Here is a 56122-nt window from a genome sequence, read left to right as displayed (position 1 = left end):
CGTACCCCAGGGGGTCTGAATGATCCTTACCCGCAACCCGGCGACCGGTGCCGAACTGGCCCGCTATCGCGCCCACGACGACGCCGCGATCGAGGATGCGCTGGCCGCGACGGCCGCCGCCGCCCGCGACTGGGCCACCGTCGCCCTCGACGACCGGCTGACCCTGCTGCTCGCCGTGGGAAAACTGCTCACCGAGCGCCGTGACACGTACGCCGCCCTGATCACCGCCGAGATGGGCAAACCTCTCGCCGAATCGCTCGCCGAGATCGACAAGTGCGCCTGGAACTGCCGGGTCGTCGCCGACCTTGCACCCGGCTGGCTCGCCGACCACCCCATCGACTCCGCCGCGACCCGCTCGTGGATCTCCTACGAACCGCTCGGCGTGATCTTCGCGGTGATGCCGTGGAACTTCCCGTTCTGGCAGGTCCTGCGCTTCGCATGCGCCGCCCTGGCCGCCGGCAACGCCGCCCTGCTCAAACACAGCCCCGACGTCACCGGCTGCGCCCTGGCCATCGAGGCGCTGTTCACCGACGCCGGCGCCCCGCCCGGACTGTTCCGGTCCCTGATCGTCGAGGCCCAGCGGGTCCCGTCGGTGTCGGCCCGGATCGTCGCCGACGCGCGGATCGCCGCCGTCACCCTCACCGGTAGCGAACGAGCCGGAGCGGCGATCGCCCGGGCCGCCGGGGCCGCGCTGAAGAAGACCGTGCTGGAACTCGGCGGCTCCGACCCGTTCGTCGTCCTCGCCGACGCGGACGTGCCCCGCGCCGCCGAGGCGGCCGCCCGCTCGCGATTCGGCAACGCCGGGCAGAGCTGCGTGTCGGCCAAACGGTTCATCGTCGTCGACGCGATCGCCGACGAGTTCGTCGCCGCCCTGCTCACCGAGATCCCGCAGATCGGCCCGCTGGCCCGCGCCGACCTGCGCGACACCATCGTCCGGCAGATCGAGCAGAGCGTCGCCGCCGGCGCCACACTGCTCACCGGCGGCACCCCCGTCGACGGCCCCGGCTACCACCTGGAACCGGCCGTCCTCGACCACGTCACCCCCGGCATGCCGGTCTTCACCGAGGAGACCTTCGGACCGGCCGCAGCCGTGATCCGCGCCCGCGACGACGACCACGCCATCGAGCTGGCCAACGACACCGACTTCGGGCTCGGCTGCTCGGTCTGGGGCGAACCGGAGCACGCCCTCGCCGTCGGCCGCCGCATCCGCTCCGGCGCGCTGTTCGTCAACGCGCCCGTCGCCTCCGACCCACGGCTGCCGTTCGGCGGTGTCGGCCGCTCCGGCTACGGCCGCGAACTGTCCGCCGAAGGCGTCCGCGAATTCACCAACGTCCGCACGGTCGCGGTCGCCTGAGCGCCGTACCGGTGAAAGGAACCCCCCAGTGAGCCACCTCAACGCATTCGGCATCACCCACCTGCGGCACGTCGACCTGGCCGTGCCCGACTACGCCACCCAGCGCACCTTCTACCGCGACACCTGGGGCCTGTCCGAGGTCGGCACCGACGGCGACCTGTCCTACCTCGCCGCCGAAGGATCACCCGAGCAGTACGTCATCCGCCTGCGCAAAGCCGACGAGAAGCGCCTCGACCTGATCTCCTTCGGCGCCACCGACGAGGCCGCCGTCGACGCGCTCGCCGCCAAGCTCGGCACCCAGGGCGTCCAGCTGGTCAGCCAGCCCGGCAAACTCCAGACCGCCGGCGGCGGCTACGGCTTCCGGTTCTTCGACGGCGACGGCCGTACCATCGAGATCTCCTCCGACGTCGCCTCCCGCCGGCACCGGGCCATCGAGGAGGGCGAGGCCATCCCGGTCCGCATCTCGCACGCGGTGATGAACTCCAACGACCCCACCGCCACCAAGGACTGGTACGAGACGTACCTCGGCTTCAAGCTGTCCGACACGCTGTGGAGCCAGCACATGGGCGAGATGATGCACTTCATGCGGTGCAACGACTGGCACCACAGCCTCGCCATCGCCCGCGGCCCGCACACCTCCGTGCACCACGTGTCGTTCGAGATGCGCGGCCTCGACGAATACATGCGCGGCACCGGCCGGGTCATGCGCGCCGGCATCAAGAAGATCTGGGGACCCGGCCGCCACCTGGCCGGCAACAACACCTTCACCTACTTCCTCGACCCCAGCGGCAACACCATGGAATACACCACCGAGTTGGAACGCCTCGAAACCGACCAGTGGCACCCCACGCTCTACGACATCGCCGACCCGCAGACCCAGGACCAGTGGGGGACCGCGGACCCGATGAGCGAGATCATCGCCAAGGACAGCTTCAACGCCCCCGACCACGGCGTCTTCGTCGCCCCGCCCGTCTGAGGACCACCATGTTCGAATACTTCCCGGGCAACTACATCTGGAGCTTCGGCGTCACCGCGGCGCTCAACTCCGGCGGTGCGATCGACGAGGTGGACCGGGCCTGCCGGCCGATCCGCGACCTCGCCCAGCAGGGTTCCGACGTCGGGACCGAGCAGTTCATGGCGTCCTGGCGCAAGGTCGCCGACCAGGTCGAGCAACAAGCCTCAGAAGCAGAGAAATCCGGGCATCCGCGTACGGCCGGACAGAAATACCTGCGTGCCGGCGGCTACCTGTGCCAGGCCGAACGGATGCTGTCCAACTCCTCGCCACTGCGCATCCCCACCTACCGGCACCTGCTGGAGGTCATGGCGAAGGCGTTCGAGCTGATCGACCCGGCGACCACCCGGGTGCAGGTGCCGTTCGAGGGGACGACCCTGCCGGCGTACTTCACCAACGCCTCCACCGACGGCTCACCCGCCCCGACCGTGATCATGTGGAACGGCCTGGACTCGACCAAGGAACACATGTACACCTCGGGCTGGCCCGCCGAGATGGCCGCCCGTGGCATCTCGGTGCTCCAGGTCGACTGCCCCGGCTCCGGCGAGGCGCTGCGGCTGCAGGGCCTGACCGCCCGGGTCGAGACCGAGGACTGGGCGGCCGCGTGCGTCGACTACCTCCTCAGCCGCGAGGATGTCCGGCACGACCGGATCGGCCTGGCCGGCTGGTCGCTCGGCGGCTACTACGTCCCCCGGGCCGCCGCCTTCGAGAAACGCCTCGCCTTCGCCGTCGCCTGGGGCGCCAACCACAACTGGGGCGAGGTCCAGAAGAAGCGCCTGGAACGCGAGGGCGAGAACCCGGTCCCGCACTACTGGGAGCACGTCCTCTGGGTCTGGGGCGAGACCGACCTCGCCACCTTCATCACCAACGCCGAGCGGATCAACCTCAACGGCGTCGTCGACAAGATCACCTGCCCGTTCCTGATCACCCACGGGACCAACGACCGGCAGATCAACGTCAAATACGCCCACCAGTCGTACGACCAAGCCGTCAACGCCCCGAAGAGGGACCTGCGGCTGTTCACCCCCGAGGAGGGCGGCACCGAGCACATCGGCCTCGACCACCTCCCGCACGTCGGCGCCTACACCGCCGACTGGATCGAGGACACCCTGAAGGAGCTGGACGCATGACCTTCCTGTGGGGAGTCTCCGGCTCCGGCCACCAGACCGAGGGCGACAACACCGGCAGCGACACCTGGTACCTCGAACACGTCGACCCGACCGTCTTCGCCGAACCGTCCGGCAAAGCCTGCGACAGCTGGAACCGGTGGCGTGACGATGTGGCCCTGGCCGCCGGCATGGGCCTCAACGCCTACCGCTTCTCCGTCGAGTGGGCCCGCGTCGAACCCGAACCCGGCGCCTTCGACGAGACCGCTCTGGATCACTACGAGGCGATCGTCGACCACTGCCTCGAACGCGGCCTGGCACCGGTCGTCACCTTCAACCACTTCACCTCACCGCACTGGTTCGCCGAGCGGGGCGGCTGGCTCGACCCGGACGCCCCGGAGGTGTTCGCCCGCTACTGCGACCGGGTGGCCGCCCGGTTCGCCGACCGGATCGCGGTCGCCGTCACCCTCAACGAACCCAACCTGGCCCGCCTGCTCACCTGGCTCGACCTGCCACCGCACATCCGCGACCGGGAACGGGCCACCCTCGAAGCCGCCGGCCGCGCCGCCGGAGTGCCCCGCTACCGGGTCGGCAACGTGATGCTGCCCGAGGAGATGGACGCCATCGCCGACGGCATGACCGCCGGTCACCGCGCCGCCCGCGCCGCGATCAAAACCCACCGGCCCGACCTGCCGGTCGGCTTCTCCCTGGCCATCGTGGACGACCTGGTCGCCGGCGACGACGCGACACTGCGAGACCGCAAAAGATCAGAGGTGTACGCCCGGTGGCTCGACCTGGCCCGCGAGGACGACTTCGTCGGCGTGCAGAACTACGAACGGCTCACCTACGACGCCCTCGGCGCCGTGCCACCACCGGCCGGCGCGCCGCGTAACCAGATGGGCAGCGCGATCGAACCCGGGTCACTGGCCGGGGCGGTCCGTTACGCGTACCAGAGCACCGGCCGTCCGATCCTGGTCACCGAACACGGCATGGCCACCCCCGACGACACGCTGCGGGCCGCCTTCCTCGAACCGGCCCTCGACGCACTGCACCGGGCGATGGCCGACGGCGTGCCGGTGCTGGGCTACCTGCACTGGACGCTGCTGGACAACTTCGAATGGATCTTCGGGTACGCGTTCCAGTACGGCCTGCACGAGGTCGACCGGACCACCTTCGAACGCACCCCGAAACCCAGCGCGAAGGCGTACGCCGACCTGGTCGCCGCCTACCTGGCGCCGTCCCGCACCGGGTAGCGGCCGCCCACCCCGTGTCCCGCGGGGGACCCGGCCGGTGTCACCACGGCCGGGTCGGCGGTGTACCGAGACGTACTGCTCTGCCGCGGCGCCATCCTCGCCGATCGGACATGGCACCATGATCTCGGTAGCCGAGCGCTGGAGGACGTGTGCCATATTCGCCTGATCTCACCGCGATCCTGCGTGCGGGGGCACGGTTCGAGGCCGACGGTATCGCCTACGTCATCGAGCGGCTGCCGGTCGGCACCGTCGTCGCTCCGACCGGCGAGATCACCGCGTGCGACCCGCTCACCGGTGCGCGTGGGGCCGAGGCGTTCACCGTGACGATCGAGGCGGGGGCCTATCCGCTCACCGCGTGGGTGGCGGTGGTCAGCCGGGAGGAACGGGAGCCTCAGCACCGTACCGCCGCATTGGAATTGACCGTCAGTGATCAGCCTGCGGTGCGCTGGGAGATGGCCCTCAACGAGGGCCAGGACGTCGGCGTCCTCGACGAGGCCGACGGCTACTTCGGCTACCCGGTCGACGCCGGCGTCGGCACGCTGGCCGACCTGTCGGCGGTGACCGCGCTCGCCGAGTGGGACTACGACCAGCTGGAAGAGGTCTACATCCCGGCACAGATCCCGCCGGGCCCGGCCCCGATCGACGGCCTCATCGACGAGACCACCGGCGCCAACGTCATCACCGTCTCCACCGGCTGGGGCGACGGCGTCTACCCGACCTTCGTCGGCTACGCCGCCGACGGCACGATCAGCGCTTTCGTCACCGACTTCCTGGTGATCCCCGATTAGCGGGGACCACGCCGTCTCCGGCTGGCGATCCGACTTCAAACCGGCGCAGGCGCAGCTCCACGACCAGAGATCCGCCCTGAACGCGCTCGTCGGCCGGCACCTGGAGACCGGCTGGACCGGCTGGGACCCGGCCAGAGACGTGTGGCAGCCGGCCCTTCCGGTGGTGCTGGTGTTCGACGGCGGCACCCAGCTGGAGGTCGGCTGGCAGGGTGGCACGAGCGATCTGTCGATCACGTGGAACACGATCGACCTGACCACCTCGCCCACCCTCGTCGGAAGTCCGTACGAGTGGCGCTCGTCGAGGCCCGATCCGCTCGCCGAGGTCACCGGCCGCGTCCTGACCGGATGGACGGTGACCGAGAGCCCGTACTTCCCCGGCACCGCCGACCTGACCGGCGACCTGCCGATGGACCAGGTGCGAGGCTGGTCCACACATGGTCTCTGGCTCTCGTTCGCCGGCATCGACCTGCACATCTACAGCGGTGCCGACATCACCCTCATCTCCAAGGGACTCGGGTGGTCCGGCGAGCAGGGCCACATCCGGGTGGTGTGATGCACCCGGCACTTTCCGTGACGGACAGCAAACCCACATATCGGCCTCTACCGTGCCGGGGCGATCACGTGGACGCGTGATCGATACCTGACAGCGGAAGGCGTCGGATGCGTCGACGGAAATGGCTTGCCGTGGGGGTGACCGCGATTGTCGCGGTCGGATCCGCGCAGGCGCTGGCCTCAGCGGAAGAGGAACCGGTCACCGGGCCACCGGCTACCGGGAAGGTCATCGCGGCACAGCCCGTGGCCGCGGTCTCGAGCACGGTCACCCTGATCACCGGCGACCGGGTGAGCCTCCGGGGCGACACCATGTCGGTGAAGGCCGGGCCGGGGCGGAACCGGATCCAGTTCATCAGCGAATCCGACGGGGAGCACCGGTATGTGATCCCGTCGGACGCGGTCGGGCTGCTGCGGGCCGAACGGCTCGACAAACGGCTGTTCGACATCGACGCCCTCGCCGATCAGAGCGGGAACGGGCTGCGGGTGCTCGTCTCGTACGGCAAGAACAAGACGGCAACCGCGCGCCGGGCGATCACCGCGGGCGACGCCGAGGTCGTCCGGGACATCCCGCAGCTCGGCATCATGGCCGCCGAGACCGAAGGCGACTCGCTGTGGTCGACGCTGACCAGCGGCACTGACGAGAAGCGCGCCCTCACCGCGGGTCTCCAACGTGTGTCGCTGGACGCCGAGTACCACCTCGACCTCGACGAGAGCGTCGCCAAGGTCGGTGCGCCGGCCGCGTGGAAGGCCGGCTACGACGGCACCGGAGTGACGGTGGCCGTACTCGACTCGGGCATCGACGAAACCCACCCGGACCTGGCCGGCCAGATCACCGAGACGGCCAACTTCACCACGGCCGCCTCCATCGACGACATCAGCGGCCACGGTACGCACGTGGCGTCGACGATCGCCGGCACCGGTGCCGCCTCCGGAGGCCGCTACAAAGGCGTCGCGCCCGGCGCGAAACTCGCGATCGGCAAAGTGTGCGAGGACCGGACGTGCAGCCTGTCGGCGATGCTGGCCGGCATGGCATGGGCCGCCGAGCGCGTGCCGGTGGTCAACATGAGCCTCGGCAGCTGGGACTGGACCGGGCTGGACGACGGTGAGCGGGCCGTCAACGACCTGACCGCACGGTACGGCACGCTGTTCGTGGTCGCGGCCGGCAACGACGGCTACCCGGGAACCGTCAACTCGCCGTCCACCGCGGACTCCGCACTGTCGGTCGGCGCCGTCGACCGCAACGACCGGCTCGCCTACTTCTCCAGCCGCGGCCCACGGATCGGTGACGGCGGACTGAAGCCGGACATGACCGCGCCCGGCGTCGACATCGTCGCCGCCAAGGCCACGAACGGCCACATCGGCACCCCGGCCGCCGACGGCTACGTGGCGCTCAGCGGCACCTCGATGGCCACCCCGCACGTGGCGGGCGCCGCCGCCCTGCTCGTCCAGCAGCACCCGGACTGGTCGCCGAAACAGCGCAAGAACACCCTGATGGCCGCGGCGAACCCGACCGCCGGCCTCAACGCCTACGACCAGGGTGCCGGCCGCCTCGACGTGGCCCGGGCGATCACCCAGACGGTCACCGTGGACCAGGGCAGTGTCAGCTTCGGTGTGCAGGACTGGCCACATGACGACGACCAGCCGGTGACGAAGACGGTCACCTACCGCAACACCGGCACGGCCGCGGCCGACCTCGACCTGGCCGTCACCGGCGCCGCCTTCACGGTGGCCGACGACCGGCTGACCGTCCCCGCCGGTGGTACCGCGAGCACCACCGTCACGGCCGACACCAGGACGGTGGTCCCGGGTGATCTCGGCGGGCACCTCACCGCCACCGCCACCGCCGGCGACCAGCGGGTCAGCACCGCCCTCGGCGTGGTCAGCCAGACCAAGAGCGTCGACGTCACGGTCAACATCGTCGATCTCGACGGTACGCCGGCCACCCGCTCGTTCACCGACCTGTTCAACCTGGACACCGGCGATAGGGTGTCCGTCAACCCGGTGGAGGGCAAGGCGACGGTCTCGCTGGTCTCGGGCCGGTACGGCGCCTACAGCCAGATCGTCGACGCCGACTCCAGCCGCACCGCCCTGCTCACCATCAGTGAACTGGTCGTCGACCGGGACATGACGATCACCTTCGACGCCCGTACGGCCAAGCCCCTGGACGTGGCCGCGCCGCAGGACGGTGCCAGAAGCGCCATGGCGCGGGTGGACGCCGAATGGGTGGTCGGCGAGCACGTGTTCTCGACCGGCATCTCCGGGACTTCGTTCAGTGAGCTGCTGGTGGCACCGGTGCTGGTGGCACCGGCGTCCCCGGTCGGCAGGGACTTCTTCCAGGCCGGGATGGCGGGGACCTTCGGCGACCCGGGCCCGGACGGCACGTTCCACGACAGCCCCTGGACCGCCGACCTGGCGTACGTGCAGCGCGGTGCGATGTTCGACGGACTGACCTACCGGCCCGAACTGAAGGACCTCGCCGTGGTCGAGGCCGACTACGCGGTCGAGGCCACCGGGGCCGAAGGCGTGCAGGGCCACGCCGCCCTGTACAGCGCCGAAGGCTACGGCAACTCGGTGGACCTGACGTTCGACCTGCCCGCGCACCGCACCGAATACCACAGCCCGGGGATCGCCTGGAGGTCCATCTTCCTGCAACAGCTGCCCGGCGAATACCCCGAGCCGATCAGCGGCCAGCTGAACGCGTCGGCGTCGTACCAGGCCGGCGAACGCATTCGGGAGCAGTGGAACTCCGGGGTGTTCGCGCCGACCGTCACCCAGCCGGAACGCCCCAGGGAATGGATCGTCCGCGAGGGCGACGAACTGAACCTGATGCTCCTTCTGTACGGCGACGGCGCCGGCCATCCCGGCAGCGGGTTCACCGAGAACCCGACGATCACCCTCCACCAGGGGGACACGAAGGTGGGGGAGGGGACCAGTTTCCGGCTGCCGGCCGAGGAGGCCACCTACCGGCTGGAGGCGTCGGACACCCGCGGTGCGCCGTTCCGCACCTCCACCAGGGTCGCCGTGGCCTGGACGTTCCGGTCCGGGCACGTCGACGAGCCGCAGCGGCTGCCGCTGTCGACGGTCCGGTTCAGGCCTCCGCTGGACGACCACAACACGGCTCCGGGCGGGACGACGTTCACGATCCCGCTGACCGTCGACCACCAGCCGGGTTCCACGGCCGGCACCGCCACCGACGTGGGGGCCGAGGTGTCCTACGACGACGGCGCGACCTGGCAGCGGGCCGACGTGAGCGGCACCGGTGACCAGCGGACCGTCACGGTCACCCATCCGGCGGGGCCGGGCTTCGTGTCACTGCGCGCCAGCGCCGCCGACGACGCCGGCAACACGGTGACCCAGGAGACGATCCGCGCGTACATCCTCCGCTGACCGAAGGCCGGGTCCCGATCCACGATCGGGACCCGGCCCGGACCTCAGGACGTGGTGGCGCAGCGGTTCAGCGCGTCGGTCCACATGCGGGCGATCATGCCGGCCATCGGGCGGCGTTGCAGCAGGTAGAGCAGCGGGCGCTGCAACGGGCGGGCGTCGGTGTAGGTCCACGCGGCCTGGACGTGACTGCCTCCGCCCGGGGCCGGGCTGATGCGCACCTCGCCGTCACCGCCGCCGCCGTAACTGCTCTCCTCGACCGTCCAGCGGATGACGGACGGGGTGGACCAGTCGTAGCGGACCACCACCCAGAACGGCGAACCCGGGGTGCTCTCACGAGCCACCGCCCAGGCGTCGCCCTGAGCGCGCACCTCGTACCTCCTGGGGTCCAGGGTGCGGCTCCAGATCCTCAGCCGCCGGTCGCTGAAGTCGGTGAATGCCGACCACACCTGCTCCGGTGTGGCTGTCGTGTCGACGTCGAATCGCACCGTCTCATCGGAGCACGGGCGCTGCCGGAGGTCCAGGAGCGACACCGAACGGGTTGTCGATCACGTAGCGCCACGTGCCGTCGGGGCCGCGGCGGGCCACGTCGGTCGCTGTGCCCTCGATGTGGATGCCGGTGCCGTCCGGGCCCGTACCCTCGATCGCCCAGTCGACGATCAGCAACGCGATGTCGCCGGCCGTGTAGACGTGCCTCGGGCGCACCCGGATCGGCAGGCCCAGAGCCTGGAACCGTTCGTTCGCCGCCGACCGTTCCATGCCGGTCACCGGGCTTCCCGGCTGCGGCCCCTGCTCATCGAGCTCTACCGGACCGGGCAACGCCTACAGCAGGCCCGCCGGGTCTGAGCCGAAAAAGCCTCGAAGACGTTCGGCGTACGGCCGGCGCTCCTCGGCGGTCACGAACTCGGGATACGCGCTCGACATGTACAGCTCGTCGCCGGGGTAACGAGGGAACACGTGCACGTGATAGTGCCACACGTCCTGGTAGCCGGCAGGCTCGTTGTGCTGGCGCACCGACGTGCCGTCACAGCCGTACGTGGTGCGGATCCCGATCGCGACCTCACGGACCAGATCGTGGACCGCGTGGCCGTACTCCGGAGGAAGGTCGTAGATGTTCTCGTGATGGGCGTTGGGGATCACCAGCACGTGACCGTGATTGTTCGGCCACCAGCGCGGTGCGACGAACGCGGTGGCCAGGTCGGTGCGGTGCACGATGTCCTGCGGGTCGCCGATGCCGCGCAGGTCGGGCAGACCGGCGACGCGACGGCAGAACGGGCACACGTAGTCGTCAGGCGCATGGTTGAACACGACGACCGAACCTACCGGCACTGTGCAAGACTGTCGTCGATGTCCGAGTTCGACCAGCTCACCGCGGCCCGGCGACGTTTTCCCGTCGGTGACCGGGTGCGTGGCCGTGTCAGTGCGCTGCCGTTCGGGGCCGGCCGGACGGGCCTCTTCGTGGATCTCGGCGCCGAGCCGGGCGGGTTCGTCGACGTGATCCACCTGCCCGACAATCCCGGCGCGTGGCCGGAGGTCGGGCGGGAGGCACTGTTCGAGGTGCTGATCCACCGGCCTGGCCAGGTGCGGCTGTATCCGCTGGACGCCGGGATGCGCTCCCGGTTCTACCGGCTGTCGCCGATGTCGGGCGAGGAGTGGGCGGCCCTGACCCGCCGCCACCCACCCGGCTCGACAGCGATCGGCACGGTCTCCGACGTCACCCCGGGGGACCGGACCTACGGTGTGCGGTTCGACGACTTCCACTCGTTCGTCGAGTACGACGGTCCGCCGCCCGAAAGCGGACGGACCGGTACCTACACCATCGTCAGGCAGCTGGAGTGGACCCGGCGGATCCTGGTCGCACCCGTCCCCTGACCGGGGTCACGCCACCGCGGTCGCCTCCAGTTCGATCATCTGGCCGGGGATCGCCAGCCGGGTCACGCCGAGCATCGTGGTGGCCGGGGCCACCCCGGCCGCGCCGAGCCGGCCCGCCAGCACCCCGTAGTGCGGGAACAGCAGGTCGACGTCGGTGGTGTAGACGTTCAGCCGGACCACGTCCGCCAGCGACATGCCGGCCCCGGCCAGCACGGCCTCCAGGTTGTCTAGGCTCAACGCCAGCTGGCCGGCCATGTCCCCGTCGTGCTGGGGTTTGCCGTCGGCGTCCATCGCGGTCTGGCCGGAGCAGTACAGGGTCCGGGTGTGGCCGGAGACGACCTCACCCTGGTTGAACCCGAGTTCCACCGACCACGGCCACGGGTTGACCGCCACGCGTTGCACTGACACTTCGGGCTCCGATCGAAGGTCGAATGTTGATGTCCAGGTCAGCCTGGCCGTGAATCACGACATCCTCTGTCGTGTATTCCGATAGTGTTCGCGGATGCGCGCCGACCGGCTGGTGTCCCTGGTGCTCCTGCTGCGCCAGCGCGGCCGGCTGACCGCGGATGTGCTGGCCCGCGAGCTGGAGGTGTCGACGCGGACCGTCCTGCGGGACATCGAGGCGTTGTCCGCGGCCGGGGTCCCGGTCTACGCCGAGCGGGGCCGGCACGGCGGGTTCGCGCTGCTGCCCGGGTTCCGGACCGAGCTGACCGGCCTCAACCACGACGAGGCCCTGGCCCTGCTGACCGCCGGGTCGGGGCGCGGCGAGCAGGCGTTCGGTCTCGGAGCGGCCCTCACCTCGGCCATGCGCAAAGTCGTCGACGCCCTGCCGGAAGGCCACCGGGCCACCGCGAGCGACGCCGTCCAGCGGCTTCTCGTCGAACCGGAGACCGACCTGCTGTCGCGTCGCCCGGCCGTCGAGGAGGTGCCCGGCGCGACGATGGCCGAGGTCCGGCGGGCGGTCCTGGGCGGGCGGCGGCTGCGGATCCACTACGCGGCCACCGGCGAACCGGCCCGGTGGCGCACCGTCGACCCGATCGGGCTGGTCACCGTCCGCGACCGGGTCTACCTGCTGGCGACCCGGGCGGGCCAGGACCGCACGTACCGGCTGTCGCGGGTGCTGGCCGCCGAGGAGCTTCCCGAGCCCGCGCAGCGCCCGAACCTCGTGGACCTCGACCGGGCCTGGCGTGAACGCTGCGCCCGGTTCCTGTCCGACGACCACATCGCGGTACGGGTCCGCGTCGACCCGGCACGCCGCGAGGAACTGCTGGCCAGCGCCGTGGCCGTCCGCGCCGAGGAACCCTCCGCCGGCGGCCGCCTGCACCTGGAGGTGACGTTCCAGGACCTGCGGCACGCCGTGTGGGCGATGTGGCAGCTCGGCACGGCCGCCGAGGCGCTGAGCCCACCGGCCTTGCGCGCCGCCCTGCACCGGCGGGCCGCCGAACTCGCCGCCCGCTACACCGAGATGCGTTGACCCGGACCTCCCATGGACCTTGCCGTATTCGCCGACTCCGCATCACGGTCCTCGGCCCGACACCACCGGGAACGCCTCCGCCTCCTGCGTGAGTCCCGCAGTGGTGGGCAGCACGGCGATCGCCGCCGGTAGGCAGGCGGTCAGCGCGGCCAGCACCAGGAATCCGGCCGGCCAGCCGTGATGCTGCACCACGAAGCCGACGACCGGCGCCGACGTCGCGATGCCGAGCGCGCTCGCCGAGTTGATCCAGGTCATCGCCTGGGTGTAGACCTCCGCCACGGTCGCCTGCTGCAACAGGATCGAACCGGGGATCAGCACCAGCGCCACACAGCCACCGACCACCGCGTACCCGGCGAACATCAGCGGCACCGACGGTGTCAGCGCCAGGACCGCGCACCCGGCGGTGAGCACGACACCGGCGACGAGCATCACCGGCGCGGGCCGGCCCGGGGCCACGGCGCCGTAGGCCAGGCCCGCGAACAGACTGACGACCCCGGCGGCCGCGGTGATCAGGCCCGACAGCGCGCCCGCCTGATGAGCGAACGCGAACGCCGTGATCGCCACCCCGATGCCGCCGAAGAAGAAGCCCAGCGCCAGGTTCGCCGCGAACAGGCCCGCGAAACGCCGGTTCAGCAGCCGCCGGTCCATCAGCGCCCCCGGTGACGACCCGGCCGGCGGTGGCTCCGAAGCCCGGTCCGACAACAGCACGGCCATGCCCGCGACCAGCAGCGACACGGCGAGGACCAGGCCCGCCCACGGTGCCAGGACGGTACCCAGAGTGGTCACCAGGACCGGCCCGGCCAGGAACACCACGTCGTTGACCGCGCCCTCCATCGACAGCGCCCGGGCCAGGACGCCGTCCGCGTCTCCCGGGGCGACCTTGCGCCAGCGAGCCGCGGACAGGGCTCCGGCCGGCGGTACGGTCGCGCCGACGACCGCGGACAGCACGACCGCCGACATCCCCGGCCATGCGAAGGAGCAGGCCACGATCAGCAGCAGACCGGCGGCGGCGAACAGCGCGGTCACCGCGGGCATCACCCGGCGCTGGCCGTGGCGGTCGACCAGACGTGCGACCTGCGGCCCGGCCAGCGCGTCCGCGACAGCGAAGGCACCGGTCGCGACCCCGGCCGTCCCGAACGACCCGGATGATCCCTGCACGGCCCAGAACACGGCCAGCCCGGACGTCGCCACCCCGAGACGGGCGACGGCGGCGGCGAAGAAGAAACGGCGCCCGAGAGAAAGGGCATGACGAAAAGAAGAACGACCTGTACGCAAGATGAGCTCCAGCGGCGAACCGCCAGACAGGTCGGACTGGGACGTCGGCTCGCACCGAGACCATAACCCACGGCCGTGCCGCCCCCGCAACCCTGCCGGCCGTAGCTGGGACACCTCAACGACCACCGTTGAGGCGTCGGGTCCGGCATCGTGGGAGGGTGCGCTTTCTCCAGTGCCAGCTCGGACATTGGGACGGGCTCCATTCCTAGACGGTCACCGTCGCCGTCGAGGCCCTGCTCACCCCGCCACGTTAGGGTGTCGCCGTGACGTCAGAGCGCGGTGGCCGGATCATCCTGCTCAACGGTGCCTCCAGCTCGGGCAAGAGCAGCATCGGCCGGGCACTGCTCCCGCTGCTGCCCGACCCGTGGTTCTTCATGCCGGTCGACGCGATCAACGCCATGCGCTCCACCGTCCACACCAGGGTGCTCGACGACACGGAGATCGCCGAGATGCTCACCAGGACCCGGGTCGGCTACCACCGCGCCGTGGCTGCGATGGCTTCGGCCGGCAACGACGTGATCATGGACTATCCGCTCAGCGAGCGGTGGCGCGTCACCGATCTGCTCGACACGCTGGCGGGGTACGACGTGACGCTCGTGGAGGTCCGGTGCTCCCCGGACGAGCTCGAACGGCGCGAACGCGAGCGCGGAGACCGCCCGATCGGGCTGGCCCGGTCCCAGACCCTTGTCTACGCACACGGCGAGTACGACATCGTCGTGGACACCACCGAGACGGGCCCCGACGAGTGCGCGAAACAGATCGCCCACCACCTGGGCACACCGCCCCAGGCGTTCGATCGGCTCCGGCGACGTCTCACCGCAGCCGGATGAGCCCGGCCCCGGTCGCCCGGAAACCGCAACTGTCGAGGTAGAACGACTCCAGGCGCGGCTCGAAGCCGACGTGCAACCACGAACAGCCGGCCGCCTGCGATGATCACGGGATGTCGATCCTCACTGACTACTTCGCGGCCGCCGGTGACGACGTCGCGGCCAGGGCGGCGGACTACGAGGAGGGCCTGATCTCCCTGTCGCCCGAGGACGTCGCCGCCGGTAAGGAGCTGTACCGGACCGACCCCGAGCAGGCGAGGATCCCGCGCGTGAAGGTGGCGCGGACCGGGCTGCTCCTCCTGCAGGGCAACAACCTGTTCCCGGACGCTCCGATGACCTGGCTGGAGGTCTTCCTCACCGGCCGCACCTTCGGCGAGGTGGCGGCCGACCCGCGGGCAGGCAACCCGGTCACCGCCACCGACCTCGAAGCCATCGTCGTCACCGTCACCGACACGCTGCGCGACGCACTGGCCGGCCTGGACGCGGACGCGATCCGGAAGACCGCCCAGCGATGGGCCACGATCGAGGAGTTCCAGGGCGCCGACCCGAGCGGCCTCGAACCCTGGCTGACCGCGTTCGCCGACCTCGCGGCCCGGGCCGTCGGCCGCTCCGAACACCTCTACTGCCGGATCGTGGTCTGAGCCACCAGACTCTCCCCGGCCGCGACGATCGCCTCCGCCGACGGCCGGGGCTCCCAGCTCAGCACCCGCCGCGCCTTCGCGTTCGAGATCTGCTTGACGTAGCCGAGCTCACCCGCGAACGCCCGCATCGACGGATTGACCAGCGCACCCAGCCGCACCACCAGGTTGGGGATGCTGCGGGTCGGCACCTTGGACGCCGCCGACCCGAGGTGCGCACGCAGGACCGCCCCGATCTCCTTCATCGACACGACCGGCCCGCTCGACAGCAGGAACCGCTCCCCGGCGGCACCGGGCGCGGTCATCGCCGCCACATGCGCCGCCGCCACATCCCGCACGTCGACGATCGGGATGTGCAGGTCCGGGAACCCGGGCATCTCCCCGGCGAGCATCCGCTGCACGATGTGGTTCGCCCCGGACACCGCCCCACCCGACACCGGGCCCATCACCGCGACCGGCAGCATCGTCGTCAGCTCCAGCCCGCTCGACGCCGCGAACTCCCACGCCGCACGCTCGGCGAGGACCTTGCTGCGCCCGTACGCGTCCATGCCCGGCCCGTCCATCACCGACCAGTCCTGCTCGGTGAACACGTGATCGGTGTGCGGATGCCCGAACCCGGCCGCATGGAACGCCGACGTCAGCACCACCCGCTTCACCCCGGCGGCAGCGGCGGCCCGCAGAACACGCAGCGTGCCCTCCCGGGCGGGGACGATCAGGTCGTCCTCGTTCGCGACATGCCCCGGCCGTACCGGCGACGCCACATGCAGCACATAGTCGCAGCCCTCGACGGCCGCCGCCCAGCCGTCGTCGGACAGCAGGTCAGCCTGCACGAACCCCGGCCGCGGGGAGCGCGCGGTCGCCCGTACCGCAAAGCCTTGATCTTGAAGAACCCGGATGCAGTGACCCGCGATGAAACCTGAACCACCGGTGACGAGAACACGCTGTGTCATGACAACCACGATCCGGCGGACGCGCACCGACAGCCAGGTCCCCAGCAGGACCCCCTCTGCGGGACCGGCGGCGGCCTACCGTGGTGCCATGCCATCGGAACTGGGCGCCTTCCTGCAGGCCCGCCGCGAACTGGTCACCCCGGGTGATGCCGGCATCCCGGTCACCGGCGTACGCCGCGTCGCCGGCCTGCGCCGCGAGGAGGTCGCGATGCTCGCCGGCATCAGCGCCGACTACTACCTGCGACTGGAACGCGGCCGGGACCTCAACCCGTCCCTCCAGGTCCTGGAATCGCTGGCCCGGGTGCTGCGTCTCGACGACGACACCCGCGCCTACCTGATCGGCCTGGCCGGCCCGAAACCGCGCCGCACGACGAGACGCAGACGCGAAACGGTGCCGCCGAGCACCGCGAAACTCGTCGCCAGCCTGCCGCTCCCCGCGTTCGTCGAGGGCCGCTGCCTCGACGTCCTCGCCGCGAACCCCCTCGCCAGAGCCCTGTCACCGCGCCTGGTCACCGGAGGCAACCGGTTGCGCGACGTCTTCCTCGACCCGGCCGAACAGGACCTCTTCCCCGACTGGGAACTCGCCGCCACCTACCTGGTCGCCGGCTTCCGCGAATCCGTCGGCACCGACACCGACGACCCCCGCTTCATCGAACTCGTCGGCGAACTCTCCCTCGCCAGCCCGCTCTTCCGGAGACTGTGGGCCCGCCACGACGTCCGCCCCCGCGCCGGCGCGATCATCTCCTTCCACCATCCACAGGTCGGCGAACTGACCCTCAACCGCGAGAAACTCCTGGTCAGCGGCACCGACGGCATCATGCTGGTGGTCTACCACCCGGACGCCGGAAGCGAAGCCGCCGACAAGGTCACACTGCTGGCGACATTTGCGGCAGAGTATCCGAATGACGTCGAGATTTCCCGGGCTGGTCGCCCGGACACAGGGGTTCACGCTAGGACTCGCCCGTAACCTGGTGATCACCCCGGACGGGCAGCGGGTCCTCTTCCTGCGGACCCCCGGCGGCGAGGATCTGGTCGCCAGCCTGTGGATCCTCGACGTCGCGACCGGCGAGGAACGGCTGCTGGCCGACGCGGCGGCGCTCGGCGCCGCCGACGCCGGCGAGATGTCCGAGCGCGAACGGGCGCGGCGTGAGCGGGCACGCGACAGGTCCGCGGGGATCAGCGCCTTCAACACCGACGCGGGGGTACGGACGATCGCGTTCACCCTCGACATGAGGTTGTTCGTGGCCGATGTGTCCTCCGGTGAAGTCACCGAGATAGCCGCGCGGACACCGGTCGCCGAGGCACGCATCGACCCCACCGGCCACTGGATCGCCTACGTCCACGACGACGAACTGCGGGTGATCAGCCGCGACGGCAAAGAAGACCGCCCGCTGGCCGAACCCGACGGCCCCGAGGTGACGTGGGGCCTGCCCGAACACGAGGCGTCCGAGTCGATGGACCGCTTCCAGGGCTACTGGTGGGCCCCCGACGGGCGGTCACTGGTCGCCGCCCGGGTCGACAACGCGCCCGTCCCGGTCTGGTGGATCAGCGACCCGGCCCATCCGGAGCGCCCGCCGACCGCCCTGCGCTACCCGGCCGCCGGCGCCCCCAACGCCGACGTCAGCCTGCACGTCCTCGCCCTGGACGGCTCCCGCGTCGAGATCGACTGGGACCGCAAGGCCTTCGAATACGTCACCCGGGTGACCTGGGACGCGACCGCGCTGCTGGTGACGGTCCAGAACCGCCCGCAGACCGTGATGCGGATCCTCACCGCCGACCCGGCGACCGGCCGCACCACGTTGCGCCACGAGGACACCGCCCCCGACTGGACGACGATCGTCTCCGGCCTGCCCGCCCACACCTCCTCCGGTGCCCTGCTGTGGACCGTCGAGGACGGCGACACCCGCCGCCTCACCGTCGACGGCGAAGCGGTCACCCCGCCCGGCCTGCAGATCGACAAGCTGCTGTCGATCGACGGCGACACCGTCCTGTTCAGCGCCTTCCAGGACCCGTCGTCCCGCGAACTGTGGACCTGGTCCCCGGGGCACCTGCAACGGATCACCACCGAGGACGGTCTGCACGACGGCCGGCTCCGGGGCGGCACCGCCGTCATCGACGCCCGCACGCTCGACGCCGAGACCATCACCGTCAACGGCCGCCCGATCAACAGCTTCGCCGCCGTCCCGCCGCTGAACCCGCGCCCGCACCTGCACTGGCTCGGCGAACGCCGACTGCGCACCGCGGTGCTCCTGCCGACCGGCTACACCGGCGGCACCCTGCCGGTGCTGATGGACCCCTACGGTGGCCGGGCCGCCCAGCGCGCCGTCGCCGCCCGTTCCCGTTACTGGGCGTCGCAGTGGTTCGCCGACCAGGGATTCGCCGTCGTCATCGCCGACGGCCGCGGCACCCCCGGCCGGGGACCCGCCTGGGACCGGGCCCGCGGCGACGACCATCCCGCACCGCGCCTGCAGGACCAGGTCGACGCCCTGCACGCCGCCGCCGACCTGTTCGACCTCGACCTGGAGCGGGTCGGTATCCGCGGCTGGTCGGCCGGCGGATACCTCGCGGCGCTGGCCGTCCTGCGCCGCCCCGACGTCTTCCACGCCGGCATCGCCGGAGCACCGGTCACCGACATGCACCTCTACAGTTCCCACTGGCAGGAACGCACCCTGGGCCTGCCGGCCGAGAACCCGGCGATGTACGCCCAGGCGTCCCTCATCGACGACGCCGCGGACCTGCGTCGCCCGCTGCTGCTGATCCACGGCCTCGTCGACGACAACGTCCTGCCCGTGCACACCATGAAACTGTCCGCCGCGCTGCTAGCCGCCGGCCGCCCGCACACCGTCCTGCCCCTGCCGGGCGCCTCCCACATGGGTGCGGTCGACGGCCTGTGGGAGTACGAGCTGGCCTTCCTGCGGCAGTCACTCGGCCTGTCGTAAATGCGGTGACCGTGGGGGAAGTGTGCCGGTAGCGTGCCACGGCATGAACACGACACGGCTGCGCTGGACCGACATCCCGGACTCTCTCCGGAGCCGGGCCGAGGCAGCCGTGGCCACCCCGCTGCACGAGATCTCCAGCGCGTCCGGCGGGTTCACCCCGGGCGTGGCGTCGACGGTCGCCGGTGCGTCGGGCGCCCGCTTCTTCGTCAAGGCGATCGCCCGGCACACCTCCGAGGTGTCCGCCGACTACCTGCGGGAGACGCGGGTCGCCGCGTCACTGCCCGCACGGGTGCCCACCCCACGGCTGCTGTGGTGGCACGACGACGGCGTCTGGACCGTCATGCTGTTCGAGCACGTCGACGGGCGTACCCCGGAGGTTGCTGATCTCGCCCCGGTGATGGCGGCGGTGACCGCGCTGGGGGAGACGCCCAGCCCGCCCGGCCTGCCCCGGCTCGTCGACGAGTACGACGAGGACTTCTCCGGCTGGCGTGGCATCGCCGCCGCCGGCACGTGGACCGCGGTCGTCGACGCCTACCCCGAACTCGCCGGCACCTCCGCCGGCGCGCTCGCCGCCCGGGAGAAACGCTGGCCGGACGCTGCCGACGGGACCGCGCTGGTCCACGGGGACCTGCGGCTGGACAACATGATCCTGAGCGCGGACGGCGTGCGGATCGTCGACTGGCCCAACGCGTGCACCGGCGCCGGCTGGTTCGACCTGGCGCTGATGACCCCGAGCCTCGCGATGGCCGGCGTCGACGTCGAGACGCTGATCAACGAACACCCGCTGACCAGGGCGATCGACCGGGACGACATCGACACCGTCCTCGTCGCCGGGGCCGGCCTGTTCGTCAGCCGCTCGATGCTGCCCCGGCCGCCGTCCGCACCGACCGTCCGCGACTTCCAGCGGGCCCAGGCCAAAGCCCTGCTGGCCTGGCTGGCGACCCGCAGCCCCGACATCCTCACCGATCGGACCTGACCATGCCGCTCGACCTGTACGCCCTCCGCATCGACGCCCGGGATCCCGGACGGCTCGCCGAATTCTGGGCCGCGATGCTCGGCTACCGGCGACTCGACGACCCGCACGGGGGAGTGCTGATCGGCGGTGACAGCGGGTTCCGGCTGCGGTTCGTCCCGGAGCGGGCACCGAAGACGACAGCGAACCTCATGCACTTCGACCTGACCAGCACGTCCATCGAGGACCAGGAACAGACCGTGGCCAAGGCGCTCGCGCTCGGAGCCCGGCATCTGGACATCGGACAGGGCGACGTCGATCACGTGGTCCTCGGCGATCCGGAGGGCAACGAGTTCGACGTGATCGAGCCCGGCAACAGGTTCCTCGCCGGATGCGGGTTCATCGGGGCGCTGGCCAGCGACGGGAGTCAGGCGGTCGGGTACTTCTGGGCCGAGGCGCTGGGCTGGCCGCTGGTGTGGGACGAGAACGAGGAGACCGCGATCCAATCCCCCGGCGGTGGCACCAAGATCACCTGGGGCGGCCCGCCCCTGGCACCTCGTGACGGCGGGACTCGTCTCGCGTACGACATCGGGGGCCGGGAGGAGACGCAGACCCGGCGCCTGATCGCCCTCGGCGCCACCGACCTGGGCGAAGGTCGGCTGGCCGACCCGGACGGCAACGCCTTCCGCATGCTGGCCGTGTGACCGCACCCCACCGGAAGATCGAACCCCGATTAGGATTCGCGTTCGATCATGTTGTACCGGACGGGGGCGTCTTTCTTGAATTCCGCATTGGAGCTGGCTGGACTCGTTAAACACTTCGGTCCCAAGACCGCGGTGCACGACGTGACTCTGACCGTGCCGGCCGGCTCGTTCTACGGTCTGGTCGGGCCGAACGGCGCAGGCAAGACCACCTCACTGTCGATGGCCGTCGGCCTGCTGCGGCCCGACGGCGGGCACGCCCGGATCTTCGGCACCGACGTCTGGGCCGACCCGGTCAAGGCGCGCGCCAAGGTCGGTGTCCTCCCCGACGGGCTCGCCCTGCCCGAGCGTCTCACCGGCCGTGAGCTGCTGGTCTTCCAGGGACGGCTGCGCGGCTTCGACAAGGCGACCGCCGCGAGCCGCGCCGAGGAACTGCTCGACGTCCTCGACCTGCTCGACGCCGAACGCACCCTGGTCAACGACTACTCGACCGGCATGCGCAAGAAGATCGGCCTGGCCACCGCACTGCTGCACGGCCCGCGCCTGCTCGTGCTCGACGAACCGTTCGAAGCCGTCGACCCGGTGTCGGCGCTCACCATCCGCGGCATCCTCCGCACGTTCGTCGACGGCGGCGGCTCGGTGGTGCTGTCCAGCCATGTGATGGCCCTCGTCGAACAGATCTGCGACCACGTCGGCGTCATCGACAACGGCCGCGTCGTCGCCGCCGGCACCCTCGACGACGTCCGCGGCGGCGGCACTCTCGAGGGCCGCTTCGTCGAACTCGTCGGTGCCGGCGCCGCCACCCGGAAGGCGCCGTCGTGGCTGGTGTCCTGATCGCGATGCGGTTGCGGGTGCTCGCGCACACGCTGACCGGAGCCCGCGCCGCGAGCATGATCAGCGGCGGCGTCGCCGGGCTGCTGCTCGCCGCCGCCACCGTCGCCCTGGCCGCCACCTCCCTGGCACCCGACACGGTCCGCGGTGACCTGCTCGCGATCGTCCTGGCCTGCTGGATGTTCGGGTGGATCCTCGGACCGGTCTACACCGGGGGCGGCGACGACAGCCTGCGGCCCGAACAGTTCGCCCTCCTGCCCCTGCGGCCCCTGCCATTGGCGTTCGGACTGCTCACCGCCGGATTCGTGGGCGTCGCCCCGGCGGTCAGCCTGATCGCCTTCACCGCCCTGATCGCCTACGCCACCGCTCTGGGCACGGCCGCCGTCGCCGTGTCGGTGCTCGCCGTCGCCCTCCAGCTGATCCTCGTGCTGATGCTGTCCCGGCTGGTCGTCGGCGTGCTCGCGGTCGCCGTCCGGTCCCGCACCGGCGCGATCCTCGCCGCGCTGGTCAACGCCGCCATGGCTGTCCTGCTCAACCAGTCGTGGGTGCTGATCTGGGCGGCCGTCGACTCCGAACTGCTCACCTACGGCTTCCCGCCCGGCTTCACCGCGGCCCTGCAATGGCTGCCGTCCTCGTGGGGGCTGGTCGCGATCGACGCGGCCGCCAACGGCGACTGGACCCTCGCCGTGGCCGCCGTCGCCGGCCTCGCCCTGCTCATCGGCGCGGCGCTGGCGACATGGGCACGGCTGCTGGCGCGGCGAACGACGACCCGTGCCGGTATGCAGGCCGGTCGTGGTTCGCTCCTCGACAGGTTCACGACGAACGCCGTTGTCGTGAAGGAGCTCCGTACCGGCTCGCGTGACCTGATGCGGACCCACTTCTTCTACTACTCGGTGTTCTTCGGCGCCCTCTACACGCTCGTCCCGCTGCTCATCGACTGGCCCGGGATGCTCCCGTGGACCGGCGTGATCATCGTGTCGATGGCCGCCGCCACCTCCGCCAACCTGATCGGACTCGACGGCACCGCCCTGTGGCTCGGCCTGGTCAACCCCGGCGGCGAGCAGACCGAGATCCGCGGCCGGCAGATCGCCTGGCTGCTGCGGACCGCGCCCGTCGCCGTCGTGGCCACCGTGGCCGGCACCATCGCCGCCGGCGGTGACGCGCAGACGTGGGCGTGGGCGCTGGCCCTGCTGTTCGCCTCGCTCGGTGGCGGCGCCGGGCTGATCGTCCTCGTGTCGGTGTTCGCCCTGGTCCCGGTCCTGGAACCGCGACGCCGCAGCGGCAACCCACTCGAAGCCGGGCCGATCTTCGGGCAGGTCATCGGCACGCTGTTGCTGGTCTGCCTGACCACCGTTCCCGCCGTGGCCGTGGCCTGGGCCGGCACCAGCCTCGACCGGCCACTGCTCACCTGGGCCGCGGTCCCGGTCGCGCTCGTCACCGGTGTCTGGCTGACCCTGTGGGGTGGGCGCGCCGCCGCGGCACGCCTGAGCGCCACCGGCCCGGAACTGCTGGCCACCATGCGGTCCGGGGGAACGGTGACCGCCACCGTCGTCCGGGCCGACGCCGTCAAACTACCGCCACGGCTGTCCGCCCTGGTCACCACCATGTGGATCGTCTGCTGGATCCCGCTGTTCCCGCAGGGCATCATCCCGCTGTGGATGATCCTGACCGGCAGCGAGAACCGGCTGTGGTTCCTCGCCCTGCACCTGTCCGACCCGTGGCGCGTCCCCGTCGCCGTCGCGTTCACCCTGCTCGGCCTGGCGATGCTGGCCGTCGGGACCGTCATCCCGCTGCGCTACCGGCGAGCCCCGGCATGACGTTCTCCCTCACCACACCGCCCCTGTTCGCGGCCCTCGCACCGGCCCGCCGGGTCCTGATCGCCGGAGCTGGCGGCGGCTTCGACGTCTACGCCGGACTGCCCCTGGCCCTCGCCCTGCGCGACAACGGCGTCGAGGTGCACCTGGCCAGCCTGTCCTTCTCCCAGCTGGAACTCATCGACCAGGAGTCGTGGGCCGAACGCAACGTCGCCGCCGTCACCCCCGGCACGGCCAGCCCCGACTGGTACTTCCCGGAACGCACCCTGGCCCGCTGGCTCGCCGCCCACGACATGCCGTCCACCGTGTACGCGTTCCCGCCCCTCGGAGTCCCGGCACTGCGGGAGGCGTACCGCTTCCTCGTCGAGCGCCACGACATCGACGCCATAGTGCTGGTCGACGGCGGCACCGACATCCTGATGCGCGGCGACGAACACGCCCTCGGCACCCCCGTCGAGGACATCACCAGCGTCGCCGCCGTCACCGCCCTCGACGTGCCGATCAAACTCGTCACCTGCCTCGGCTTCGGCATCGACGCCTACCACGGTGTCAACCACGTGCAGGTCCTGGAGAACCTCGCCGCCCTCGACCGGGAAGGCGGCTACCTGGGTGCCCTGTCGATCCCGCGGGACAGCCGCGAGGCCACCCTCTACCGGGAGGCGGTCGCCGACGCGCAGGCCGCGACCCCGGACCGCCCGAGCATCGTCAACGGGCAGATCGCGGCCGCGGTCGGTGGCGCCTTCGGCGACGTCCAGTTCACCCGCCGCACCAGCGGCAGCACCCTGTTCGTGAACCCGCTGATGGCCGTCTACTTCACCGTCGACCTGGACAAACTGGCCGCCCGCTGCCTCTACCTGGACCGGATCGAGAACACCGTCAGCCGCCGCCAGGTGATCAGCCGCATTGAGACGTTCCGCAACGAGCTCCCGACGACCCGGATCCCGCGCGCCTACCCCCACTGAGCTCCCACCACGCCTGAATCGAGGAACCGATGTCCCGCTCGCCGCGCATCCTGTCGATAGCCTGGGGTCGCATGGAGGTGGAGGGCCTCGGCGTGGGTAAGGACTTCAAGGTCTACCCCGGCGGTGGCCGCCCGTGGGACTGGTCCGAAACCGGCACCCGGCACAGTCCCGGCATCCAGCCCGGCGACGTCGAGGAGCTCCTGACTCAGGGCGCCACGCACGTCGTGCTGTCGCGCGGCATGCAACTGCAGCTCCAGGTCGACCCGCGCACGCACACCCTGCTGACCGAGCGGGGGATCACCGTCCACGTGGCGGAGACCACCGAGGCGGTCGAGATCTACAACGACCTTGCCGCCAGCGGTGCCGCCGTCGCGGGCCTGTTCCACTCGACCTGCTGAACGATCGCCGGGGGTGGCCGGTGGGCGGGAACCACCGCCCGCCAACGCGATAGGTCGACCAGGTGCCCGGGGGAGCCTGTCATGTTGCGCCGACGGGCAGTACCGAACCGTGCCGGCGGCCGCCGCCGGCCCCACCCGCCGACCCGGTCAGAGGCGGGGTGTGGCGCCGCCGAACGGCAGGACCGTCACACGGCGGGCCAGTAGCCACGCGCCGTTGTGATGCTCGAAGACGTCCTCGTACTGGCCGACGTTCGCCGGTGCCGGAGGCGGCACCATCTCGCCCCGATAACCGTCGACCCGGTACGTGACCAGGTAGGAGGTGCCGGTCGCCCGGGTCGGTGACTCGACGTCGATCAGGACGTTGGTGCACAGCCGCCGCGACATGCGATCGGCGGGACGCGACGCGAAGTAGGCCCGCAACTCCTGCCGCCCGCGGACCAGCCGGTCACCGTCCGGCCACTCCCAGATGCCGTTGGGCGTGAACAGCTCCGCGACCGATCCCGGATCCCCGAGATCCAACCGGCGGAGGAACTCCACGAGCAGTCGTTGGCATTCGTGCTCGGCAAGCATTCTCGTCAGCGCGTCCACGACGGACATCCTGGCACCCAGGACGGTGGCGGATCTGGTTCGGGTGCGGCAGCCGGCCAGAGTCAGCCCGGCACACCTCCGGGCGCGGGCATCTGCCAGCGGGTGATCTTGTCGAGGTGGACGGTGGCGGTCCAGCGGCCCGGCCCGGCCAAATCGGGGGTGCCGCACTCGGAACGGCCGTCGGCGGTCACGACACCGTCGTCAGCAGTGACGGAGTGGAAACGGTTCCGGTAGTCGGGGTACGTGGCGAAGAACGTGCGCCACGCCTCGGTGCAGGCGGCCTTGCCGGTGACCGTCGTGCCTGAGGCGTCGATCAACGTGTGGTCATCGGACATCAACGCCACGAGACCGTCCAGATCGCGGTGGTTGATCCGGTCTTTGAAGGCGATCACGGCCGCGCGGGGCTCGTACGCCATGGTGTTGCTGTAGTCGATGTCGGTCTCGCCGAACCGCCGGGCGAGGACCGCATCGTTGTCGGGGAAGAGGGCCCGGAGGCGAAGCATCCGGGAAGGAATCTCCGGCGGCTCCGGACCGCGGTCGTCCTCCATCGCGTCCTCGACGTCGTCGATCTCCCGGAACAGAGCGTCCACGTCGCCGGTGATCTCCCCGTAGGCCTCGTTCGCGGCGTACTGGAAACCCTCCGCCAGCAGCGCATACCTGTCGAGTCTGCCGGCCGCCATCAGCAGCACCGCCGGATGGTCGGCGAGATTGTCCGGGTCGGCGACGATGAGGTCATACCAGTGCCGGCCGAGAGCGACCAGCCCGGCGCAGAAGTCGGTGAACCCGTCGTCGCCGACACCGAGCGTCATCACGTAGAGCGCCTGGTGCACGCCCTTGCGGAGGGACAGACGGCCCTGCAACCGGGAGAAGCGGACCTCGAACGCCAGGATCTCCGGCAGGGGCAGCGCCTTCAGACGCGCGACGAGCGCATCGCCCACCACGACGTCGAGGGTGTGCTCCTCGTTGTCGCACGCGTCCCAGTCGAGGTTCGCGTCGGCCCGCGCGGCCTCGATGATCTCCCAGCAGCGCTCGGTGTCCACGGCGGTATGGTCGCACAGCGTTACGCTGCGGTGGTGCCAGCCCTGATCGAAGTCGTCACCGTCATCGACGCCGCCCCGGCCACGGTGTTCGATCTCGAACTCGACGTGGACGTCCACGCCGCGTCGCTGGCCGGCAGCCGGGAGACGGCGAGCTCGCGTCGCCGGCAGCTGACGCTCGGTGACGAGGTGACGTTCCGTGCCCGCCATTTCGGGTTGATCTGGCGCATGACCAGCCGGATCAGTGCGTACGAGCGCCCGTCACGTTTCGTCGACGAGCAGACCCGCGGGCCCTTCCGGGCGATGCGTCACGAGCATCTCTTCGAAGCCCGCGGTGACGGATCAACGCGCATGACCGACCGGCTGACGATCACCGCACCGTTCGGCCCGCTCGGTGCGGTGGTGACCCGCTACGTGCTGGCCCCCTATCTGGAGCGCCTGCTGCGGAAACGCGGCGACTACGTCAAGCGGGCGGCCGAGACAGGTCGAAGAGTTCGTTGACGGTGCCGTAAAACATCGTGGTGCGGCCCCGCGCGGTCATGCCGAGCCGCCGGCAGACGGCCTGGGAGGCGTGATTGTCCGGATCGGTCACGGCGACGACCCTGGTCAGACCACGGGCAAAGGCATCCTGGAGTACGGCCTCCGCCGCCTCGGTCGCGTAGCCGTGTCCCCAGGCGTCCGGGTGCAGGTGCCAGCCGATCTCGACTTCCGGCGGGTCGGCGGGCGACTCGCCGGCGGACATCGGGATCGGCTTGAGCAGCAGGTTGCCGGCCAGCCGGCCGTCGGTCGTGGTGATCGCCCAGATCCCGTGAACGGGATGATCGACGGCACGGCGGCGTCCGATCGACGCGAGCGCGTCCGCCCTGGTCCGCATCATGGTGGGATGGGGACCGAGGAAGCGTACGACCTCCCAGCGCGACTCCAGATCCAGCAGGAAATCGGCGTCGTCGTCCCGCCAGGGGCGCAGCAGGAGACGGGCGGTCGTGATCGTGCGCATGCCACATTGTGGACCGCGATCCGTAGTGTGCGGGACAGACCGGTGAGAGGCGGAGGACGAGAATGAAGTTCGGGCTGTACGGGCTGCACCGCGACCGCAACGTCGACCCCACCGTCCTGGCCCGGCGGGCCCGGCTGGCCGAGGAGGCCGGCTTCGAGTCACTGTGGGTCGGCGACCACATCGCGCTGCCCGCCGGCGAGGGCAACCCGCCACGGCTGGAAGCCATGGTCGCGCTGACCTATCTCGCGGCCGTGACCAGCCGGGTCCGCCTCGGCGTCGGCCTGATCGTGCTCCCGCAACGCCAGCCGGTGCTGCTCGCCAAACAACTCACCTCACTGGACGTGGTGTCCGGTGGGCGGCTGACCGTCGCCGTCGGTGCCGGATACGTCGAACCGGAACTCAACGCCATGGGGGTGACCCTCGCCGAGCGGGGCGCGCGGACCGACGAATACCTGGCCGTGATGCGTGCGCTGTGGGCGGCCGCACCCTCGTTCGACGGACGGTTCGTGTCGTACTCCGGTGTCGTCCAGCATCCGTCGCCCGTCCAGCGCCCGCACCCGCCGATCGTGGTCGGCGGTCACTCGGCGGCCGCCTACCGCCGGGCGGTCCGGCAGGGCAGCGGATGGTACGGCTGGGGCCTCGACCCGGACGAGACCGCGCAGACCCTGACGGTGCTGGCCGAGACCGCCCGCCGTGAGCAGCGGCCGGCGGACCTCGGCGAACTGGAGATCACCATCACCCCGCCGGTGCCACCGGACCTCGACACCGTCCGCCGCTACGCCGACGCGGGCGTCGACCGGCTCATCATCGAACTGGAAGGCCTCGACGACGCCGAGGTCGAGGGCCTGATCGCAGCGGTGGGCGAGAACCTGACCGGGAGGATCTGACTGCTGGAGGCGTACGCCGTACGCCGGGATCGGGTTTTGAAAGAATGGTGTCGTGGGTGCGTGGGGTGTCGGGCCGTTCGACAACGACGACGCCGCGGACTTCGCCGGTGGGCTGGACGAGGCATCGCCGGGAGCGCGCATCGTCTATCCCTTGCCGACCTGCGCCGGGTCCTCGAACCGCCGCAGCAGGAGGCGCTGTTCGATCTCTTCTAGACTGGGCGGCCATGGGGATCCTGGACATCACGAACAGTCATGCCGGCTGGCTGACGCTGTGGCTCGAACCGCTGGGGGAGGACCGGTGGATGCGGCCGGGGGAGACGTTCCGGATCCGGTCCGACTACGACGGTGACGAGCGGGACTTCCTGATCGACCTCTCGGCCGCCGCCAAGGACCGTGCGGCCGGGATCGAGAACGTGACCGTCAGCATCGAGCGGGGCAGCCCCTACGCGCGGGTGACCGACGACAACGGGAACGTCGTCGAGTGCGGCCACCAGCGGCCGGCGGAGATCCACGCGAAATGGGCGAGGATCACCAGGTCACTCGGCCAGCCATGACAGATCCGGCGCCGGGAGTACGGTGACCGCGCCCTCGCGGATCTGCCAGGTCTCGGCGTCCTCACGATCCTCCAAGGTGATCACGAACAGGCCCCTCGGCCAGTCGTCGTCCTCGTCGGCCGGCGGCAGTGCGGCGAGCTGGTCGATCTGCTCGCGGAACCAGCCGATCTGGCGCTGCCGGATGTCGCCGCCGTAGAACAGGTAGAGCGACCAGTTGAACGGCTTCGCGGGGAAGGCCCAGCCACCCGAGTACAGCTCGTGCCGGTTCTGGTCGATGATCTGTTCCGCCTGGGCCCGCTGCTCGAAGTCGATCTCCAGCCAGCCCCGCACCGACGCATACATCCCCATGATCGACACCGTAGTCGTTCACGCGAACCATTCAAGGGCCGATCGCTGCCCGGCCGCTTGTGCGGCTCAATCGGTGGCCTCATCGTGCGGATCGCTGCCGTTCAGCGGGAGCGGCTGGTGCACCACCAGTCGCGAGCGGCGGCCGGCGAAAGCCTCCCTTAGTGCCCGGGCCTCGTAATTCTTCCGGGAGAAGAGACCTGCTCGATCGACGTGGATGACGAGGACGTCGTGGCGATCGATGACGTCCGAGATTCCCCTCGCCTGGATCGTGTCGCGCCAAGCGTCGATGTTTCGCCCGAACCAGGGCGGGAGGCCGCAAGGACCGGAAACGGCATCCCAGAAGTCGTCGAGCGTCTCGATCCCGTTGCCTCGCAAGTCGACGACCAGTTCCTTGGCCACGTCACTCCTTCATCTTGTGGGGACTCCCTCGGACAGTGTTCACGATGACGGGACGGTGCCCCGTGCTTCAAGCGGGCGGCCGTGGACGCCGCCGTGGTGACGATCAGATGGTGAAGCCACCATCCACGTTGACCGTGGCTCCCGTGATGTAGCTGCCGCCCGGGCCGGCGAGGAACGCCACCGTGGCGGCCACGTCGGCCGGGCTCGCGTAGTGACCGAGTGCGGTGAACCCGTTGATGGCGGCGGCGTTCGGACCGTCTGCCGGGTTCAGTTCGGTGTCGGTGGGCCCCGGATTCACCAGATTCACCGTGATCGCTCTGCCGCCGAGTTCGCGGCCGAGTGCCTTGGTCAGGCCCGTCAACGCGGTCTTGCTCATCGCGTACAACGAGAAACCGGGGAAGACCGCCCGCTCGGCCACGTTGCTGCCGATGTTGATGATCCGCCCACCGGCGGGCATGTGGCGGACCACAGCCTGCGAGGCGACGAACGGTGCCCGGACGTTCACCGCGACGGTCTGCTCGAACTCTGCCAGGCTCAGCTGCTCGATCGGTCCGAGCAGGAAGGCGCCGGCGTTGTTCACCAGAATGTCCAACCGCCCCAGTTCGCCGGACGCCCGGTCGACCGCGGCGGCCACCGCGGCAGGGTCGGCACTGTCGGCCTGGATGGCGATCGCCCGCCGTCCGGCGGTCTTGATCTGGTCCACTACTTCGTCGGCGCGTCGTCGGTTCTGCTGGAACGTGAATGCGACATCAGCGCCATCCTCGGCCAGACGCAGCGCCACGGCAGCGCCGATACCGCGACCCCCGCCGGTGACCAGGGCGACCTTGTCAGCAAGTCCGTTGTTCATGACAGCAAGCCTGGTCGACGGCAACTCGGCTGTCTGGCGGTGATCGGACGCCGCGTTCCACCACCCGCCGACGCGACATCCTCTTCCGGTGCCGGCCGCGCGCCGCCACAGCGAGTCGTCTCAGTAGGCGGCACGCCGAGTCAGCAATCGGTACGCGATGGTGAGGCCGGGGACGACCGAGAACTTGCCGCTCGCATGATTCGATAGTCTGGCGAGGCACGGCAGCCATGGGCTCCCACGAAAACCGCTACTGACCTTTCAAGGTCAGTACATGCGGATGCTGTGCTCGGTGCATGCCCAACTGCGCGCCCCGATCATCCTGGTCTGGGACAACCTGAATCACCACGTCAGCGCGGTGATGCGTGCGTTCGTGGACGCCCACGGCTGGCTGACCGTGGTGCAGTTGCCCGGCTACGCCCCGGAACTCAACCCGACCGAGAGCGTCTGGTCGCACATCAAGCGCGGGATCGGCAACTTGGCCCCGTGCACGATCGCCGATCTCGCCGCGATCGTGCGCAGCCGGCTCAAGAGTCTGCAGTACCGGCCCGAGCTACTTGACGCGTTCCTCGCCGGGACCGGCTTGGCGTTGCGCCCGCAACCACCTTGATCAACTCACCCTGACCATTCAACCTCGGTACACCGGCCCGAAGTACGCCCGGCGCACGATCGCAACGGCCTCGAACATCCGACTGACGCGAACCCCACGATTGATCTGCCGGCCAAGATGCGTTCGACCGAGACAGAAATGATAGGCACATGCGCGTTCCTGCTGCTACTCGGTCGCCTTTTCAATCAGCTCTCCGAGGTATGCGGAGAATGCCGTTGCACCGATTTTGTCGGCGGCGGTGCGGCTGATCCTCAGGACGAGGACGGCTTGTTCAGGTTGTTTTGCCGCAAGTAGTATTTGTCCGAGTATATTGCCGACGGTGGCGATTCCGTCTGGCCGTTGGAGTTGTTGAAGGAGACGGAAGGAGTCGGCGAGTAGCGGGAATGCGGCGTCGTAGTCATTGCGTGCAAGTGCTATCTGGGCGAGCCCCCACTTGGACGACGCGATGCCGTCGAGGTTACCCAAAGCCTCGTCGACCCTCAGCCGTTCGAGCTGAAGCTCGGCGGCTTCGTCGTAGTCGCCGCGCTGGTAAAGGATGTCGGCGATCTTGCCCCAGGCGAGCGCCGTCTCGCGGGCGTCGCCGAGTCGTTCGTAGACGGGCAGCTCGATCTCGCGGCGGATGCGTAGGGCTTCGTCGTAGTCGCCGCGCTGGAACATGATGTCGGCGATCTTGCCCCAGGTGATCGCCGCCGATCGAATGTCGCCGAGTCGTTCGTAGACGGGTAGTTGGATCTCGCGTCGGATGCGTAGTGCTTCGTCGTAGTCGCCGCGCCGGTTGAGAATGTCGGCGATGTCGCCCCAGGTGATTGCCGTTGATCGGCTGTCGCCGAGTCGTTCGTAGACGGGCAGCTCGATCTCGCGGCGGATGCGTAGGGCTTCGTCGTAGTCGCCGCGCTGGAACATGATGTCGGCGATGTCGCCCCAGGTGATCGCCGCTGATCGGGTGTCGCCGAGTCGTTCGTAGACGGGCAGTTGGATCTCGCGGCGGATGCGTAGGGTCTCGTCGTAGTCGCCGCGTCGGTAGAGGATGTCGGCGATGTCGCCCCAGGTGGCCGCCGTCGATCGGGTGTCGCCGAGTCGTTCGTAGACCGGCAGTTCGACGTCGCGTCGGATGCGTAGTGCTTCGTCGTAGTCGCCGCGTCGGTAGAGGATGTCGGCGATGTTGCCCCAGGTGATTGCCGTTGATCGGGTGTCGCCGAGTCGTTCGTAGACGGGTAGTTGGATCTCGCGGCGGATGCGTAGGGTCTCGTCGTAGTCGCCGCGTTGGTAGAGGATGTCGGCGATGTTGCCCCAGGTGATTGCCGTTGATCGGGTGTCGCCGAGTCGTTCGTAGACGGGTAGTTGGATCTCGCGTCGGATGCGTAGGGTCTCGTCGTAGTCGCCGCGTTGGTAGAGGATGTCGGCGATGTTGCCCCAGGTGATTGCCGTTGATCGGGTGTCGCCGAGTCGTTCGTAGACGGGCAGCTCGATCTCGCGTCGGATGCGTAGTGCTTCGTCGTTGTCGCCGCGGTGGTAGAGGATATCGGCGATGTTGCCCCAGGTGATCGCTGTCTCGCGGGTGTCGGCGAGTCGTTCGTAGACGGGTAGTTGGATCTCGCGGCGGATGCGTAGTGCTTCGTCGTAGTCGCCGCGTTGGTAGAGGATGTCGGCGAGGGTGCCCTGGCAGACGGCGGCCTCCCGTTCGGATCCGCCGTTGGCGAACAGTTGGTGTGCTTGGTGCAGGAGTTGTTCGGCCTGGTCCGGCTCGCCGCGGTCGATCAAGTTGCGGGCATGCTCGGCGATCGCCCGGGCCTGGTCGAGGGGGTCGGCGAGTTCGGCATGGGCGTGAGCCTGGTTGACGGCGCGGGTGAACAGTTCGTGGGCGGCGTCGCCGTCGCCGCTGGTTCTGGCTGCGGCGGCGACCCGCCGCAGCAGAAACACCGGAACCGGCCGGTGGTGACGGTCCAGCAGGTCGACGGCTGCGCGGCCGAGACGGAACGCGTCGACGGCCGGACCGGACCGCAGAGCGTGAACGGCGTCGGCGGCGCAGGCAGCGGTGACATCCGGGTCGCCGGCATGAAGGGCGAGGCGGGTCAGCTGCAGATCCATGTCGTAGCTGCGGCGGTCGCCGAGTTCGGTGCCGCCCCAGGCGGCGAACAACGGACCGACGGTGACGGCCGCGAGGGTGGCGGTCTCGTCGTCGGTCAGGGGGGTGATCCGGCCGGCAGCCAGCGCGTTGGCGGCCACCGCACGACGCTGCGAGTCGAAACCGTCGGGGTACACGTCGAGTAGACCCAGCCCGATCAGGCGGGCCGGTGATCCTCCGCTGCGGTCGGCCAGCACCGCGACGACCGGCTCCGGTAGGGGCAGGTCGAACAGGGTGAGATCGCGCAGCAGTGCCCGATGCGGTGGGCCGGCCTGGTCGAGCAACTCGTCGAGGGCCAGCCTTTCGAGGAAGGCCCGGATCTCGGTCTCGGACGGCAGGTCACCCTGCTGCAGGTAGGACTCCATACCGGCGACGGCGGACTCGGCGCGGGCCAGGTCGACCTGCTCGCCGTACACCAGCCGGGAGCCGATCAGGTCCTGCAACCCCGGATTGCCCCGGCTGACCGCCACCGCCCGACCCGCCAGCCCGTCCCGCTCAGCCCGCCGCTGCGACGACACCAACGCCCGCTGCCGACTCAGGAGTTTGCGTTGCGCGACCTGCGACAACGGCCGCAACGCAATCTGCTCCAGGCGGTCCGGCAGGGAATCCAGAGTGAACTGGTAGCGGCTGGTCACCAGCAACCGGCTGTCCGTCTCCGCCGGATCGAACGCCCGCAACACCGCAGCCAGCACCGGCGCCACCACCGGATCCACTCGATGCGGGCCGTTCGGATTGGCGACCAGCACCTGTTCGAGATCATCAATCACCAGCAGCAACGGCCGACGGCCCGCCTCACTGCTCGCACACGGCCCGGACAACAAGTCGATCAGCAGGGTCTCCAACGACTCCGGCCGATCACGCACCGCCTCCCGACGCGAATCGACCAACTCGCGGGCGGCGGGGTCGGTGCGGACCGCGTCAGCGATCGCATCCACGATCGCGGCGGCGGTGTAGTCACCGAACACCACCGCCAACGCCAAATCCGGGCGCCGGTCAGCGATCCGCGCCGCCAGACTCGACTTACCCAACCGGCCCTGCCCGTGCAACAACACCCCCGCCCTATCACCCGAACCCAACGCCCGCAGCGCCCGCTGCAGCTCCGGCCGGCGGCCGACGAACATCTGCGGCGCCGCCACGGGCACGTGTTTCTTACCGTCGAGGAACGCCTTGGTTCCGGCCACCGCCGACACCCGCGACCGACGCCTGGTGCCGCCGACCACGGGGCCGCCGCCGGCCGGGCCGAGCCACAACCGCGCCAGATGCCAATCCGACCGCACCCGGCTGTCCTCGTGCTCGAGCAGGCTGCGGCGAGCGTCACCGACCGCGGACGCCAGATTCACCCGGTTACCCAACTGCGCATACAACTGCCGGGCGAACACCGTCGCCGCCCGATCATCGACCGAACCGTCCCAGCCCAGCACCGCCGGTACTCCTGCCGCAACCAGCGACGTCGCCATCGAATGCGCGACCATCACCCCCGGCTCGCCAGCAGTGGCCCGCCGGCCCTCGCCGGCGGGGAGAAGGCCTTCCGTGTTCGCGGGCGTCGCGGTCAGACACGCGGAGACGAACAATAACCGCGGTAGCACCGGTAGCAGCCGGACCAGGTCAGCGGCCGTGGTCGGCAGGCCATCGCCGAACTCGTCCTCCATCATCAGTACCGGCACCCCGGGCTCATCCGGTCGCTGCCGCCAGTTGTTGACGCCGTGACATGACAGGTGCAGCACCGGCAGCCCACCCACATCAGCCAGGCGCCGGCCCAACTGGCCCGGATTGCCGGTGTCCTCCACGAGCAGGTCGACCCGGGCGTCGTCGACCGCCGACAGGATCGCGGCCTCCTCCGCCTCGAAATCCAGCTCGTGCTGACCCCGCGGCGACGACGCCATGAACGCCAACCCCAACCGGAACCCATCCGCACCAGCCGCCACCGCCGACGGCGCACCGAGGCGGCGCACCACCACGAACCGGACCACCGCATCCGCAGCCAGAAACCCACCACCAGGACGCGCCAACAACTCCAACGGCGCCCGCAACAACGCCCACACCCGACCCGACGGCGACCGCGGCCCCCGCACCTCGAACGTCACCTGCCCCGGCACCAACTCCAACAACCGCGACAACCCGGCGCCATCACCGTCCAGCCACGACCACAACTGTCGGCCCAACCCGAGGAACACCTCATCAGCTGCGCCGGCCTGAACCGCCCGCACATACCGCACACCGACATCAGCCAGGAAGGTCTCGTCCGTCTCCGACAACACCCGCCGCGAGCCGACCCGCTCACCAGCGGCCAGCAACTCCCAGCTAGAACCGTCGACCACGATGCCGGTGACCATCGACCCACCCCCAACGACGACCTCGCGAGAAGCGACGAACAGCAAATCCCCGGTCCGAATCTAGAACATCACCCCCAGCGAACCCAATTGATCAAACCCTCTTGACTGACCCGACCTGAAACCCGGACACAAAGACGATCAAGAAGTCGAAAAGGCCAGCTCAGGGCCGAACCGCTGGCCAATTCCAAGGAGTGAGAGTGAACCCAGAATCACCTCGGACAATTGTGGCAACATTGTCCATAAAGGCGCGAGTCAACTCGACGGCATTGCGAGGCGTGCTCACATCTACGCTCATCGCCACCCGCACCCGACACCCACAGCAAGACCGCTTACCCGAATCCAGGACGAGGATGAACGCACGCAATCCCATGAAGGTGATCGTTCATCCTCGCTATCACGACAACCAGCGCATACGAACGCACGCCGCCGCCACCCCTGACCAGCAATGCGTGGGCCGATGGCCGCCACTGCGTGACGGTGGATCTTGTCCGGCTGCCTTGGGCGAGCGGAGACACCACTGAGAGCAAGCCAGGCAAGATCAACGACCGGGCCGAATCCGCGAGATAGGGGGTGGCGGAGGCATCGTGGGTGATCGGGCCGCTCAGGCGACCGGATATCCGGTAGGGCCGTCGGCGTCGGGGAGAGGCCAGGGTACGGGCCACAGCCCGTACGGCCGGTTCGGTTCTGGATAGCGATTCGGGAAACGCGGTTGCCGGAAGCCGACCGCGCCGCCTCGGACGTCTGCACTGGGCAGGTCGAAGAAGACGCGGCCACCCGCCCAGCCGTCGGCCGGGATGTCGTACGAGGTGAACTCTCCCCGCCGCCCCTGTGGTGTCGGCTGATGGATCGTCCCGTCGGCCGCGGCGAACACGAACTCCCACAGGCTGGCACTCCCCGGACAACCCGGGGAGGCCACCGCCGCGTCGACCACCAACCAGACGCGACCATCGATGTGAGGTGCCCACCCGACCGATCTCATCGTGTAGAGCTGCCCGTTCCGGGCGATGGCCTCGTCGAGCCGGGCGAGCACCGGAAGCCCGGCAGGCGGATCGAAGGTCACACATTGCCCTTGCGTGGAGTGGACGACGAACGAACCCAGCAGAATGGCGCGGCGCGGGGCGGCCGGGTCACCCAAGGCGATGAGCTGCGGGGCATCAAGAATTTCACGGGCCGGAGGTACGGACGCCGAGGACCCACCGATCATCAGCACGGCCGCCGTCACGGCACCGACCCACACCCTCCGCACGTCTGTCGTACATCGGCACCAGCCCGACGTGGCTGAGTAGTCGTGGCTGCCGGTCGCGCCGCGCCGCCCAGTGATCAGACCCGATCATGCAGGTTGACGCGGGACCGATAGGTCTCGTAGGCCGGCTTGGGAAGGTAGTCACCGGTGCAGAGACCGAAGGTGCCGAGCGGTGATTCATCGTCGGAGTCGGCGTCGGAGAGCGCGAAGAGCTCGAACTGCGTAGCCCCCGCCGCGGCGGATGCGTCGATCAGTGCGGTCAGCGAGGAGACCTGACCCGCGGGTGTGCGGTGCGCACCGCTGGGGCTGCCCGCCTCGGCGATGTGAAGTGGCAGATCAGCGGGGAAGTGCGCCTCGGCCAGGCGGCGGCGAAGGTGGTCCAGAGCGTGCGAGGTGGCGGCGTGCACGTCGTCGAGGGGTGAGAATCCGTCGGGGTAGAGGCCGAGGCCCACGTAGTCGACATGCGCGGCGAATGCGGCGTACGGCATTGAAGTGAGGTTCTTCCAGAAGTCGTCGTCGCCGCCGAGCCATTCGGCGGGTTCGGCGAGCGAGAAGCCGACCTTGACGTCGTCGCGGACGCGGGCGCGGGCGTGGGGCAGCCCCTGGGTGAGTGCGGCGATCACGCCGGGTGAGCTGCCGTCGATGAGCGGGATGGGAAAGTTCGCCTCGAGGGTGACCTGGAGGTATCGGACCAGGTGGCCGTAGCGGTCGAGAGCGCGGTCGATGAAGTCGAGCCAGCCGTCGAGGTCGGCGACCGGTGGCAGGTAGCTGAGCACGAGGTCCAGCTCGCGGCCGCCGGTGACATACCAGTCGTCGGGCATGGTCAGGTGGTCGAGGTCGTTCGATGCGTCGATCTCTTGTTCCAGGGCGGTGTTGTCGCCGCACCAGTGGACATATTCGCGGATCACGAAGGGCTTCCCGCCGGACAGGTCGTCGACCAGTGGGCCGATCCGAAGTGGGTCGGGGGGACCGGCGCAGGTGGCTCCGGCGCGGCTGCCGACGTAGATACCGAACTTCATGCGAGCACCTCCAGGTCGCCGCCGGCGAGTCGGTCGGCGGTCTCGGTCAGCCAGGTGATCTCGGTGGCCAGCACGCGCAGCCAGTAGTGGACCTCGATCATCTGGATTTCGGGCAGGCCGGGCGGGAGCACCGGCGTCTCGCGGCGCAGGCGCTCCGCGCGAGCACGCAGCACGGCGATCGCCTCGGCGGCGGGCAGGATGCCCAGGTAGGCCACGGCGGTGAGGAAGTCGGCCGAGGCGGCTGCCGTTTCGGTGAGTCCTTCGCGAACTCGGGAACGGAACAGGTTGATCCCGGCATCGGTGGGCCGGTAGATGGTCCTGGCCGGGCGGTTGGCGACGCTCTCCGGGGCGCCGGCGATGAGCAGACCGCTGTCGGCCAGCGATTTCAGCAGCGTGACCACGCTGCTGCGGCGGATCTTGAGGTGCGCGTAGCGGGTTTCCAGGCGTGTGGTGACCTCGTAGGCATGGGCAGGTTGCTCGACGAGCAGGCCGAGGATCGGGAGTACGAGACTGTTGCGTGCGGCATCCAGCGGCATGCCGTCGACCTTATAGGCGTATACGTCTAACGGCAAGCTCCGGCGTCGTCAGGCTTCTCGGTTGGTCCCGGCATGCAGCACCCGGACGATGTTCGCCAGCCATGCGGCCTCGTCGTCGTCGCCACAGACCCAGTCGGTGAACCACTTGCTCTCCGGATCGGCGACAACCTCGAGGGCCCGGCCCGCAGCCCTGATCAACTCCTCGCCGGGATCGGTCAGGAGGGCGTCTGTCCACTCGGCGTCGTCATCGGGAACGTAGTCATCCGAACTCTGCGGATCGAGGACGACCGAGCCGCCCGGCAGCACCAGCGCGACAAGGGACGCGGCGGCGATGACCTCCTTCGGCCAGAACGGCACTTCTGTGCCGGCCGGGGCCGGGGCGAACACGGCGGCGAAGAGTTCGTGCAGGCGTGCCCTCCGCTCGTCCGCACCCATCTGAGCGAGGTCGTCGATGACATCCATCGCCTGGTCGTTGTCGAAGGGACCGTCTCCCCAGCTGCCCATCAGTCATTAGCTCACACGGCTGCGGTTACGGGCGTGTACCGTGCCGGATCATGGACGGCAGGATCTGGTTCCCCGGGAACCCGTGGCCCGATGGGCATCGGGTCGAGGACTTCGCCTGGACCGGTCGGCTCGACGAGGCCGGCCGGTTGTGGTTCGACCTCACGCTCCGAAGCGCGTTCTACGACGAGACGGGCGGCAGCGACGAAGACGAGGGTGCGGAACCGGACGACCAGTCGGACTGGGAATCCCCGATCGGCTGGAACAACTACCACCGGTGCACCCTGTCGTCGTCCTACTGGGAGGACGCCACCGGACTGCTCGCGGCGACGCCCGATCGGTCGTTCCCGCTCCTCTCCCCGGAGCCCCGGTCGCTGACAGCCGACCCGTTGCCGATCGAGGACCTGGACGCCGAACCGGCCTTCCATATCTACCTGCTCGGGCACGACTCGGTCGCCGACCACACGGTCACCTTCACCGCTGACGGCGATGGTGGCCATCGCATCGACTGGCAGGGTGCGATCGCGCTGACCTACGGGGGCGACGAGACCTTCCGCTACGGGTTCCGTGCCGAGATCCGCGGGGCCCGCCTCACCCACATCGCGTCGCCGGACGCGACGGCCGCCCCGGAGGCGCGCCGGCAGGTGGCGCACCTGCTGGCCGTACCGGAAAAGGTTGCGGAATCGCTGTTGACCGTCGCGTAGCTCACCGGCTCAGGACGGCCTGGCGGACCCGGTGACGGCGCAGGCTGAACGCCATGTCGGCCAGGGAAATCAAGATCAACAGAGCGACGATCTCCTTCGCGGTACGGTCGGCGGCTCCCGAAACGAACACGGGGGCGGCCACGACCCACGTCAGCACCACGCACATGACCAGGCTCAGGACCAGGTCGGCCTGCCGGGTCCACGACAGCCAGCGGCCCTGACCGATCACGATCGCCTGCAGCGCCAGACTCAGGATCAGCAGGGCCAGCACGACCGGACCGCGTACGGCGAGGAAGTCGTCGTCGTACTCCATGGCGTGGTAAGCGGCGGGTGCCGCCCGGCCGCCGCTGACCAGGCGCAGCATGCCCGGAGGGTCGACCAGCGCCAGCGTGCCCGCGATGTAGAACACCAGCGCCGCGAGCCGCCCGGGCCGGCTGATCCGGTCGGTCGGGATCGGGCGCGGCTTCCACGCCTCGTCCGGATGGCGCCGGCGCCACCAGCCGGCCACCGCGAACCACGCCGCGAGCAGGCCCAGCCAGGCGAACAGGAACGGCGTCGCCCGGTCGGCCGCCGCGGCCGGATCGCGCTGTGGCGGCACATGATCGATGAGCTCGCCGAGCATCGCCCCGGCCAGGATCAGCACCGCACCGCCGGCGGCCAGGGTGAACAGCCGCCGCGAGTCCGACGGGTCGATCAGCACGATCGGCGCACGGTAGCGGGCGGCGACCTCGGCGGGGCGGCCGAAACCGGCCAGCACCGCGGCCACCGCCTCCGCACGGCCGGGCCTGGTCTCGGCGGCGTCGGCCACCTCCTGGACGATCAGGTCGTGCAGCTCGCGGGCCACGTCGGCGCGCTGCCGGTGGGGCAGCAGGAGCACGACCTCGGCCACATATCCGTCGATCATCTCGTCAGGTGTCATCGCTCTGCCCCTCGTCCAGGATGTCGCCCATCGCCTTGGTCATGCCGTGCCACGTCGCCGTCAGCCTGGCCAGCAGGTCGGCGCCGGCCTCGCTGAGCACGTAGTAGCGCCGGGACGGGCCCTGGGTGCCGTGCCACTCGCTGGTCAGAACGCCCTGGCTCTCCAGCCGCCGCAACAGCGGATAGAGCGTGCCCTCCTCGATCGGCATGCCCGCCGCGATCAGGGACTGGCGCAGCTCGTAGCCGTATCGCAGGGTGCGCAGCCGGGACAGGACGGCGAGCACAACGACGCCACGGCGCAGCTCCAGTTCGAGCTTGTCGTGCACGTCGCCTACCATGCGCCACACTGTACTGTATGGCGCACAGTAGAGGCTAGTGTCAGAACGCGGCGGCGATCGGTTCGAGATCGGCGATCAGCGTGTCGAGCTCGCCGGGACCGAGGATCTCGTAGGGCGGAGCGGCCAGCTCGTCGGTCAGGGCCTCGATCCGGTCCTTCATCTGCCGGCCGGCCTCGGTGAATCCGTCGGCGGCGTCGACCAGGCCCCGGGCACGCAGGCCGTCCACGACGGCGGCCAGCTGCGGCCGGGGCAGATGGTGGACACGGCCGAACTCCTCGGGACGCATACCCAGGGAAAGCGCGAGCAGGACGTGGGCCTCGGTGCCGCCGATGCCGTGGGCGACCAGGGCGGCGTTGTGGCCGTCACCGCGGTGCTCCCGCAGCAGCGTGGCCGCGTGCCAGAGCCGGGCGACCGGCTCCGTCGGCACGGCCAGGGCCCGGAGCCCGGCATACAGCACCCGGCCCTCGGTCGGGGCGCTGACCGCCGCGCGGGTGGCGAGATCGGCGGCCCGCGCCAGGCCGGGGGAGTCGGCCAGGTCACCGATGGCCTGCCGCAGGGCCGCGGTGCTTCCCCTTTCGCGTACGGCAATCGCCTCTTGCGGGGTGACCTTGCCCCACACCCACGGGATGTGGCGCGCGACCTCGCCATCGGCGAAGTTGTAGAAGACCGCGTGGACCACCTCGGCCGGCGCCGGCCCCAGCGGCGCGGCCCGGCCCGCGAAGTAGCCGTCCCAGTAGTTGCGCATGCCGACGGCCAGGAACGCCTCGTTCGCCACCTCGGAGAACGTGACGGTGGCGATCGGCTCGATGAGCTCGAACATGCGGCGGATCTTGGCCAGTGGATGCGGCATCGCTCGACATCTCCCGCGGTCGTGGCGGCACCCTCGTGGGCGGCCGCTCACTCAACCTACGAACGATCCCGCCCGAATACGACAACGACCTCGCCGACGTCGAAAGGTCAGGTTCACAGGGGAGTCCCTCGGCCACCGGGCTGGACACCGCAGATGCGGCATGCTCTTCGGGGGCGTCGGGCCTCGTCTCCGCAGACGAAACAGCGGCCGACCGGGGAGACTCCGGCCTCGCACGCGTCGAGAACACGGCCGACCACCAGCGGGAGTGGCTCGCCCGGATGCGTCTGCGGCTCGGGGCAGTAGGCGATGCCGTTGCATCCCCAGGAGTTCCACGGATGCAGGGTGGCCGGGGACCGCCGGCCCTCCTGCTTCTCGGCCCGGCGCCGGTCGGCGAACGCGACCGCCCGGGGCAGCACCAGTGCACGGGCGGCCTCGAGCTCGTCGAGTGCGCGGACCAGGGAATCCGGGTCCTTCTCGATGCGGCGCGGGATGCGGTGGGCGGCCTCGAGATGGTTCCACGTGGCGGTGAAACCCAGCGGTGCGAAATGGTGGATGCAGTTCCGCAGCCGGGAGCGGCGGCGGTGCGGCGGCAGGCTCACGTCGCGGACCAGCCGGGCGAGCGCGGGGAAGCTTGTCACCCGGCGAGCCTAGGTGAGCCGGACCTCGACGTAGGCGTCCGGTAGCTCGGCCTCCGGCCAGGTGATCAGCAGCGGCAGCACGTCCGGGGCCGGGCGGGCCAGGGCGAACTCGGCGGTGGACTCGAAATGCCCGTCGCCGCCGCCCGACTCGCCGTACAGCGGACGCAGCTGGACCGCCTCGCCGCCGAGGACGACCGCCACCGACGGGCCCATGTGGTCGTACCGGAAGGCATCGATGTCCCCGTCGGCCATCGTGGTGACCGCCATGGCCACGCCCCCGGCGACCGCGGTCAGGCGCGACAGCACCACCACCGCCGTATCGCTGCGGCACAGGACCTGCTGCCCCGCGACGATGCGGCCCGCCTCGATCGCCGGGTGGTCCGGCGGATGCTCGCCGAGCCGGTGCCGCAGACCAGGTGGGGGAGCGGTGAACCGGGCAGGCGCCTCCCATACCGAGACGGTGCCGCGCTCGACGGCCGTCCGGCCCGGCAGCGGCAGGTCGACGACGGTCTCCGGGAACCCGATCTCCGGCCAGGCGAGGACCATCGACATCCGGTCGAACAGCGGCGGCAGGTCGACGACCGATCGGTACTCGTAGCCGTCACTCGACGTGCGCGACGGATACTCCCACAGGGCGTGATCGCCCGCGCCGAGCCAGCCGACGCGCAGGTCGAGGCCCTCGTCGTAGGCGGGCAGCAGCCTGCGGGCGGCTGCGGCGACGGCCGGAAGGCTGCGGGGGCGGCGGGCGATCAGGTCCAGCTCGACACCGCCGGGGCGGGCGATCGCGGACACCACACCGACAGTCAGCACCTGACTTTCGGCGATCAGCCCACCGCGGTGGGCCGTCACCCCCAGCGTGTCCCTCATAGCGGTCCCGGGAAACGGGGTGCCGGCCAGGACGGATCAGCGCGGAAACCGGTGTACGTGTCGTCGAACGGGAACTCGGCGGCCTCGATGAGCTTGATCAGCCGTTCCCCCTCGGCGCGGATCACCGGGGCCTCGTCGGCGTCGAAGTAGAGCGGGTGACCGATCCGGCCGGCGAACTCCTCGACGTCCTTCCACCGCCACTCCCGCTCCGCCGTGGCGACGACGTCCAGGACATGGTCGGTGGTCTCCACCCCGTCGTCGCGGCGGGTGAACGGCGCCTCCAGATTCACGTACCAGCCGGTGAAGACACCCTCCTGGAAGAACCACCACACCGAGTACGCCGCGTCGGCCGGCATCAGGATCAGGACGTCCGAATACAACCATCCACGGGCTTCCAGCACCGGCGACACCATGGCGTCCGGCGACACCTCGTGGGCGCTGGCCCCGCCGGCGTCGACGAGTGTCGCGAAGTCACCGCCGACGGGCTGCCACAACAGCAGCCCGTCCGCGTCGTCGCGGATCACCCGCATGGCCTGCGCCCACATCAGCCACTCGCCGCGAACGTATCGACGAACGATGGTCTGCCCCGGCTCGAATCGCATTCGGGAACCGTAACCCGCGAACGCCAGTCAGGCGGTGGCCAGCGCCTCCGCCGGGGTCAGGCGGGCCGCCCGCCACGCCGGATACAGACCGGCCAGCGCCCCGATCACCACCGCCGCCCCCGTGCCACCGGCGACCGCCGTCATCGGCAGCGCCAGCGGCCAGCCCATCGCCAGCGCGTACCCGGCACCGGCGGCGAGCCCGGCGGCGACACCGGCGACCCCGCCGAGTGCCGACAGGGTGACCGATTCGGTGAGGAACTGCATCCGGATCTGCCGCCGGGTCGCCCCCAGCGAGCGACGCAGCCCGATCTCCTGGCGGCGTTCCAGCACCGAGATGACCATGACGTTGGCGACCCCGACCCCACCGGCCAGCAACGCGACCGCGCCCAGCCCCAGGAACAGGGCGTCGAACGTCTCCTCGGCGGCCGCCTCCGCCTCCAGTTCCCGGGCGGGCGAGGTCACCTCCACCTCGGCGGGATTGCGTGGATTGATCGTGGGGGCCAGTAGCTCGTACACCGTGGAAATCCGGTCGTTGATCGTGCGGATGTAGAGGGTGCTCGCGTGGCCACCGAAGCCGAGCCCGGTCGCGTAGGACCAGCCGATCAGCGCCGACCGGTCGATCTCCGGGGCCAGCGGCAGCGTGTTCAGGATGCCGGTGACCAGGAACGACCGCCCGGCGATCCACACGTGCGCACCGGCCGAGGCGATCCCGAGCCGGTCGGCGGCGACCGCGCCGAGCACCACCGCCGGATAGCGGCCGGTGGCGGCGTTCAGGAACGCCCCGGACCGGACCGTGCCGCCGAGCGTGCCGAGCAGGTCCTCGCGGGCCGCCTGCACGGCGATACCGCTGGTCACCGCCGGGTTGATCCGGTCGTTACGGCGCACCGTCGCGTCGCTGACCAGCCCGATCGCCGACACGTCGGTGACGCCGGGGATCCGGCCGGCCATGCCTTCGGCCTCGGCCGGCAGCGTCGAGTCCTGGCCGGTCAGGCTGCGGCCGGGGGAGGCGGCCAGCAGGTTCGAGCCGAGCGCCCGGATCTCGGCGATCAACCCGGCCCGGCTGACCGCGCCGATCCCGGCCAGCGCGACCATCGCGGCGACCCCGATGGCGATGCCGAGCGCCGACAGCACCGCCCGCAGCGGACGGCCGCGCAACCCCTCGAAACCGACCCTGGCCAGGTCGCCGGTGTGCAGCCGGGCCGGGGCGGGCAGCGGGACACTCACGAGACCACCCGGCCGTCGTGGATCTCCACGCGGCGCGGCAGGGCGGCGGCCACGTCCCGGTCATGGGTGATGACGACGACCGCGGCACCGTCCCGGTGCAGGCCGTTCAGCACCTCCAGGACCCCGACGCCGGCGGCCGAGTCGAGATTGCCGGTGGGCTCGTCGGCCAGCAGCAGCGCCGGTTCGCCGACCACCGCCCGGGCGATCGCGACCCGCTGCTTCTCGCCGCCGGACAACTGATGCGGGCGGTGGCCGAGACGGTGCCCGAGACCGACACGCTCCAGGGCGGCCCGGGCCAGCAACCGGCGGCGGCGCCGGGAGCAGCCGTGATAGAGCAGGCCGGTCGCCACGTTGTCCACCGCCGACAGGTGCGCGGTCAGGAAGAACTGCTGAAAGACGAAACCGATCCACCGCGCGCGTACGGCAGCCAGCCGCCGATCCGGCAGGCGCGCCACGTCGTGCCCGTGGATCCGCACCAGCCCCGTGGTCGGCGTGTCCAGCGTGCCCATCAGCTGCAGCAGCGTCGACTTGCCCGAACCGGACGGCCCGACGATCGCCACCAGCTCACCCGCGTCGACCGTCAGCGACGCGTCGTGCAGGGCACGCACCCCGCCGGGATAGTCCTTCGTGGCGTTCTCGACAGCCACCAGTGGCGTGCTCACGAGGCCGGCACCTGCACCTTCGCGCCCTCGGCCAGCGCGCCGGTCACCTCGACCAGGTCGCCGTCGAAGATCCCCAGCGTGACCGGCACCGACGTGACCGCGCCGCCGTCGCCGACCACACTGACCGTGTAGGTGCGGTCGGCGGCCAGCAGCGCGTTCACCGGCACGGCCAGCACATTCCGACGCTCGCCGCTGGTGAATGCCACGACCACCGGGGCACCGTCGAGCCGGCCCGCGTCGGACGGCCGATCCAGCCCGATCAGGACGGTGATCGTCGCGGACTCGGTGCTCTGCCCGGTCTGGGAGCGGGCGTTCGTCGTCTCGGCGGTCGCGACCGTGCCGACCTCGGTGATCCGGCCGGTCGTCGACGCACCGCCGGGCAACTCGATGCGGACCGCCGCCTCCGGCACGGCCAGCCGCTGCGACCCGACCGGCAGCTGCACCGTCACCTGCCGGGTGGTCCCGGACGCGGTCAGGATCGTGCCGGCCGCCGGACCGCTCGGAACAGCCGTCAGGGAGGTGATCCGGATCGGTCCGGGCAGAACGATCACATCACCGGGCCCGACCGTGCCGGTGACCGTCGTGCCGAGAGCCCTCTGCCAGCGCCGGACCGCCGCCCGGGTGGCCGAGGTGAACCGGGAGTCGACGGTCAGGTCCTGGCCGTACCCCATCGCCTTGAGGTTCCGCTCCAGGACCCTGACGTCACTGCCGCGGGAAACCCCTGATCCGAGGGTACGGAACAGAGGCGCCGCACCGAACAGCAGCGGCACCACCCGCCCGTCCACCCGGAACACCGCCCGCCCCCGCCCGACGATCTCCCCGACCCCCGGAAGCCAGGTGATCCGCCCGGAACCCGGACCCAGCACCGTGAACGACCCGCCGTACCCGAGCGTCCCGTCCACCCGGGTCGCGCTCGACAGATCCGTGCGCTGAACAGAAACGGTCGGCAGGTCGACTGGCTGCTCCGCCGCCGGAGTCGGCGCACCACACGCCCCTAGGGAGAGCAGCGCCACCATCGTGCCTTTCACGTAGGACATGCCGCCGAGCCTGGCCACCCGCCGGTTTCGTGCCGGTGACCGCCACGAAACCCCGCCGCTGTGAGAATCGAGCGATGCGGATACTCGTGGCCGAGGACGAACCGTTCCTCGCCGACCTGGCCGCCGACGGCCTGCGCGCCCACGCGATGGCCGTCGACGTCACCCACGACGGCGCGACCGCCCTGGAACGCCTCGCCGTCAACGACTACGACGTGCTCGTCCTCGACCGCGACCTGCCCCGCGTGCACGGCGACGACGTGTGCCGCGAGGTCACCCGCGCCGGCGGGCCGGTGCGGATCCTGATGCTGACCGCCTCCGGCGAACTCCACGACCGGGTCGGCGGCCTCAACCTCGGCGCCGACGACTACCTGGCCAAACCGTTCGCCTTCGAGGAACTCGTCGCCCGGATCCGGGCCCTCACCCGCCGCACCGGCCGGCCGCTGCCGCCGGTGCTGCGCCGCCACGGCATCACCATGGACACCACCGTGCGTGAGGCCACCCGCGACGGCCGCCCACTGCGGCTGGCCCTCAAGGAGTACGCCGTCCTGGAGGTCCTGCTCCGCGCCGAAGGAGCCGTCGTCAGCACCGAGGAACTGCTGGAACGCGCCTGGGACGAACACATCGACCCGTTCACCACCGCCGTCAAGGTGACCATGAGCAAACTGCGCGCCAAACTCGGCGACCCGCCGGTCATCGTGACCGTCCCCGGACGCGGCTACCGCCTGTGAGCGGCTCGGTCCGGACCAGGATCACCCTGCTCTACGGCGGCTTCTTCACCGTCATCACCGTCGCCGTGCTGCTCACCGCCCTCGGCTTCCAGCGCTGGTTCACCGCCGTCGCCATCGGCCGCGGCGGCGCCGAATGCCAGGGCGACCAATGCGACGCACCGCCGGTCCAGGACCTTCAAGAGAGGGTACGCCAGGGCCAGCGCCTGACCACCCTGGCCGCGATCGCCGTCATCGCCGTACTCGGCTTCGCCGTCTGCTGGTGGCTGACCGGCCGGCTGCTGCGGCCGCTGCACCGGATCACCGCGACCGCCCAGCGGCTGTCGCTGTCCACACTCCACGAGCGCATCGGCCTCACCGGCCCCGACGACGAGTTGCGGCGGCTCGCCGACACGTTCGACGCGATGCTGGACCGGCTCGAACGGGCCGTCGACAGCCAGCGCCGGTTCGTCGCCAACGCCTCCCACGAACTGCGCACCCCACTGGCTGTGCAGCGGACCGCCATCGAGGTCGGGCTGGCCGACCCGACACCCGAACGTCTCCGGGTGATCCGCGCCGAACTGCTGCGCAACACCCTGCGCTCGGAACGTCTCATCACCGGGTTGCTGCTGCTCGCCAAGGGGGAGCGGGGGCCGGACGTGCGTACCTCCGTGGATCTCGCCGCCGTCGTCGCCGAGGTCGCCGGGCAGACCGCAAGCGACGTGCCGGTGGCGTTCCACACGCCCGGCGCCGTCGTCGTCCCCGGTGACGAGGTGATGCTCGCCCAGCTGGTGACCAACCTGGTGCAGAACGCGGTCCGCTACAACGTGCCCGGCGGCTCCGTCACGATCACCCTGACCCGTCCGGCCCGCCTGACGGTCACCAACACCGGCCCGCTGATCCCCGCCGACCGGGCCGGCGACCTGTTCGAACCGTTCCGCCGCCTCGACACCGACCGCACCGCCGGTTCGACGTCGGCCGGGCTCGGCCTGTCCATCGTGGCCGCGATCGCCGGCTCCCACGGCGGCACCGCCACCCTCACCCCGAACCCGGACGGCGGCCTCACCGTCCACGTCGACCTGCCCGCGGTCGGACACGTCACATCCCGGCCTCCTCCTCGCAGCCGGCCTGGAGCTCCTTCAGGTTCGCCGGAGCCTGCTGGTCGATCTGGAGCTGAGGCCGCTCCATCGTCGGATCGGTCACCTTGATCCCCTTGTCCCGCAGGCACTGGGCGACCTTCACATACCTGTCCAGCTCCTCGGCCGACGGCTTCTGATACATCCCGGGCGGCGCCACACTCCGGCAGGCCCCCTCGGCGGCGTCGATCTTCGCCCGGTCGGTCCCGAGCGGCATCGTGTAGCCGTCCCCGGGCTTGATCTTCACCGGCAGCCCCTGCCCCTGCAGACACTCCGCATAGGCGACCACCTTGGTGAACGGATCCGCCACCCCGGACGGCGGCGTGTCCCCGGGACCCTCCGGCTCCTCGGTGACGGCACATCCGGTCAGCGCGAAACCCAGCGCGACGACGACAACGGCAACCTTCTTCATGCCCGCCAGCGTGCGGCGCGGCAGGTTTCACCCCGGTGACCCCTTTTGCCGGTACGGACGCTGGCCGTGGCCGCGGCGATTGGGTAGCGTCGGATTCGTCGTAACGATCAAGGTCGATTGGTCGGCCGTGCTCAGCGGAGGCGGGTGTCGATTCAGCCGGATGATCGAGTTTGCGCTTCTGCTGCCGCCCGACGCCGATCAGGCCGACGCCGACTCCCTGCGCGCCTGGCTGCGCGCCGATCCGGACCTTCGCGGCCGCCTGCATGCCGACGAGTCGTATCCGCCGTCGGCGGGGGCGATGGGCGATGCGGCGTCGATCGTGGTCACACTGGACTCCGTCGCCTCGTCGCCGGCGCTGGCGAGAGCACTGCTCGGCTGGATGCGGGCCCGCCCTGATCCCCCCGTCCTCACCGTGTCCACGGGTAATGGCTGGGAGGCCCGGCTGGACCCGGGTTCGGCCGTCGCGGGCATCGCGAGCCGGCTCTCGACGGCACTCGCCGAGGCAGCCGGCCCGCCGATCATGACCCGGCCCGACCCGTCGTGGCCGGACCCCGCCGGTCTGCCGCAACAGCAGCCCCGTGTGCCGCGCCAGCCCGGCCCGCGGGATCCCCGGCCGGTTCCTCCGCCTCGATCCGGGTCCGAGGAGGTGGGGCGAAGCGGTCCCCAGCAGGGCTCGCCTCGCGGTCCCCAGCAGACGAGTCCGCCGCGCGTCCACCTACCGGACCGAGCCGGCTCGACAGCGATCCTCATCGGTGTCAGTGACTACACCGACCCGGCGTTGTCCGGCCTGTCCACGGTCCAACGCGGTCTCCGTGCCCTCGCCGACGCCCTGACCGATCCCGCCAGGAGCGGTTTCGCCGCCGACCGGTGCCTCATCCTGCACAACCCCGGTCTGCACGAGGTCAGCCGCGCGATCGCCGAGGCCGGACACACGGCCACCGACACGGTTCTCGTGTACTTCGCCGGTCACCTGATCGTCGACGAGGGCGAGACCTTCCTGGCGATGCACGACACGGACCCCGCGCGCCTGCGGTGGAGCGCCCTCCCGATCGACGACCTCCGCCGCGAGCTGGAGCGTTCCACGGCTCGTCACCGGCTGCTCGTCCTCGACGGTGCCCTGTCCGCCGCGGCCGGGTCCGACTCCACCCGCCAGGCGCTGGCCCACATCGAGATCGACAGAGGCGAGGTGCTGGTGATCGCCTCCGGTTCCCGGCCCGCGTCCGAGGCTGCGACCGGCGTGGGCACGGCGTTCAGCGGCGCGCTGCTCGACAGCGGTCTCCGCCCGTTCCCGGCCGGGCCATCCCTGCTCGGCCTGCAAGAGGTCTACCGAGGTCTCCAGCCCCGACTGTCCGGCCCGGACGATCTCCTCTACCTCAAGTCGCACGACCGCGACAGGGTTGGCCTGCTCCGCAACGGCAAACCGCCCGACCATTGGGTTCTCCCGGGGCCGGGCTACCCGACGTCGGCGGTGAACACCGCACTGCCGGCCCGGATGCCGAGGTTCGTCTCCTTCGCCGAGGCCCGGCGGCGGCTGGCGAGCGCGTGGCGGTCCGCCGTCGTAGCGGTACGTGACGTCCTCGACCTCTCCCTGCCCGACCGCAAGAGCGCCCACGCCGCGGCCGACCGGGCCGTCGACGCCTCCTGGGCGCGCCTGGAAGACCAGTTCGACCAGCTCACCCGTGAGATCGGACCGCCATTCGACGCGGACGACGACCGTTCGAGGGGACCCCATGACCGACCCTGAGCAGGAGTGGCAGAGCCTCAAGGTCTGGGACCGGGTCGCCGAACTGGAGAAGGGGTCACCGGACACCGCGGACAAGCTGATCGCGATCCTGGTGGCCGAGCGCAAGCACGTCCACCGTCTCGAGTGGGCCCACTGGGCCCGGCAGATGGTGGGCGTGGTCCTCGGCTTCGGATGCGTCATCACCATGGCGCTGCTCGCCTGGCACTACGCCGACCTCGGCTCCCCACTCAACGGCGCCCTCGTGATGAGCGCCGGCACCGCCTCCATCGTGGCGATCTTCGTGACCGGAAAGTACATCGGCCGCGGACCCAAGTAGAAACTCGATGGCTGCGCCCGAGCGCGGCGTGGCAACATCTGCGGCGGGTCGCTAGCTCAACTGGCAGAGCATTCGGCTGGTAGCGCGTCCGCCTTCCGTTCAGCGCGGTCATGGGGGCGCTTCCTTCTCCTTATTGGATCGAAGGGTTCGGGGTTCGAGTCCCCGGCGGCCCACTTCGAAACGGCAACACCGCCGGCGGGGGACGGAGGAATCACGTGCACGAGAAGACGATCATTCAGAAGACGCTGCGCGTGCCCGCGAGCGACGGCACGGCCGGTGACGGGACCGCGGTGGCGCGGCAGCTCGACGCGGTCCTGCTCGATGTCGGGTTCGCGGCGTCGCGGGGACTGCTCGACCACGTCGGCGGGCTCGCGCCCGAGCCGGCCATGGATCTCGCCGCCACCGTCGTGGCGGCGGTGCGGGAGCTGGTCGGTGACCACGTCCAGCACAACACCTACTTCATCGGCTTCCCGGACGGCGTACCGGACACGCTCGATTTCTGGATGGAGCGGATGCGCGCCGCGGTCGCCGCCGGCAGCGGCGCGACGGTCCTGCCGGGCATGGTCGACCTCCTGGACCTTCCGGGGTACGGCTCCTACCAGCACACCTACGCCGACATGCTGGCCGTCCACGACGAGCTGATCGCATCGGCCGGTGACCGGCTCACCATCCTGCACCTCGGTGACTCCGCCGAGCGGGAGGCCGAGCGGCTCTACCTGGCGCTGGCCGCCAGCGTGACGCCGCACGGCCCCGCCGATCTCGCCATCCTCGGCGAGCTCGCGGTGACCTGCGCCGACGGCCCGCAGCCGGAAACCGTTCCGGTGCGGGAGAACCGGGCCGTGCTCAACGGCGTCCGGATCGTCCTCGGCCGGCCGCTGGTCGCCGTCGACACGGTGACCGACGTGCTGCGCCTGGCCTGCCAGGTCTCCGGCGGTGACGTGTCGCTGGCCGAGCCGACCCGGTTCCGGACCTTCCGCCGGCCCGAACGCCGGGTGCTGCTGGCCGCCCTCGACGAGGTCGTCGGCGCGAGCCCGGCGAAACTCGCCGACGTGACGCGACTCGCCGAGCGCTGGAAGAGGCTCGGAGAAAAGCTTCACCCGCATGAGTACGGCCAGTGGCCCCACGCCCAGAAGGTGTTCGCCGTCGCGCGCGACGAGATCCGGGTGCCGACCCTGGCCGGCCGGGCGGAGAGGGCGTTCCGCGACGACGCACCGGTTCGTGCCGCACGGATCCTGTCGGCCGCACCGGGCCAGCTGCTGCGCGCCGCGGACCGGCTGCTGCGGGTGACCGCGGTGCCGGAGCGGGCCGCCGTGCTCGACGCGGTGTCCGGGGCGCTGGCGTCGGCGTCCGGCCGGGTGCTGCTGTCGCTGCGCGAGCACGTCGCGAACCGGCTGTCCCCGGATGTGGCCCGGATGTACGTAAACCGGTTTCAGCGTTCCTGGGTCGGCCCGGACACCCGCGAGCCGCTGCCGGCCGACCTGGTGGACGAGCTGTCGGCGCTGCTCGACGGCGAGATCAGCACCCGGCTGCCGGAGCCGGGACGGCCGCTGCTGGTCGACCCGGACGTGCTCGGCGTCGCCCTGCCGCTGTCGGGCAAGGCGTCCGAGGCCGGCTTCGCGGTGCTGCCCCGTGGTTCGCGGGCGCCGGTCTCCGGTGAGCTGCTGCGGTTCTTCATGTACTGGCGGCAGACGGCCCGCCGGACCGACTACGACCTGTCGATGCTGCTGCTCGACGACGACTTCCACAGCGCCGGCCAGGTGTCGTGGACGAATCTGCGCGGCAACGGCATGAAGCACTCCGGTGACCTCACCGACGCCACCGACGGCGCCACCGAGTTCATCGACGTGACCCTGACCGTCGGCGCGCCGTACGTGGTGCCGCAGGTCAACATCTACTCCGGCGAGGGGTTCGAGGAGGTGGCCGAGTCGATGTTCGGCTACCAGACGCGGACCGCCGAGCAGAAGGGCGCCCCGTTCGAGCCGCGGGCGGTGCGGGCCCGGTCGCAGATGCGCGGCCGCGGCCGGGTGGCGCTGCCGATGGTGTTCGCGAAGGGCGAGACCGGCTGGCAGGCGGTGTGGCTGCACCTGTACCTGAACGGACATCCCGCATTCAACCGGGTGGAGGGCAACACGCTCACCACGGCACACCGGGTGCGTGCCCTGATGGAACGGCGCTACCTGACGCTGTCGTACCTGCTCGACCTGTGGCGTCCTCGCGCGGACGTGACGGTGTGGGACGGGGTGCTGCCGGACGAGCCGGTCACCTGGATCGGCATCGAGGCTCCCGAGGGGCTGCCGGAGGGGTCGGAGATCTATACGCTGGATCGGCTCGGTGAGCTGATCCCCGAGTGAGGACCACCGAGGTCATGCGGGAGCTTCCTTCTATTTCCGTTCAAATCGGGAACCTCCGCTCTGCGGAGGATCTGGCATAAAGCGCCCGCGCTCTCCTCGGCTGTGGCCGGCGACTCCCCGGAGTCGCCGGCCACGAACATCTCCGGGCACCCGGACCGGTTCTCAGGCGATCAGTAGTGGCACGGCCTGGCCGGGCCACCGGGCGGTGACCGTGAGCCGTGCGTCGCCGAAGGCGGCGATGATCGAATGGGGTCCGGCGTACGGGCCGTACAGCAGGGCGGCGAAGGTTCGTGCCTGCTGATCGGTGATGTTGCCGCGCCAGCCGATCGCCTGGGTGACGGTCCCGGATCGTCGGTCGTCGCGCCATGCCATGTGGCGAGCGAGTTGTTCGGAGTCGCAGAAGTTGAACACAACCGTGTGGGGACGAAAGGCGGCCGCGCGGATGGCTTGCGCGATCGCGGCGGGTTCCACGGCCATGGGCGTGCCGTCGATGGTGAGGTGGATCAGTCCCATGTCAGCGTGGGCGGCGAGATGCACGACAGTGGGCTGATGCTGCTCGATCTCCCGCCGAAACTCGGCGATCTCGATGTTCGCCCGCTCGATGACGATCGCCCGCGGAGTCAAGGCTTTGCGGATGCAGGCGGCTTCACTGGCGAAGTCGTTGCCGTTGACCGTGGGGTCGCCCATTGCGACGAGGACGGGACCTGCGGGCTCCGGGTCCGTCGCTGACCTGTACCCCGCTGCGAGGGACGGCAGGGGCACGGGCGAGACGGGGTGGTTCCGGGGCGTGGCACCACGCCAGCTGCGCAGGTCATCGGCACTCACCCCGAGCGCCCCAGCGATCTCGTCCCAGGTGACATCCTCGGCGCGGTAGTCGCGAGCGGCGGCGACCGCCGCAGCGAAGGCGTGGTGGCGTTCGGCGTCGGGGGTCGTGGCGATCAGGATGACGTATTGCGCCAGGCGAGCCCGCTCCCCGGACGTCAGCGGGCGGGTGCCCCGGTGACCGTCGCGGGTCATGGCGACGAGACGGGTTCCGTAGTCGCTGGCGGTGTGTCGGCATCCGGCGTGGTCAGGAGACCGGCAAGATCGAGCAGGAGCTCGGTGATGTCGGGTACGCGCTCGGCCAATGCGGACAGTCGCGCGGCCGCTGCGCGGCGGGTCTCCTGGTCGCCCTGTTCGGCTGCCATACGAACGAGTTCTCGGGCCTGGTCGTCTCCGCCCACTTGGCGGGCCGTGAGGACGGCCGCCACGTAGGGGCCGACGAACGGGCTGCGGCTCAAGCTCGGTGCGGCGAACCAAATCTCGGCCAATTGGTCGAGGTCGGCGCGCTCGATCGCGGCCAGCGCGGCCTCGACCGCGTCGGGTGCATCGAGGACGATGTCGTACACAGTGTCGATCGGCATCGAAGCGGACAGCCGGGCGATGGCCAGGTGTTGCTGAACGACGGGGTCTGCGGCGATGGCTGCCAGGATTTCGACGGTCCTGGGATCGGTGAGCAGGCCTGGGTGGCTGCGCAGGTACCGGCGGGACGCGGTCCAGGTCGGAGTTTCCAGCCAGCCGTAGACCAGGGTCTGGTGCTTCTCGTCGGCCTGGAGCGCGTCGAGGACGGTGTCCAGCCCTTGTTCCTCGGCTGCGTCGAGTACCTCAAGAACGTGGACGATCGCGGGGTTGTCGCTGTAGAGGGGGGCCAGAGCAGCACGCACCGGTCGCGCCGACGGCCCGAAGACGGACTGTGCCTCGGGCAATCGGAGGACGACGGCCCGTTCCACCCAGCTCGTCTGGGCCAGTACCCGGTTGAGTAGGGCGACAGTCTCGTCCGGCAGCGGTTCGGCGATCCAGCCCGGCCAGCCGGCCGGGGGATCATCAGGTTCCAGCTCCATCACGGCAGTACGGACAGCGCGCCGCGCACGGGCACCGCGCTGCGGGTGTTCCTCGTCGTCCGCGCGGCTGGCTGCCCGAATGAGATCGCGGGTGACGTCACCGACCAGGCCGGCCTCTCGTGCCCGCCAGCGTGCCAAAGCCACGTCCAGTTCCGCCCGGGGTCCGGCGTCCAATTCTTCGCCCGCCGCCTGGAACACGGCGACCGCTTCCTCCCGGCGGCCCAGCTCCGAGAGCCGAATGCCGAGGTTGTTCAACGACATCGCCAGATCGGGCAGGTAGGCGCCGGGGTTCGCCTCGGCCAACCGCCGGTAGATGGCGACAGCTTCCTGGCTGGGTTCCAGCGCCTCGTCCCGGCGGCCCAGCTCCGAGTGCCGGATACCGAGGTTGTTCAACGACGCCGCCAGGTTGGGCAGGTAGGCGCCGGGGTTCGCCTCGGCCAGCAGCTGGTAGATGGTGACGGCTTCCTGGCTGGGCTCCAGCGCCTCGTCCCGGCGGCCCAGCTCCGAGAGCCGGATACCGAGGTTGTTCAACGACATCGCCAGGTCGGGCAGGTAGGCGCCGGGGTTCGCCTCGGCCAGCAGCTGGTAGATGGTGACGGCTTCCTGGCTGGGCTCCAGCGCCTCGTCCCGGCGGCC

Annotated in this window: 58 protein-coding genes, 1 tRNA gene and 1 pseudogene (1 of these 60 cut by a window edge); 31 read left to right on the top strand and 29 right to left on the bottom strand. The window is 70.5% G+C overall.

What is annotated here, in order from left to right:
- From ACFO0C_RS00805 to ACFO0C_RS00770, 8 genes are all read left to right on the top strand, one after another.
- Positions 1 to 19, top strand: the 3' portion of a protein-coding gene (locus ACFO0C_RS00805) for a fumarylacetoacetate hydrolase family protein (protein WP_378064461.1). Its footprint begins 965 nt before the window's first position; 19 of the gene's 984 nt are visible here — the last part of the coding sequence; its start codon lies beyond the left edge, outside the window; its stop codon occupies positions 17 to 19.
- Positions 20 to 1354: an aldehyde dehydrogenase family protein gene (locus ACFO0C_RS00800; protein ID WP_378064460.1), complete on the top strand. Its 1335-nt coding sequence runs from the start codon at positions 20 to 22 to the stop codon at positions 1352 to 1354.
- Between the two features lie 28 nt (positions 1355 to 1382).
- Positions 1383 to 2330, top strand: a complete 948-nt coding sequence (locus ACFO0C_RS00795) for a VOC family protein (protein ID WP_378064459.1) — start codon at positions 1383 to 1385, stop codon at positions 2328 to 2330.
- An 8-nt stretch (positions 2331 to 2338) separates the two neighbouring features.
- A complete protein-coding gene (locus ACFO0C_RS00790) occupies positions 2339 to 3496 on the top strand; it encodes an alpha/beta hydrolase family protein (protein ID WP_378064458.1) in 1158 nt (385 codons plus the stop codon).
- Positions 3493 to 4725: a glycoside hydrolase family 1 protein gene (locus ACFO0C_RS00785; RefSeq protein ID WP_378064457.1), complete on the top strand. Its 1233-nt coding sequence runs from the start codon at positions 3493 to 3495 to the stop codon at positions 4723 to 4725. The genes ACFO0C_RS00790 and ACFO0C_RS00785 overlap by 4 nt, the downstream gene beginning before the upstream one ends.
- A 149-nt stretch (positions 4726 to 4874) precedes the next feature.
- The gene (locus ACFO0C_RS00780; RefSeq protein ID WP_378064456.1) at positions 4875 to 5513 is read left to right on the top strand and encodes a DUF4241 domain-containing protein; all 639 of its coding nucleotides are present in this window, start codon (positions 4875 to 4877) and stop codon (positions 5511 to 5513) included.
- A gap of 163 nt (positions 5514 to 5676) precedes the next feature.
- Positions 5677 to 6066 carry a hypothetical protein gene (locus tag ACFO0C_RS00775; RefSeq protein WP_378064455.1) on the top strand — a complete coding sequence of 130 codons (390 nt, stop codon included), beginning with the start codon at positions 5677 to 5679 and terminating at the stop codon, positions 6064 to 6066.
- A gap of 107 nt (positions 6067 to 6173) precedes the next feature.
- Positions 6174 to 9452 carry a S8 family serine peptidase gene (locus ACFO0C_RS00770; RefSeq protein WP_378064454.1) on the top strand — a complete coding sequence of 1093 codons (3279 nt, stop codon included), beginning with the start codon at positions 6174 to 6176 and terminating at the stop codon, positions 9450 to 9452.
- 44 nt (positions 9453 to 9496) lie between these two features.
- Here the strand turns inward: ACFO0C_RS00770 and ACFO0C_RS00765 are convergent, their stop codons facing one another.
- The 3 genes and pseudogenes from ACFO0C_RS00765 to ACFO0C_RS00755 all read right to left on the bottom strand — a co-directional run bounded on the left by ACFO0C_RS00765 (position 9497) and on the right by ACFO0C_RS00755 (position 10757).
- Complete coding sequence (locus ACFO0C_RS00765; RefSeq protein ID WP_378064453.1) at positions 9497 to 9937, bottom strand: SRPBCC family protein; 441 nt, start codon at positions 9935 to 9937, stop codon at positions 9497 to 9499.
- Between the two features lie 4 nt (positions 9938 to 9941).
- A pseudogene (locus ACFO0C_RS00760) lies at positions 9942 to 10229 on the bottom strand (YybH family protein); the annotation flags it as partial.
- A gap of 42 nt (positions 10230 to 10271) precedes the next feature.
- Positions 10272 to 10757 (bottom strand): HIT family protein, encoded by a 486-nt coding sequence (locus tag ACFO0C_RS00755; protein WP_378064452.1) that lies wholly within the window; start codon positions 10755 to 10757, stop codon positions 10272 to 10274.
- 39 nt (positions 10758 to 10796) lie between these two features.
- Between ACFO0C_RS00755 and ACFO0C_RS00750 the strand changes: the two genes are divergently transcribed.
- On the top strand, positions 10797 to 11321 hold the full coding sequence (locus ACFO0C_RS00750) for a hypothetical protein (RefSeq protein WP_378064451.1): 525 nt from the start codon (positions 10797 to 10799) through the stop codon (positions 11319 to 11321).
- A 6-nt stretch (positions 11322 to 11327) separates the two neighbouring features.
- Here ACFO0C_RS00750 and ACFO0C_RS00745 read toward each other — a convergent pair whose 3' ends face one another.
- Entirely contained in the window at positions 11328 to 11729 is a 402-nt protein-coding gene (locus ACFO0C_RS00745) for a RidA family protein (protein WP_449190569.1), read from the bottom strand.
- Positions 11730 to 11823: 94 nt separating this feature from the next.
- Between ACFO0C_RS00745 and ACFO0C_RS00740 the strand changes: the two genes are divergently transcribed.
- Complete coding sequence (locus ACFO0C_RS00740; protein ID WP_378064450.1) at positions 11824 to 12795, top strand: helix-turn-helix transcriptional regulator; 972 nt, start codon at positions 11824 to 11826, stop codon at positions 12793 to 12795.
- 42 nt (positions 12796 to 12837) lie between these two features.
- Here the strand turns inward: ACFO0C_RS00740 and ACFO0C_RS00735 are convergent, their stop codons facing one another.
- Positions 12838 to 14070 (bottom strand): MFS transporter, encoded by a 1233-nt coding sequence (locus tag ACFO0C_RS00735; protein WP_378064449.1) that lies wholly within the window; start codon positions 14068 to 14070, stop codon positions 12838 to 12840.
- 263 nt (positions 14071 to 14333) lie between these two features.
- Here ACFO0C_RS00735 and ACFO0C_RS00730 point away from each other — a divergent pair, with 263 nt between their 5' ends.
- Together ACFO0C_RS00730 and ACFO0C_RS00725 are read left to right on the top strand one after the other, a co-directional pair.
- Positions 14334 to 14900 (top strand): chloramphenicol phosphotransferase CPT family protein, encoded by a 567-nt coding sequence (locus tag ACFO0C_RS00730; protein ID WP_378064448.1) that lies wholly within the window; start codon positions 14334 to 14336, stop codon positions 14898 to 14900.
- Positions 14901 to 15010: 110 nt separating this feature from the next.
- Entirely contained in the window at positions 15011 to 15538 is a 528-nt protein-coding gene (locus ACFO0C_RS00725; RefSeq protein ID WP_378064447.1) for a hypothetical protein, read from the top strand.
- Here ACFO0C_RS00725 and ACFO0C_RS00720 read toward each other — a convergent pair.
- The gene (locus ACFO0C_RS00720; protein WP_378064446.1) at positions 15517 to 16485 is read right to left on the bottom strand and encodes an NAD-dependent epimerase/dehydratase family protein; all 969 of its coding nucleotides are present in this window, start codon (positions 16483 to 16485) and stop codon (positions 15517 to 15519) included. The two genes, ACFO0C_RS00725 and ACFO0C_RS00720, sit on opposite strands and share 22 nt — an antisense overlap.
- A gap of 88 nt (positions 16486 to 16573) precedes the next feature.
- Between ACFO0C_RS00720 and ACFO0C_RS00715 the strand changes: the two genes are divergently transcribed.
- From ACFO0C_RS00715 to ACFO0C_RS00680, 8 genes are read left to right on the top strand one after another with little or no spacing between them, the layout of a single operon-like run.
- Positions 16574 to 17452 (top strand): helix-turn-helix transcriptional regulator, encoded by an 879-nt coding sequence (locus tag ACFO0C_RS00715; RefSeq protein ID WP_378064445.1) that lies wholly within the window; start codon positions 16574 to 16576, stop codon positions 17450 to 17452.
- Positions 17388 to 19424, top strand: coding sequence for a S9 family peptidase (locus tag ACFO0C_RS00710; protein ID WP_378064444.1), 2037 nt, complete (start codon positions 17388 to 17390; stop codon positions 19422 to 19424). The genes ACFO0C_RS00715 and ACFO0C_RS00710 overlap by 65 nt, the downstream gene beginning before the upstream one ends.
- 43 nt (positions 19425 to 19467) lie before the next feature.
- Positions 19468 to 20400, top strand: a complete 933-nt coding sequence (locus ACFO0C_RS00705) for a phosphotransferase family protein (RefSeq protein WP_378064443.1) — start codon at positions 19468 to 19470, stop codon at positions 20398 to 20400.
- Between the two features lie 2 nt (positions 20401 to 20402).
- Entirely contained in the window at positions 20403 to 21080 is a 678-nt protein-coding gene (locus ACFO0C_RS00700; protein WP_378064442.1) for a VOC family protein, read from the top strand.
- 48 nt (positions 21081 to 21128) lie between these two features.
- Positions 21129 to 21911: an ABC transporter ATP-binding protein gene (locus ACFO0C_RS00695; RefSeq protein ID WP_378064441.1), complete on the top strand. Its 783-nt coding sequence runs from the start codon at positions 21129 to 21131 to the stop codon at positions 21909 to 21911.
- Positions 21896 to 23725 carry a hypothetical protein gene (locus ACFO0C_RS00690; RefSeq protein WP_378064440.1) on the top strand — a complete coding sequence of 610 codons (1830 nt, stop codon included), beginning with the start codon at positions 21896 to 21898 and terminating at the stop codon, positions 23723 to 23725. Before ACFO0C_RS00695 ends, ACFO0C_RS00690 begins: the two co-directional genes overlap by 16 nt.
- Positions 23722 to 24684: a DUF1152 domain-containing protein gene (locus ACFO0C_RS00685; protein ID WP_378064439.1), complete on the top strand. Its 963-nt coding sequence runs from the start codon at positions 23722 to 23724 to the stop codon at positions 24682 to 24684. The genes ACFO0C_RS00690 and ACFO0C_RS00685 overlap by 4 nt, the downstream gene beginning before the upstream one ends.
- Positions 24685 to 24713: 29 nt before the next feature.
- On the top strand, positions 24714 to 25082 hold the full coding sequence (locus ACFO0C_RS00680; RefSeq protein ID WP_378064438.1) for an Mth938-like domain-containing protein: 369 nt from the start codon (positions 24714 to 24716) through the stop codon (positions 25080 to 25082).
- A 147-nt stretch (positions 25083 to 25229) separates the two neighbouring features.
- Here ACFO0C_RS00680 and ACFO0C_RS00675 read toward each other — a convergent pair whose 3' ends face one another.
- The gene (locus ACFO0C_RS00675; protein WP_378064437.1) at positions 25230 to 25679 is read right to left on the bottom strand and encodes a nuclear transport factor 2 family protein; all 450 of its coding nucleotides are present in this window, start codon (positions 25677 to 25679) and stop codon (positions 25230 to 25232) included.
- A gap of 53 nt (positions 25680 to 25732) precedes the next feature.
- A complete protein-coding gene (locus ACFO0C_RS00670) occupies positions 25733 to 26710 on the bottom strand; it encodes a DUF4240 domain-containing protein (protein WP_378064436.1) in 978 nt (325 codons plus the stop codon).
- A 33-nt stretch (positions 26711 to 26743) separates the two neighbouring features.
- Between ACFO0C_RS00670 and ACFO0C_RS00665 the strand changes: the two genes are divergently transcribed.
- Positions 26744 to 27208, top strand: a complete 465-nt coding sequence (locus tag ACFO0C_RS00665) for an SRPBCC family protein (protein ID WP_378064435.1) — start codon at positions 26744 to 26746, stop codon at positions 27206 to 27208.
- Here the strand turns inward: ACFO0C_RS00665 and ACFO0C_RS00660 are convergent.
- Positions 27171 to 27704, bottom strand: coding sequence for a GNAT family N-acetyltransferase (locus ACFO0C_RS00660; protein ID WP_378064434.1), 534 nt, complete (start codon positions 27702 to 27704; stop codon positions 27171 to 27173). The genes ACFO0C_RS00665 and ACFO0C_RS00660 overlap by 38 nt on opposite strands.
- A 62-nt stretch (positions 27705 to 27766) precedes the next feature.
- Here ACFO0C_RS00660 and ACFO0C_RS00655 point away from each other — a divergent pair, with 62 nt between their 5' ends.
- Positions 27767 to 28591 carry an LLM class F420-dependent oxidoreductase gene (locus tag ACFO0C_RS00655; protein WP_378064433.1) on the top strand — a complete coding sequence of 275 codons (825 nt, stop codon included), beginning with the start codon at positions 27767 to 27769 and terminating at the stop codon, positions 28589 to 28591.
- 52 nt (positions 28592 to 28643) lie between these two features.
- On the top strand, positions 28644 to 28940 hold the full coding sequence (locus tag ACFO0C_RS00650; RefSeq protein ID WP_378064432.1) for a DUF4259 domain-containing protein: 297 nt from the start codon (positions 28644 to 28646) through the stop codon (positions 28938 to 28940).
- Between the two features lie 187 nt (positions 28941 to 29127).
- Here the strand turns inward: ACFO0C_RS00650 and ACFO0C_RS00645 are convergent, their stop codons facing one another.
- From ACFO0C_RS00645 to ACFO0C_RS00635, 3 genes are all read right to left on the bottom strand, one after another.
- A complete protein-coding gene (locus ACFO0C_RS00645) occupies positions 29128 to 29493 on the bottom strand; it encodes a hypothetical protein (RefSeq protein ID WP_378064430.1) in 366 nt (121 codons plus the stop codon).
- A 66-nt stretch (positions 29494 to 29559) separates the two neighbouring features.
- The gene (locus ACFO0C_RS00640; RefSeq protein ID WP_378064429.1) at positions 29560 to 29892 is read right to left on the bottom strand and encodes a barstar family protein; all 333 of its coding nucleotides are present in this window, start codon (positions 29890 to 29892) and stop codon (positions 29560 to 29562) included.
- Positions 29893 to 29995: 103 nt separating this feature from the next.
- Complete coding sequence (locus ACFO0C_RS00635) at positions 29996 to 30739, bottom strand: SDR family NAD(P)-dependent oxidoreductase (RefSeq protein ID WP_378064428.1); 744 nt, start codon at positions 30737 to 30739, stop codon at positions 29996 to 29998.
- A gap of 271 nt (positions 30740 to 31010) precedes the next feature.
- Between ACFO0C_RS00635 and ACFO0C_RS00630 the strand changes: the two genes are divergently transcribed.
- The gene (locus tag ACFO0C_RS00630; protein ID WP_378064427.1) at positions 31011 to 31346 is read left to right on the top strand and encodes a transposase; all 336 of its coding nucleotides are present in this window, start codon (positions 31011 to 31013) and stop codon (positions 31344 to 31346) included.
- A 165-nt stretch (positions 31347 to 31511) separates the two neighbouring features.
- Here the strand turns inward: ACFO0C_RS00630 and ACFO0C_RS00625 are convergent, their stop codons facing one another.
- The 5 genes from ACFO0C_RS00625 to ACFO0C_RS00605 form a co-directional block, all read right to left on the bottom strand.
- Positions 31512 to 35804, bottom strand: a complete 4293-nt coding sequence (locus tag ACFO0C_RS00625) for a tetratricopeptide repeat protein (RefSeq protein WP_378064426.1) — start codon at positions 35802 to 35804, stop codon at positions 31512 to 31514.
- A 601-nt stretch (positions 35805 to 36405) separates the two neighbouring features.
- A complete protein-coding gene (locus ACFO0C_RS00620) occupies positions 36406 to 36864 on the bottom strand; it encodes a hypothetical protein (protein WP_378064425.1) in 459 nt (152 codons plus the stop codon).
- A 260-nt stretch (positions 36865 to 37124) separates the two neighbouring features.
- Complete coding sequence (locus ACFO0C_RS00615; RefSeq protein ID WP_378064424.1) at positions 37125 to 38066, bottom strand: hypothetical protein; 942 nt, start codon at positions 38064 to 38066, stop codon at positions 37125 to 37127.
- Entirely contained in the window at positions 38063 to 38602 is a 540-nt protein-coding gene (locus ACFO0C_RS00610) for a PadR family transcriptional regulator (RefSeq protein WP_378064423.1), read from the bottom strand. The genes ACFO0C_RS00615 and ACFO0C_RS00610 overlap by 4 nt, the downstream gene beginning before the upstream one ends.
- 48 nt (positions 38603 to 38650) lie before the next feature.
- Positions 38651 to 39106 carry a DUF4259 domain-containing protein gene (locus tag ACFO0C_RS00605; RefSeq protein ID WP_378064422.1) on the bottom strand — a complete coding sequence of 152 codons (456 nt, stop codon included), beginning with the start codon at positions 39104 to 39106 and terminating at the stop codon, positions 38651 to 38653.
- Between the two features lie 50 nt (positions 39107 to 39156).
- Here ACFO0C_RS00605 and ACFO0C_RS00600 point away from each other — a divergent pair, with 50 nt between their 5' ends.
- Positions 39157 to 39807, top strand: coding sequence for a hypothetical protein (locus ACFO0C_RS00600; protein ID WP_378064421.1), 651 nt, complete (start codon positions 39157 to 39159; stop codon positions 39805 to 39807).
- A 1-nt stretch (position 39808) separates the two neighbouring features.
- Here the strand turns inward: ACFO0C_RS00600 and ACFO0C_RS00595 are convergent, their stop codons facing one another.
- From ACFO0C_RS00595 to ACFO0C_RS00555, 9 genes are all read right to left on the bottom strand, one after another.
- Complete coding sequence (locus tag ACFO0C_RS00595; protein WP_378064420.1) at positions 39809 to 40726, bottom strand: hypothetical protein; 918 nt, start codon at positions 40724 to 40726, stop codon at positions 39809 to 39811.
- Positions 40716 to 41051: a PadR family transcriptional regulator gene (locus ACFO0C_RS00590; protein ID WP_378064419.1), complete on the bottom strand. Its 336-nt coding sequence runs from the start codon at positions 41049 to 41051 to the stop codon at positions 40716 to 40718. Before ACFO0C_RS00590 ends, ACFO0C_RS00595 begins: the two co-directional genes overlap by 11 nt.
- A gap of 52 nt (positions 41052 to 41103) precedes the next feature.
- A complete protein-coding gene (locus tag ACFO0C_RS00585) occupies positions 41104 to 41913 on the bottom strand; it encodes a MarR family winged helix-turn-helix transcriptional regulator (protein ID WP_378064418.1) in 810 nt (269 codons plus the stop codon).
- Positions 41914 to 42026: 113 nt separating this feature from the next.
- Positions 42027 to 42551 (bottom strand): hypothetical protein, encoded by a 525-nt coding sequence (locus tag ACFO0C_RS00580; protein WP_378064417.1) that lies wholly within the window; start codon positions 42549 to 42551, stop codon positions 42027 to 42029.
- 9 nt (positions 42552 to 42560) lie between these two features.
- A complete protein-coding gene (locus tag ACFO0C_RS00575) occupies positions 42561 to 43418 on the bottom strand; it encodes a hypothetical protein (RefSeq protein ID WP_378064416.1) in 858 nt (285 codons plus the stop codon).
- Complete coding sequence (locus ACFO0C_RS00570) at positions 43415 to 44020, bottom strand: DUF402 domain-containing protein (RefSeq protein ID WP_378064415.1); 606 nt, start codon at positions 44018 to 44020, stop codon at positions 43415 to 43417. Before ACFO0C_RS00570 ends, ACFO0C_RS00575 begins: the two co-directional genes overlap by 4 nt.
- Before the next feature lie 27 nt (positions 44021 to 44047).
- Complete coding sequence (locus ACFO0C_RS00565; protein ID WP_378064414.1) at positions 44048 to 45244, bottom strand: ABC transporter permease; 1197 nt, start codon at positions 45242 to 45244, stop codon at positions 44048 to 44050.
- Positions 45241 to 45906, bottom strand: coding sequence for an ABC transporter ATP-binding protein (locus ACFO0C_RS00560; RefSeq protein ID WP_378064413.1), 666 nt, complete (start codon positions 45904 to 45906; stop codon positions 45241 to 45243). Before ACFO0C_RS00560 ends, ACFO0C_RS00565 begins: the two co-directional genes overlap by 4 nt.
- Complete coding sequence (locus tag ACFO0C_RS00555; protein WP_378064412.1) at positions 45903 to 46943, bottom strand: peptidoglycan-binding protein; 1041 nt, start codon at positions 46941 to 46943, stop codon at positions 45903 to 45905. Before ACFO0C_RS00555 ends, ACFO0C_RS00560 begins: the two co-directional genes overlap by 4 nt.
- Before the next feature lie 74 nt (positions 46944 to 47017).
- On the opposite strand from ACFO0C_RS00555, the gene ACFO0C_RS00550 reads away from it, so the two are divergent.
- Together ACFO0C_RS00550 and ACFO0C_RS00545 are read left to right on the top strand one after the other, a co-directional pair.
- The gene (locus tag ACFO0C_RS00550; protein WP_378064411.1) at positions 47018 to 47671 is read left to right on the top strand and encodes a response regulator transcription factor; all 654 of its coding nucleotides are present in this window, start codon (positions 47018 to 47020) and stop codon (positions 47669 to 47671) included.
- Positions 47668 to 48855, top strand: coding sequence for a sensor histidine kinase (locus tag ACFO0C_RS00545; RefSeq protein WP_378064410.1), 1188 nt, complete (start codon positions 47668 to 47670; stop codon positions 48853 to 48855). The genes ACFO0C_RS00550 and ACFO0C_RS00545 overlap by 4 nt, the downstream gene beginning before the upstream one ends.
- On the opposite strand, the gene ACFO0C_RS00540 is transcribed toward ACFO0C_RS00545, so the two are convergent.
- A complete protein-coding gene (locus ACFO0C_RS00540; RefSeq protein ID WP_378064408.1) occupies positions 48746 to 49195 on the bottom strand; it encodes a hypothetical protein in 450 nt (149 codons plus the stop codon). The genes ACFO0C_RS00545 and ACFO0C_RS00540 overlap by 110 nt on opposite strands.
- Before the next feature lie 160 nt (positions 49196 to 49355).
- Between ACFO0C_RS00540 and ACFO0C_RS00535 the strand changes: the two genes are divergently transcribed.
- The 4 genes from ACFO0C_RS00535 to ACFO0C_RS00520 all read left to right on the top strand — a co-directional run bounded on the left by ACFO0C_RS00535 (position 49356) and on the right by ACFO0C_RS00520 (position 53606).
- Entirely contained in the window at positions 49356 to 50939 is a 1584-nt protein-coding gene (locus ACFO0C_RS00535) for an effector-associated constant component EACC1 (protein WP_378064407.1), read from the top strand.
- Positions 50926 to 51255, top strand: a complete 330-nt coding sequence (locus ACFO0C_RS00530; protein ID WP_378064406.1) for a hypothetical protein — start codon at positions 50926 to 50928, stop codon at positions 51253 to 51255. The genes ACFO0C_RS00535 and ACFO0C_RS00530 overlap by 14 nt, the downstream gene beginning before the upstream one ends.
- A 45-nt stretch (positions 51256 to 51300) precedes the next feature.
- A tRNA-OTHER gene (locus ACFO0C_RS00525) sits at positions 51301 to 51428 on the top strand.
- Between the two features lie 42 nt (positions 51429 to 51470).
- Positions 51471 to 53606: a hypothetical protein gene (locus ACFO0C_RS00520; RefSeq protein ID WP_378064405.1), complete on the top strand. Its 2136-nt coding sequence runs from the start codon at positions 51471 to 51473 to the stop codon at positions 53604 to 53606.
- A gap of 162 nt (positions 53607 to 53768) precedes the next feature.
- On the opposite strand, the gene ACFO0C_RS00515 is transcribed toward ACFO0C_RS00520, so the two are convergent.
- Together ACFO0C_RS00515 and ACFO0C_RS00510 are read right to left on the bottom strand one after the other, a co-directional pair.
- A complete protein-coding gene (locus ACFO0C_RS00515; RefSeq protein ID WP_378064404.1) occupies positions 53769 to 54293 on the bottom strand; it encodes a hypothetical protein in 525 nt (174 codons plus the stop codon).
- Between the two features lie 326 nt (positions 54294 to 54619).
- A partial coding sequence (locus ACFO0C_RS00510) for a tetratricopeptide repeat protein (RefSeq protein WP_378064403.1) occupies positions 54620 to 56122 on the bottom strand: 1503 nt, incomplete at its 5' end.

The organism is Actinoplanes subglobosus (genome assembly GCF_042650585.1).
Taxonomy (GTDB): Bacteria; Actinomycetota; Actinomycetes; order Mycobacteriales; family Micromonosporaceae; genus Actinoplanes; species Actinoplanes subglobosus.
This window is presented reverse-complemented; position numbering and strand designations above follow the sequence as displayed.

Coding starts and splice junctions, on each gene's coding strand:
- ACFO0C_RS00800 (WP_378064460.1), top strand. CDS start 20: ATGATCCTTACCCGCAACCCGGCGACCGGTGCCGAACTGGCCCGCTAT.
- ACFO0C_RS00790 (WP_378064458.1), top strand. CDS start 2,339: ATGTTCGAATACTTCCCGGGCAACTACATCTGGAGCTTCGGCGTCACC.
- ACFO0C_RS00785 (WP_378064457.1), top strand. CDS start 3,493: ATGACCTTCCTGTGGGGAGTCTCCGGCTCCGGCCACCAGACCGAGGGC.
- ACFO0C_RS00770 (WP_378064454.1), top strand. CDS start 6,174: ATGCGTCGACGGAAATGGCTTGCCGTGGGGGTGACCGCGATTGTCGCG.
- ACFO0C_RS00750 (WP_378064451.1), top strand. CDS start 10,797: ATGTCCGAGTTCGACCAGCTCACCGCGGCCCGGCGACGTTTTCCCGTC.
- ACFO0C_RS00740 (WP_378064450.1), top strand. CDS start 11,824: ATGCGCGCCGACCGGCTGGTGTCCCTGGTGCTCCTGCTGCGCCAGCGC.
- ACFO0C_RS00725 (WP_378064447.1), top strand. CDS start 15,011: ATGTCGATCCTCACTGACTACTTCGCGGCCGCCGGTGACGACGTCGCG.
- ACFO0C_RS00720 (WP_378064446.1), bottom strand. CDS start 16,485: ATGACACAGCGTGTTCTCGTCACCGGTGGTTCAGGTTTCATCGCGGGT.
- ACFO0C_RS00715 (WP_378064445.1), top strand. CDS start 16,574: ATGCCATCGGAACTGGGCGCCTTCCTGCAGGCCCGCCGCGAACTGGTC.
- ACFO0C_RS00710 (WP_378064444.1), top strand. CDS start 17,388: ATGACGTCGAGATTTCCCGGGCTGGTCGCCCGGACACAGGGGTTCACG.
- ACFO0C_RS00705 (WP_378064443.1), top strand. CDS start 19,468: ATGAACACGACACGGCTGCGCTGGACCGACATCCCGGACTCTCTCCGG.
- ACFO0C_RS00700 (WP_378064442.1), top strand. CDS start 20,403: ATGCCGCTCGACCTGTACGCCCTCCGCATCGACGCCCGGGATCCCGGA.
- ACFO0C_RS00695 (WP_378064441.1), top strand. CDS start 21,129: ATGTTGTACCGGACGGGGGCGTCTTTCTTGAATTCCGCATTGGAGCTG.
- ACFO0C_RS00685 (WP_378064439.1), top strand. CDS start 23,722: ATGACGTTCTCCCTCACCACACCGCCCCTGTTCGCGGCCCTCGCACCG.
- ACFO0C_RS00680 (WP_378064438.1), top strand. CDS start 24,714: ATGTCCCGCTCGCCGCGCATCCTGTCGATAGCCTGGGGTCGCATGGAG.
- ACFO0C_RS00675 (WP_378064437.1), bottom strand. CDS start 25,679: ATGTCCGTCGTGGACGCGCTGACGAGAATGCTTGCCGAGCACGAATGC.
- ACFO0C_RS00660 (WP_378064434.1), bottom strand. CDS start 27,704: ATGCGCACGATCACGACCGCCCGTCTCCTGCTGCGCCCCTGGCGGGAC.
- ACFO0C_RS00655 (WP_378064433.1), top strand. CDS start 27,767: ATGAAGTTCGGGCTGTACGGGCTGCACCGCGACCGCAACGTCGACCCC.
- ACFO0C_RS00645 (WP_378064430.1), bottom strand. CDS start 29,493: ATGGGGATGTATGCGTCGGTGCGGGGCTGGCTGGAGATCGACTTCGAG.
- ACFO0C_RS00635 (WP_378064428.1), bottom strand. CDS start 30,739: ATGAACAACGGACTTGCTGACAAGGTCGCCCTGGTCACCGGCGGGGGT.
- ACFO0C_RS00630 (WP_378064427.1), top strand. CDS start 31,011: ATGCGGATGCTGTGCTCGGTGCATGCCCAACTGCGCGCCCCGATCATC.
- ACFO0C_RS00625 (WP_378064426.1), bottom strand. CDS start 35,804: ATGGTCACCGGCATCGTGGTCGACGGTTCTAGCTGGGAGTTGCTGGCC.
- ACFO0C_RS00615 (WP_378064424.1), bottom strand. CDS start 38,066: ATGAAGTTCGGTATCTACGTCGGCAGCCGCGCCGGAGCCACCTGCGCC.
- ACFO0C_RS00610 (WP_378064423.1), bottom strand. CDS start 38,602: ATGCCGCTGGATGCCGCACGCAACAGTCTCGTACTCCCGATCCTCGGC.
- ACFO0C_RS00605 (WP_378064422.1), bottom strand. CDS start 39,106: ATGGGCAGCTGGGGAGACGGTCCCTTCGACAACGACCAGGCGATGGAT.
- ACFO0C_RS00600 (WP_378064421.1), top strand. CDS start 39,157: ATGGACGGCAGGATCTGGTTCCCCGGGAACCCGTGGCCCGATGGGCAT.
- ACFO0C_RS00595 (WP_378064420.1), bottom strand. CDS start 40,726: ATGACACCTGACGAGATGATCGACGGATATGTGGCCGAGGTCGTGCTC.
- ACFO0C_RS00585 (WP_378064418.1), bottom strand. CDS start 41,913: ATGCCGCATCCACTGGCCAAGATCCGCCGCATGTTCGAGCTCATCGAG.
- ACFO0C_RS00575 (WP_378064416.1), bottom strand. CDS start 43,418: ATGAGGGACACGCTGGGGGTGACGGCCCACCGCGGTGGGCTGATCGCC.
- ACFO0C_RS00570 (WP_378064415.1), bottom strand. CDS start 44,020: ATGCGATTCGAGCCGGGGCAGACCATCGTTCGTCGATACGTTCGCGGC.
- ACFO0C_RS00555 (WP_378064412.1), bottom strand. CDS start 46,943: ATGTCCTACGTGAAAGGCACGATGGTGGCGCTGCTCTCCCTAGGGGCG.
- ACFO0C_RS00550 (WP_378064411.1), top strand. CDS start 47,018: ATGCGGATACTCGTGGCCGAGGACGAACCGTTCCTCGCCGACCTGGCC.
- ACFO0C_RS00540 (WP_378064408.1), bottom strand. CDS start 49,195: ATGAAGAAGGTTGCCGTTGTCGTCGTCGCGCTGGGTTTCGCGCTGACC.
- ACFO0C_RS00535 (WP_378064407.1), top strand. CDS start 49,356: ATGATCGAGTTTGCGCTTCTGCTGCCGCCCGACGCCGATCAGGCCGAC.
- ACFO0C_RS00530 (WP_378064406.1), top strand. CDS start 50,926: ATGACCGACCCTGAGCAGGAGTGGCAGAGCCTCAAGGTCTGGGACCGG.
- ACFO0C_RS00515 (WP_378064404.1), bottom strand. CDS start 54,293: ATGGGCGACCCCACGGTCAACGGCAACGACTTCGCCAGTGAAGCCGCC.